Source organism: Aeromonas sp. ASNIH8 (assembly GCF_002919855.1).
Taxonomy (GTDB): domain Bacteria; phylum Pseudomonadota; class Gammaproteobacteria; order Enterobacterales; family Aeromonadaceae; genus Aeromonas; species Aeromonas caviae.
Genome location: NZ_PQLN01000014.1, coordinates 1 through 57671, shown reverse-complemented (window position 1 = coordinate 57671; position 57671 = coordinate 1). Strand labels below are relative to the sequence as shown.

Below are 57671 nucleotides of genomic sequence, written 5' to 3'. Positions count from 1 at the left end.
TGGATCACGCTTCCCTCAAGCACGCCGCCTTCGCCGACGTCATGGTCGGAACAAACTCCACCACCTGATAATCGGCCGCCTCTGCCTGCTTGAAGGGATCCTCTGCCAGCATCGCCTCCAGGGCGTCTCGGCTCACGCCCTGCGCCAGTATGACGCCCCCGACTCGGGGTACCCGACGCCCGGACGCCAAAAAATGGCCTGCGGCATATTGCCGCTCCAGCCACGCAATGTGGGCCGGGATCAGGGCATCGATCTCCGCCAGCGGTTTCACATAGGTCAATGTCACGACAAACATAGAGAAGTCTCCAAGGCTCTGGGGCGGCGCCTCTTCCACAAGAGGGCGCCTTTCCCGTGATGCCGCCCTCCTCTTCGAACCCTGGGGGCAGCGCTCAGGTGGTTACTGGCGCGCCGCCAGCACCCGCTCCACCGTGTCGACGATGGCCTGGGTCTGGGGGTCAATCTCGATGTTGGTCTGCCAGCCGGCCTTGACCCAGCCCAGGTTGGTCCGGGCCAGGGTCTCGGGGATCAGATTGACGCAGAACTCCCTGGCGCGCACCTCGCCCACGGTGAGGCTGATGCCGTCGATGCCGATGTAGCCCTTGGTCAGCACGTACTTCATGAGCGCAGGATCGAGGCGATACCACACCTGGCGGTTGTTGGGGGTGTCGATGACCGAGGTCACCTCGGCCGTCCCCATGATGTGGCCGGACATGGCGTGACCGCCAATCTCGTCCCCAAAGCGGGCGGCCCGCTCCACGTTGACCTTGTCACCCACCACCAGTTGCCCAAGGTTGGTGAGGCGCAGAGTCTCCTGCATCAGATCGAAGCTGACCAGATCCCCCTCCACCCGGGTGACGGTCAGGCAGCAGCCGTTGTGGGCCACCGAGGCCCCCAGGGCCAGCCCCTCGCCCCAGGCCGGGCTCGGCATGCGGATCACGTGGGTGCGAAAATTGGGCAGTGAATCGATGGCCACCAGTTCGGCGGTCCCTTGTACGATGCCGGTGAACATGAGTCTCTCCAGGCTGTGAAAATTGTCGGCAGGTTACCCCCGGCCACCTTGCAAGACAAGGGTGCCGGCTGACAAGGAGAAGCGCGATCGCTATAGTGACCCCAATCAATCCAGACTGAACGAGGAAACAAAAATGCAGGTATATCAATGCTGTGAAGCCATTCGCATCGCCTACAACCAGATTGGCTCCGGTGAGCAGGGTTATGTGCCCCAGGCCATTGCCGCCAGCATACGGGCGCTCAACGCCGTGGCCTCCGACGAGCGGGTACCGGCGGATCTGCGCGAGCAGGCGGCCTATGCCGCGGCCAACCTGCTGATCAGCGATCACGAAGACGCCTGATCCCGGCTACAAATCTGCCGCCGACCTTCCCCGTTGGCGGTTTTTCAGGCTAGAATGACACCCCCGCATTTTGTCTCCTCAGGACGAGGAGGCAAAAGCCTATCTCTCTTGCCCGCTCTTTCTCTTTTATCTGATCCACTCGGAGGTGTCAGTGCAACGTTATTGGTCCGAGGCGAAGCAGCTCGTTCGTCTAGCCAGCCCCATTCTGGTCGCCCAGGTGGCCCAGATCGCCATGAACTTCGTCGATACCGTGATGGCGGGACAGGTGAGCGCCGTGGATCTTGCCGCCGTGTCGGTGGCGTCCAGCTTCTGGCTGCCGATCATCTTGCTGGTGCAGGGCATCATCATGGCCCTCACCCCCATCGTTTCCCAGCTCAACGGCGCCCGCAAGCAGGACGAGGTGCGCCCCGCCGTGCACCAGGGCTTCTGGCTCGCCCTCATCGTCACGCCCATCGCCATGGTGGCACTCTACTTCAGCCCCCTGGCACTGCAGTTCATGGATGTGGATCCCGTCATGGCGGCCAAGACTGCCGGCTACCTGCACGCCATCCTGTGGGGCCTGCCCGCCTTCGTGATGTTCCAGGTGCTGCGCAACTTCAGTGAGGGGCTCTCCCACACCATGCCGACCATGGTGATCGGGTTCGTGGGGCTCGCGGTCAACATCCCCGCCAACTACATCTTCATTCACGGCCACTTCGGCATGCCGAAACTCGGCGGCGTCGGCTGCGGCGTGGCCACTGCCATCGTGCTCTGGGCCATGCTGCTGGCGATGATCGTCTATGTGAAGTGCTCTGCCCACTTCAAGCGCATCAACCTGTTCGCCCAGCTGGCACGCCCCAACGGCAGCCGGATCTGGCGCCTGTTTCGCCTGGGGTTTCCCATCGCCATGGCCATCTTCTGCGAGGTGACCCTGTTTACCGTGGTGGCCCTGATGCTGGCCCCCTTCGGTGCGGAGACGGTGGCGAGTCACCAGATTGCGCTCAACTTCTCCAGCCTGGTCTTCATGCTGCCCCTCTCCATCGGTGTCGGCGTGACCATCCGGGTCGGTCACAACATAGGGGAAGGTCAACCGGATCAGGCCAGGGTCGCCGCCCGCACCGGCCTGATGCTGGGCATGGGAGTCGCCGCCGCGACCGCCGCCCTCACCGTGCTGCTGCGCGACCCCATCGCGGGGATCTACACCGACGACCTGCAGGTGATCGGCCTCGCCGCCACCCTGCTCTTCTTCGCCGCCATCTACCAGATCTCCGATTCGGTACAGGTGGTGGCCGCGGCGGCCCTGCGCGGTTACAAGGATACCCAGGCCATCTTCTACGTCACCATCGTCGCCTATTGGGGGCTGGGTCTGCCCACCGGCATGATCCTGGGGCTGACCGACTGGGTGGTACCGCGCATGGGCCCGCAGGGCTTCTGGATAGGCTTCATCGTCGGTCTCACCTCCGCCGCCCTGATGCTGGGCGCGCGGCTGCGCGTCATCTACGGCCGCTTCGCCAGCCCCGCAGCCTGCACAGCCCTCTCCCGGGCGCAATAGGGCGCGGCCAGGGGCACGGGGAGCCGCACTTTTGGGACGGCTCGCCTGTAAAATCAACAGGCTGCACAAGAACTGGGCAAACAGTCTCCTTTGTGCATGTCCCTTGTTGACAGCCTTGGGGGCCATGGGTAGTATGCCGACCACGCCAGCAGTGCTGGCGGGATAAAACGGGTCTTCAGTCCGGTTTATGAAGTGGGTTTATAGCTCAGTTGGTTAGAGCACTACCTTGACATGGTAGGGGTCGTTGGTTCGAATCCAATTAAACCCACCACTTTTCGTGATGCGTCCTTAGCTCAGCTGGTTAGAGCACCACCTTGACATGGTGGGGGTCGGTGGTTCGAATCCACTAGGACGCACCATCACGAAACCCTGTTATGCGTCCTTAGCTCAGCTGGTTAGAGCATCACCTTGACATGGTGGGGGTCGGTGGTTCGAATCCACTAGGACGCACCATAACAGTTTGAATAAATTGCAGATATGAATTTGATGTGGGTTTATAGCTCAGTTGGTTAGAGCACTACCTTGACATGGTAGGGGTCGTTGGTTCGAATCCAATTAAACCCACCACTCCCCTGCAATGACACACAAAGTCGCTTTGCGCACCCTGCGTCCTTAGCTCAGCTGGTTAGAGCATCACCTTGACATGGTGGGGGTCGGTGGTTCGAATCCACTAGGACGCACCAGATTTGAAAAGCCCGCTTGATAGCGGGCTTTTTGCATTGGTCGGCTCAGACCCCCGCTCTCCCCCGTCATCTGTCTCCTGTCCCCTCTGGCCCGCGGGCCGCCATTGTCGTGCCATGGCCGCCGCGTTTACCTCGCTTCGTCAGAAGAGATCGAGCTGCTGACCGCAGATCCGCTCGAACGACTCCCCCACAAAGGGAAGGATGGCGTCGGCGATGGGCCTGAGCTGCTTGTCGATGTAGTGCTCGTAGTCGACGGCGCTGCGCCGGTACTCCAAAGGCTCGGGGCCGTTCAGGGTCATCAGGTAGGCGATGGTGCCCCTGTGCTGATAGCGCTGGGGCAGGCCGCGGCGCAGGTTCTCCTCATCCGCCAGGCGCGCGGCCCGCACATGGGGCGGCACGTTCTTCTGATACTCCTCGAGTTTCTGGCGCAGCCGCTTGCGGTAGATGAGCAGATCGTCGTGACGGCCCGCCCGGGTCTCGTCCACCATGGTGCGCACATAGCTGCTGGGATCCTGGTCGTGGAACACCATTTCGTAGAGCCGGGTCTGGAATGCCTTGGCAAGGGGGGTCCAGTCGGTGCGCACCGTCTCCAGCCCCTTGAACACCAGGTGCTCCCCTTCCCCTTCGCCCACCAGTCCCGCATAGCGTTTCTTGCTCCCCTTCTCCAGCCCGCGAATGGTGGGCATCAGGAAACGGCGGTAGTGGGTCTCGTACTGGATCTCCAGATGGCTCGGCAGGTCGAACTCCCGCCTGATCAGCGCGTCCCAGTTGTCGTTGATCATCTTCGCCAGTCGCTGGCCAATCTCGTCCGCCTGTTCGAGACGGATATCGCTCCCCAGGTGCACGAAGGTGGAGTCGGTATCCCCATAGATCACCTCGAACCCTTCTGCCTCTATCCATTCCCGGGTCTGCTGCATGATGCCGTGGCCTCGCAAGGTGATGGAGGAGGCGAGCCTCGGGTCGTAGAAGCGGCAACCCCCCGACCCCAGCACCCCGTAGAAGGAGTTCATGATGATCTTGATGGCCTGGGAGAGGGCCTTGTTACTGGCAGCCTTGGCCCGATCCCGCGCCGCCCACAGGGTGGCGATGAGATCCGGCAGGAAGTGGCGGGTTCGGGAGAACAGGGCGCCGCGAAAGCCTGGAATGGCGTTATCCGGGTGTTTGAGCCCCTCCACCAGCCCCATGGGGTCGATGCAGAAGGTGCGGATGATGCTGGGATAGAGGCTCTTGAAATCGAGCACCAGCACGTGGCGATAGAGCCCCGGCTTGGAGTCCATCACATAGCCGCCGGGGCTTGCGAGCCCGCCGTCTGCCGGCAGGTTGGGCGCCACATAGCCACCGCGGTGCAGCCGTGGCAGATAGAGGTTGGTGAACGCCGCCACCGACCCGCCCACCCGGTCGAGCTCAAGACCGGTGAGGGAGGCGCGCTCGATGGCGAAGGGGATGAGGTGGCAGAAATCGAAGATCTCCCACACCAGCCTGCAATCTTCCAGGTTGTAGCGGGCCAGCGCCTCCTTGTCGGAGTGGAACAGTTCGGTGATCTTCTCCCCCCGGTTGGCCACGTCCTCGATGTCCTTGCCCCGCCCGAGCAGCTCGCTCGCCACCGCATCCAGGCTGTAGCTCGGGAACTGCCAGGTGGCGCTCTTGAGGGTATCGATGCCGTCCAGCACCATGCGCCCCGGGATGATGACGTTGCCGCTCTGGGGGTCGTTTCGGGACGAGCGCCAGAAGCAGAGCTCCCGCCCGCGCCCGAGCCGCAGCCGCCGCTTGTGGAGTTCGGCGCGGCGCAGCAGCAGGCGAAAGTCGAAATTCACCACGTTCCAGCCGATGACGAGATCGGGATCGTGCAGGCTGAACCAGCCCTCCAGGGCAGCGAGCAGGGCGGGCTCGTCCGCCACCCACTCGACGGGGGTCTCCCAGTCCTGCGAGTCCGGCTCCGGGGCACCAATCATGATGACCCGCGCGTCCTCTTCGCTATGGAGCCCCACCGAGAAGAGGGTGCCATCCATGGCGCACTCCACGTCCAGGGAGACCCAGGAGAGGGTCGGCGTCACCGCCTGCGGCGCACAGCGCGCCTCGTTTACCTCCCAGTAACCCTGCCTGCCCCCCTTTCGCCTCGCCTTGCCGTCAAAGCGCATCCCGGCGGTGATGAAGCGCTCCATGAGAAAGCGCTCGGGCAGGCGGATATCCGCCTCGAAGTGCTCCAATCCGCGGATGAGCAGCAGCTCGATGGCGCGGTGAAAGGCGCTCAGGGTGGCAAAGTAGCAGCCCACCACCCGGCTCCCCTCGAAGGTGTGCATGGGGAGGCGGCGAAAACGCCCCCTCACCCCAGCCCCCTTGAAGAGCTCGGCCGCCTCCTCCAGGTGGCGTTCCGGCAGGAAGAAGACCGGCTCCTGCCCCGGCACCACCACCCGTACCGGTCCCTGTGCGCTCCAGAGCCACATCACGATCTCGGTACGCCCCTGCACATCCCGACCATGGCGGGTCAGGATGAAGCCGTCGAGCGGCGGGGTCACGGGAGGAAGGGGCTGGATGTCGGTCATGCAGGTGGTCGGGCTCAAGAGTGGGATGGGACTATTGTACGTTCATACAGTACCCGGCTGCAATTGCCGGGCGGGGCCCTCAGGGCAGGCGCTGTGCCCCGTCTTTGCCATCCGGCGCCGGATTGGGGCATAGTAACCTCGGCATCACTCACCGGCACCGGGCGAGACGGCATGTCCAACTCCCGGCAGACGCTGCGGCCTGCGCGCGCGCCAACCTTTTCCTCGACAAGGAGCACCCCATGACACAACAGTGGCAACGCATTGCCTCCCGCCTCACCGATGTGGGCGGCATCCCGGTGGCTCGCGCCATCCCGGTCAAGGAGCGGCGCACCATCGGGCCCTGGTGTTTTCTCGATCATATCGGCCCGACCCGCTTTGCCCCCGGCGCCCCCGGCATGGATGTGGGGCCCCACCCCCACATCGCCCTGCAGACCTTCACCTGGATGCTGGAGGGGGAGATCCTCCACCGGGACAGCCTGGGCAGCAAGCAGGTGATCCGTCCGGGCCAGGTGAACCTGATGACCGCAGGACGGGGCATCGCCCACACCGAGGAGTCGGTCCCGAACCAGCCCGATCTGCACGCCGCCCAGCTCTGGATAGCCCTGCCAGAGGCGGATCAGCATACCCCGCCCCGCTTCGATCACTACCCGACGCTCCCCCGCTGGCAGCAAGGGGAGATCACCCTCACCCTGCTCATCGGCGAGCACGGCAGCCAGCGCGCCCCCACCCTGCACTTCTCCCCCATTCTGGGGCTGGATCTGCACGCCCCCGAGGGAGGCGAGATCACCCTCCCCCTGGACCTCGCCTTCGAGCACGGCCTCTTTCCCCTCGCGGGGGAGACCATCGTCGCAGGGGAGGCCCTGGCCCCGGAGCAGCTGCTCTACCTGCCCCCCGGCAACCGGGAGGTGGCGCTGACCCTGCGCCCGGGCGCCCGGCTGCTGCTCATCGGCGGCGAGCCCCTGCCCAGACCGCTGCAGATCTGGTGGAACTTCGTGAGCGTCGACAAGGAGGCCATTCGCACCGCCGCCGCCGACTGGGAGAGCTGTCATCCGCGCTTTGGCGAGGTGACGGGTTACCAGGGGCCCCGTCTCAAGGCACCGCCCCTGACCGGACTCTGAGCCAGAGTTCCAAAACAAAAGAGCGCCCATGGCGCTCTTGTTGATTGGAATGAAGGCCCGTCAGGACTCCTCTTCCTGCTCCGCCTGCAACCTGGCCCGGCGGGCCATGGCCTCCTCCTGGGCACTCTCTATCTCGTGCAGCACGCCATCCAGATCGATGGCCTCCCGGCTCTCTTCGAACTGGCCGGTGAGCTCGGTCTCGGGGCCCAGCTTGCCATCCTCGAACAAGGACCACATCTCCCGGGCATACCGGGTCTTGAGCAGCTCGGGGGCATACATGCCGTAGTAGTTGCGCATGTTGTCGACATCCCGCTCCAGCATGGCCCTGGCCTGGTTGTTGGCGGCGGCATCCACCACCTGGGGCAGGTCGATGATGACGGGCCCCTCTTCGTCCACCAGCACGTTGAACTCCGAGAGATCCCCGTGAATGAGGCCGGCGCAGAGCATGCGCACCACGTAGCGGATCACCTTGCCATGATCCACCAGAGCCTGCTCACGGGTCAGGGCCACGTCGTTGAGACGGGGAGCGACGTTGCCGTCGGCGTCGGTGATGAGCTCCATCAGCAGCACGCCATCGAGGCAGACATAGGGCCTGGGCACCCGCACCCCGGCCGCCGCCAGCTTGAACAGGGCATCCACCTCGGTGTTCTGCCACACCTCTTCGTGCTGCTTGCGACCGTACTTGGAGCCCTTCTCCATGGCGCGGGCATCGCGGCTGCTGCGTACCCGCCGCCCTTCCTGATAGACCACGGCCTGCTTGAAGCTGCGCTTTGACGCCTCTTTGTAGACCTTGGCGCAGCGGATCTCATCGCCGCAGCGCACCACATAGACGTCGGCCTCTTTGCCGCTCATCAGCCGGCTGATGACATCGTCCACCAGGCCGTCATCAACCAGAGGTTGGATTCGATTTGGAATTTTCATGACCGCCCTTTTACCCTATTTGCACCTTGTTTGCACCTGTTTGCTGGTGGCCTGCCACCCCTGTCAGAAACGGCCCGCAAGGGGGCCGTGTCGATCAAGGTTCCGGTGGCAGCCCCTGGCGGATGCGGCGGATCCCCGCCTCGTAGAGACCGTCCTCGCCCTGATCGTGCTCCTGGGTTTCGAAGATCTTGAGAAACCACATGTACTGCTCGGGGAAGCGGCCAAGCTGCTGCTCCACCATGCGGTTCATCTGGTTGACGTCCGCCACCAGATCCGCAGTGGGATAAGGGTCGAACGGCGCCTCGATCTCCAGCCGGTAGCCCCCCTGATCCTCGTCGTAGCAGGCCAGAATGGGCACGGCGCGGGCACCGGTCAGCTTCACCAGCTTGGGCAGGGCCGGCAGGGTCGCCTTGGGGTGGTTGAAGAAGGGCACGAAGAGGCTCGCCTCCCGGCCGTGATCCTGATCCGGCAGATAGAAGAAGCTGTCGCCGCTGCGCAGGGCCTTGATGGCGGGCTTGATGCCGACGCTGCGCTCGTAGATACGCCCGCCCTTGCTGCGCTCGCGGTTGATATACCAGTCGAACACCGCATCCTTGGGGCTTTTCATCATGGTGCACATCTTGATCCCCTGGAGGGGGAAGTAGCGGCCAATCATGTCCACCGCCCAGGTGTGGGGCACCACGAAGATCATGGGGCGACCGGCTGCCCGCTCCGCTTCCACGTGCTCCCAGCCGCTCACCTTGACGCGCCCCTTGAGGAAGTCGGGGCTGCGCCAGGTCAGCTCGCCAAAGCCCAGGAAGGTCTTGAGCCCCACCCGGATGGATTTCAGCAGCAGGGCCTGACGGCCCGCCTCGTCGAGATGGGGGAAGCAGATCTTGAGGTTGGTGTCGGCGATGTAGGCCTGCTTCGTGGAGACGCGCAGCAGCAGGGGGGCCAGGTAGTCGGCCAGCTTGTCCCGTGCCCTTGCCGGCACCCAGGCCAGCAGGGAGAGCAGGGCGACGGCCAGCCAGCTGCCCCATAGACGGGGGTGCAGCAGGCGCGGATGAAAAGAGGTATCAAACACCGGATCTTGTGCGGACATGGTCGCCATCGAATCATCAAAACAGACCGTCATTTTAGTGATCCTGACAACTTTTTCTACCCTGCCCTGCACAGCGCCACCGCGCCAAGTCACTGATCAGACAAGTTAGAAATAAAAAGTGGCCCGCTTGGGGCCACATTTTTGCACCGGGTGAGCGCAAGGCTCAGGGATGAGGAGCAAGGCCCCGGCGGATGCGCCGGATCCCCTCTTCGTAGAGGCCATCCGGCCCCACCTGATCCTCACGGGTGTCGAAGATCTTGAGGAACCACATGTACTGGCCCGGGTGGCGGCAGAGCTGGCGCTCCACGCTGTCGTTCATGCGGCAGGTATCCGCCATCAGATCCGCGCTCGGGTAGTCGGCGTAGGGAGCCTCGACCTCCAGCCGGTAGCCGTGCGCCTGCTCGTCATAGCAGGCCAGCACCGGCAGGGCCCGGGCACCGGTCAGCTTCACCAGCCGTGGCAGGGCCGGCAACGTCGCCTTGGGGTGGTTGAAGAAGGGGGCAAACAGGCTCGCCTCCCGGCCGTGATCCTGATCCGGCAGATAGAAGAAGCTCAGACCGGATTTCACCGCCTTGATCACCGGCTTGATGCCGGCGCTGCGCTCATAGACGCGGCAGCCGTGCCGAGCCCGCGCGCCGTTGATGTGCCAGTCGAACACCGGGTTGCGGGCGCTCTTCATCATGGTGCACATGGGCAGGCCCCGCTGGGCGAAGTAGTAGCCCGCCGCGTCGATGGGCCAGCTGTGGGGCACCACCAGGATCACCGGTCGGCCAGCGGCCTGCTCCGCCTCGATATGTTCCCAGCCGCTGACCTGGATCCGCCCCATCACGTGGGCGGGGCTGCGCCAGGTGAACTCGCCAAAGCCCAGCAGGCTCTTGAGGCCGACCCGGATGGAGGTCATCAGGATGGCCTCCCGCTCGGCCTCGCTCTTCTCCTTGAAGCAGATGGCGAGGTTGGTCCTGGCGATGTAGATCTGCTTCTTCGAGATGGCGCATACCAGGGGCGTCAGAGCATCGGCCAGGCGATCCCGCCAGCGCGGGGGAACGAAGGCGAGCACACCGATGGCGCCGAGGGCGAGCCAGCTCAACCAGTAACGGGGGTGCAGCAGACGAGGCTGGAATCGGGCGTCAAACACGGGATCAGATGAGGACATGGGCACGACAAAACAGTGGGAAGATAAAGTGGCGCACATCGTGACAGGTATTACCAGTTAACGCCAACTGAATGTCGCCTGTATGGGCAACTATTTAAGCCACTTCACGGATTGACAAAAATAATCTGCTTCATTTGATTCCTCTCTGTTTCACTGCATCACGAACGGCAGACCCCGCACGGGCGAGGTCGATGACGAGGGGGGATGAAAACCTTGCGCCTAGCGGCGTGCGGGCTGCCCCGGCAGGTCATCCTGCACGGCCGGCAGGAAGAACATCAGGTAACGCAGGACCACGTAACCCACCACCAGGGTGGCCACCCCCAGCTCCAGATAGGCCAGCTGATGGAGCTGCTCGGCATAGCGGGCCGCCTGTGGCCACTGCGACAGCAGGTGACTCACCTTGAACAGGGCGGTGGCCCCGATCACCAGGGGGAAGGTGAAAGCGGCGTAACCCGGCGAGAACGGCAGGCGCAGCAGCTTGATGAAGGCCAGGTAGATGATGCCGGTCATCAGCACGGCGATCCCGAGCAGCACCGCCACCAGCAGCAGGGAGGGATCCTGGCTCACGGTGAGGTAGCCGGCCAGCGACAGGCTCGCCGGGGCGGCCAGGATGGCGATGGTGGGCTTGGCGGCATCCGGCACCTCGTGGCTGAAGATGAGGCGATAGAGCATCAGCGGCAGCATCAGGCCGTAGCAGGCCATGCCGAACCAGAGCAGGCCGGTGGCCAGGGATGCGAAGGGACCGCCCGGGTAGGCCACGTCAGCCACGATGATCCCCACCGGCGGCACGAACCAGCTCGGCACCATGTGATGGATTTCGAACGCTCTGGCCCTGTGCCAGACGAAGGTCGCGAGGAAGACGAGGTGGATGATGACCGCAAACAGCCAGAGCCCCTGCCCCAGGGTCGGGGCGAGCAGGCCGACCGCCTTGGAGACCACCATGGTCCCCATGGCGTAGGTGGGCACCACGCTGCCCACCACGGGATGGGCGAGATCCTGCCACAGCAGGCGCGGGTGGATCAGAAACTTGAAGGTCAGGACGAAGAGCAGCACGGCGGCGATGGCGGCCCCTAGCAGTTGCAGACGGCCATCGAACTGACCGGCATTTTCCCAGCACCAGCCGAGGCTGGCGATCCCGAGTGCCAGACCGGCCATGGGGGTCGGGGCGGCGGCCAGGGAGCGGCGGGTTCTTGCGATCATGGCGGATACCCTCTTGATGATGACGATGGGCATAGGATAAAGGGGGTCTATCGTTTACGATATCTAAATGAATTGAACTTAGCGTTTAGGAAAATCAAACGATATGAAGCTCACCCTGCAACAACTCAAGGTGTTTGCCACCATCGCCCGCCACGGCAACCTGGGGGGCGCCGCCAATGAACTCTGCCTGAGCAAGGGGGCCGTCTCCCAGTCGCTGCAGGAGCTGGAGCGCCAGCTCGCCACGCCCCTGTTCGACCGGGTGCACCCGAGGCTCCAGCTCAACAGCGAGGGGCGCCTGCTGCAACCGGCCGCCGAGGAGCTGCTGACCCGGATGCAGGAGATAGAACAGCTCTTCAGCCCCGATGCCGAGCCAAGCGGCCAGCTGCACCTCGGGGCCAGCCAGACCATCGGCAACTACCTGCTGCCCGCCCTGCTGGCGGAGGGGGCCCAGGAGCTGGGGGCCGCCCCCAGGGTCACCATCGCCAACACCCACCTCCTGTGCCATGCCCTCGCCCACTTCGAACTGGATCTCGCCCTCATCGAGGGGGAGAACCACCACCCGGACCTGGTGAGCGAACCCTGGCTGGAGGACGAGATGCTCATCATCGCCGCCCCCGGTCACCCCCTGGCGGATCAGCTCGAGCTGCCCCTGCGCCGGCTTGCCGGGGAAACCTGGGTGCTGCGCGAGGCGCAATCCGGCAGCCGCGAGCAGTTCGAGCAGCAGCTCCAGCCTCACCTGCCCCGCTGGCAGGCGGGGATAGAGCTCAATACCCTGGAGGCGGTGATGCTGGCGGTGGAGAAGGGGCTCGGCATCTCCTTCATCTCCCGCCTCGCGGTGGCGGACCGACTGGCACAGGGGCGCCTGGTGGCCCTCACCCCGAGTCGCCGCTTCCCACGCCAGCTCTCCCTCGTCTGGCACAAGCAGAAGTTCCACTCCGCCGCCCTGCGCCGCTTCCTGGCCTTCTGCCGCGCCCAGACCCTGGCGTGAGAAGCCCTTCGGATACGACAAGGGCGCCATTGGCGCCCTTGTCGTTCAGCCGATGCTCTCCCCGGCCATCAGCCCTTCCCCGGCCTCAGCCGGCGAGTCCCCCTTCAATCCAGCCGAGCACCTGCCGGGTCACGGCCTGGGGCACCCAGGGGGAGTCCAGCAGCCGGTGGCGCAGGCAATCGGCAAAGTGATCCGCCTCGTGCTGCATGCCGCCCCCCTCCACCGGCAGGTAGATGTCCGCCGGCCAGATGACGGGAGCAGGCCCCCCTTGCCAGCGAATGTGCTGGGGATTCCACCACTTGCCCTCGATGACCAGGCGCCATCCCTCCCCGGACAAGGACGCTTCCCGCTCGAGATCCTCGATGATGGAGGCCCCGAGTTCGGCCCGAAACGGCTCATCGAACGTGAAGCTGGCGGCGAGATCCACCTCCCCCGGAGCCCGCGTCAGCGTCACCTCGGGGGCGGTGCAGCCCAGCCCCAGCCGATGGCAGAGGGCGGCATGGAGCCAGAGGGGATAGACCCCCACGTCCCAGGCAGCGCCGCCATCCAGCGCCGGATCGAACAGCTTGCCCACCTTCGGCTGGGCCGAACCGAACGCCGCCCGCAGCTCGCGCGGCGGCGGCAGCAGGGGCAGGCGCTGCAACAGGGCGCGCATGGCGGGGAAGCACATTACCTTCATGGCCTCGAGCAGCAGCAGGCCCCGTGCGTGGGCGAGCGCCACCAGGGCGTCCCAGTCCGCTACCCGGGTCACCGCCGGTTTCTCCACCAGTACGTGCTTGCCCGCCAGCAGCATCTGCCTCACCAGGCCCGCGTGCTCCGGGTGGATGACCGCCACATAGACGGCCTCCACCTCGGGGCTGGCGGCCAGGGCCTCATAGCTGCCATAGGCGTGGGGCAGCCCCAGATCCCGGGCGAACTCGTCAGCCCGTCCCTGGTCCCGGGCGGCGATGGCCACCACCTCGGCTCCCCTGGCGTGCCCGTTCACATCGCGGCAAAAACGCCGGGCGATGGCCCCCGCCCCGGCAATGCCAAAGCGCAGGGGCGCCCTTGTCTCGTCGTGCATCGTCTCTCCTTGCTACCCAATGGTGGACCCCGGCATCACGCCGGGCGCGGGCTCCCGGCCAGGCTGCGCAGCCAGCTTATCTCCTCGCCCCAGATGGACTCGTCGATGGTCTCGAGGATCAGCGGGATGCCGTCAAAACGGTCGTCGTTCATGATGTGGTGGAACACCGCCTCGCCGAGGTTGCCCTCCCGCAGGCTGTGGTGACGGTCGACCCGACTACCGAAGGTACACTTGGCGCCGTTGATATGCATCCCCTTGAGGTACTCGAACCCCACGATGCGGTCGAAGTCGGCAAACACCGCCTCGCACCCCTCGGGGGTACGCAGATCGTAACCGGCGGCGAAGGCGTGGCAGGTGTCAAAGCAGACGCCGACCCGACTCTTGTCCTCTACCCCGTCGATGAGGGTGGCCAGGTGCTCGAACGACCAGCCGAGGTTGGTACCCTGGCCGGCGGTATTTTCGATCACCGCCGTCACCCCTTCACTGCGCTCCAGCGCCCAGTTGATGGACTCGCTCACGAGCTTGAGGCTCACCGCTTCGGGGATCTGCTTGAGGTGGCTGCCCGGGTGGAAGTTCAGGTAGCACAGCCCCAGTTGCTCGCAGCGCTTCATCTCGTCCAGAAACGCATCCCGGGACTTGGCGAGGGCATCGGGGTCGGGATGACCCAGGTTGATGAGGTAGCTGTCGTGGGGCAGGATCTGCTCGGGGCGAAAGCCCTCCTTCTCGCAGGCGGCCTTGAAGGCGCGAATGCTGGCCTCGGAGAGGGGCGCCGCCTGCCACTGGCGCTGGTTCTTAGTAAACAGGGCGAAGGCGTTGGCCCCGATGGCTTTGGCCCGGGCGATGGTGTTTTCCACCCCGCCCGCCGCACTGACGTGGGCTCCGATAAATTTCATCTCATCTCCTGTGCACTGTGACCGGGTGCCTGCCACACTGGCCACCGCACCCGTTGCCGGGGCGCCATTATGCCCAAGCCAACCCCTTGCGCCAAACCGGGATTGTCGATGGGGGCAATGGAAAAGGCGCCCGAAGGCGCCTTGATGAGAGACAGAACATCCCTGTCCGTCAATAGGCCAGACCGGCCCCGTAGGGATAGAGCGGGCTTTGTGAGTCCTTGGCCACGTCCGGGGACTGGGCCAGCACCGCCTGCCAGCTCGAGGGCAGCTCGAAGGGGAGCTTGCCGCGTGCCTTCTGGGTGCCGCTCATGACATCGAACAGGGCCTGATCCAGGGCGCCGAAGTTGGCCAGCAGCACCCGGGCCGCCGGGGCCACCTCGGTCAGGATGGCGGGCCTGTCCAGATAGACGGAGAGCACCAGGGGCACCCCGGCCTGCTCGATGGCCTGGATGGCGGCATAGTCATCCGCGCCGCGGTAGACCCCTTCGTGGGCCGTCTCCTGCACCACCTGATCATTGCTGGCAAAGCCGAGCTGGCCGAAGTGGATGCTGCCAAACGGGAAGCGGGGATCCTGCTCGCCCGGGGCGTTGACCCGCACGATGGCAAGCTCCGCGTCGGCCAGGTTCGTCACCACCGTATAGCCGTTGGCCCTGGCCACCTCGGCGTTGACATTGTGCAGATAGACCCGCTTGCCGTCCGCCTTCAGCGGCAGCAGGGCCCCTTCGTTCTTCAGCAGCACGTGAGACGCCGCCTGGGCGGCCTGGGCCTCCTGCTGGAACTCGGCCTTGCCCACCAGGGCCACCGCGGCCTCGGCATCCACATAGGGATTCTCGAAGAGCCCGAGGGCAAACTTCTGGGCCAGGATCCGCTCGGCCGAAGTGGTGATGGCCGCCTCGGTCACCAGACCGCTCTGCACCGCCGCCAGCAGGGGGGCTGGGTCTTCCACGCCACCGAACTGATCCACCCCGGCGTCGATGGCCTTGGCATAACGCTCGGCCTTGGTGAGCTTCTCCACGCCCCAGGACATGCCAAAGGGCACGGTCCAGGGGCTCACCCCGGCATTGACTTCCTCCTGGGTCAGCCCCTGCTCGCAGCGGCTGTCACAGTCATTGACGATGCCCCAGTCGCTCAGCACCACGCCGTCAAACTTGAAGTGGCCCCGCAACAGATCCGTGATGATCTGGCGGTTGAAACCAAACCCCACCTCCTCGACGGGCTGCCCATCCTGGGTCAGGCCCAGGGGCATGGCGTAATAGGGCATCACGGCGGCCACCCTGGCCTCGAAGGCACCCTCGAAGGGCACCAGGTGGTAAGCAAACTGGCCGCCGGGGTAGATCTGCTCCTTGCCCCAGGGGTTGTGGGCATCCAGCCCGTCCTTCTGGGGACCGGCCCCGGCGAAGTGCTTGACCACGGTGACCACGCTCTCCTTGCCTATCCCCTCGCTCCCCTGCTGGAAGCCCTCGATGTAGGCCTTGACCAGGGACTTGGCGAGCAGGTTGTCTTCCCCGAAGGTGCCGTTGATGCGGCCCCAGCGCGGCTCGGTCGCGAGATCCGCCTGGGGCGAGAGGGCCTCGTGGATGCCGACGGCCCGGTACTCCTGACGGGCGATGTCGCCAAAGCGCTGTACCAGGGCGGCATCACCGATGGCGGCCAGCCCCAGGGTCTCGGGCCACTGGGAGAAGGCCCCGGCACCGATGCTGGTGGCGTTCGGATCATGGGTGAAGTGGTTGCGGGGATCCGTGCTCACCGTCATGGGGATGCCGAATCCCACTCCTTCCAGCAGGGCCTGCAGGGTGTTGTTGTCCGCGGCGATGGCCGCCGGATCACCGGCCATGCGGGTGATGAAGGTGTTGACCCCGTCCTCGCGCAGCATCTTGTCCATGGCCACGAGGTTCACCCGCCCCGCCCCGTCCAGCACCAGGGTGCCGTGCATCATCAGCCCTGCCTTCTGGGCCAGGGTGAGCCTGCCCACCAGATCCCGGGCTCGCTCGGCGGCGCCGAGGCGCCAGTCCTCGTAGGGGGTCAGGGTGCCGCTGCCATCGAGATCCTTGAATTGCAGGCCGTCCTGCTCGATGAGGGTGACGGTGCGGTGGCCCAGAACGGGCTGCTCGGGCTTGGGGGTGGAGTCGTTGTCGTTGCACCCTGCCAGCAGCAGGGCCCCGATGGCGAGGGCGACACGGGTTCGGGAGAGCGAGTGGTGTTTCATTGTTGTTATCTTCCTTGTGTGTGTAGGAGTCGACACTCTATGCAAAAGCGGCCCCTCTCACTTGCCCGTCGGGTGCAGGAAGTTGCCGGTTGGGAGCAGGATTGAAAAGTGTGAAAAGGGTTGCAGGGTTACCCTTGGTTACAAATCTGAAACATGAAAGCGGCGCTGGCTCACGGCAATCCGCCGCCGCTGGCCGATGATGGTGGGCCACCGCTGACAAGGATTTTTGCCGTGAAGACCGTCTCCAACCGGATTGCCCTGCACTGCCTCAACCACTGGCAGGCCCGCGGGCGGGATCCTGCTGCCCTCCTGCACCCCTGCGGCATCGCCCACGAAGAGCTGCTGATCCCCCAGGGGCGGCTCGACACCGGGCGCCACTTCCGGCTGCTGGCCGGGGCAGCCCCCCACGTGGATCTGGCCCTCGACTGGACGCCCCCCGCCCTCCCCGGCCTCTTTGCCGACTTCATGTCGCTGGCGAGCCTGTGCTGCAACGCCGCCACCCTTCGCCAGGCCCTGCACTTCTTCCTCGCCTACCGCCCCCTTATCGGCGAGAGCGACGAGATCCGCCTGCAAGAAGAAGAGGGACAGGCCAGGATCAGCTATCACTCGGAGTCCGATCATCCGGACGTCATCGCCCTGAGCAGCCTGGCCAACCTCTGCCACCTCTATGCCCTGCTCCAGTTCTACCACCCGGGCCAGGGGCTGCTGGTGCTGCCCACCCCGGTACGCCCCAGGCTGTGGCGTGAGCTGGCAGGCTGGCTGGAAGGGCGGTTGCAACAGGGGGCGGCCTTCGAGCTGCGCTTTCCCGCCGCCTTGCTCGATCTCGCCCACGGGCAGTGCAACCTGCCCCTGCAACCCCTGCTGCTCGGGGAGCTCGACCGGCAGATGGCCCAGCTTCGCCCAAGCAGCCGCTACCGGGACAGGGTGATGACACTCATCCGCCAGCAGCTGTGGCAAGAGAGCGCCGAGGCCTCCTCTCTGCTCGATGGGGTGTGCGAGCACCTCAAGCTGACCCGCTGGACCCTCAACCGCCATCTGCGGGAGGAAGGGTGCCACTTCTCGGGCCTGCTGGAACGGGTGCGCCGGGAGGAGGCCTGCCGCCTGTTGCAGGATCCCGCCCTCCCCCTGCAGACAGTGGGGGAGCGCCTGGGTTTTGCCCGCCAGAGCAGCTTTACCCGCTTCTTTCGTGAGGCGTTTGCCCTCTCGCCCCGCGAGTTTCGCTCAAGGCGCAGCCGCCTCTGAGGCGCCCCCGAGATGGGCGGCGAGCAACCCCGCCAGCCAGTGGATGAAGAGCTGGACCCTGGGGGCCAGTTGGCGGCGATGGGCATAGAGGGCGTGGATGGGGAGCGGCGGCGGCTGCCACTGGGGCAGGATGCTCACCAGCTCGCCCCCCGCGAGCAGGGATTCGACCCCCACCCGCGGCATCTGGATGATGCCAAGCCCCGCCAGCGCCGCCGCCAGGTAGGTCTCGCTGTCATTGACCATGAGGGCCCCCGCCATGGGCAGCAGGGCGCGGTGGCCATCTTCCGCCAGGTATTCAAAGCCGGGCTCGCTGCGCCCCTGCCCGGCACCAAACCCGGAACCATAGTGCACCAGCCGGTGGCCCGCCAGATCCCCAAGGGTGCGGGGCACCCCGTGGCGAGCCAGGTAGCCTGCGCTGGCACAGTTGATCTGGCGATAGTGACCAAGGGGCCTGGCCACCAGGCTGGAGGGCTCAAGCGCCCCGACCCGCACCACGCAGTCAAACCCCTCGCGCACCAGATCCACCCGCCTGTCCGTGCTGCTCAGCATCAGTTGCAGGGCGGGATGCTGCGCCAGAAAGTCCGGCAGGGCCGGGATCACCAGGTGGCGGGCCATCCGGCTTGGCATGTCGACCCGCAGTTGTCCCGAGATCTGCCCCCCCTGGCGAAACAGGCCGTCAAACTCCTCCATGTCCGCCAAAAGCTCCCGGCATCTGGCATAGCAGAGCTGGCCGTCCGTGGTGAGCTGCACCCGCCGCGTGGTACGCAGCAGGAGCCGGGTCCCCATGCGCTCCTCCAGCCGGCGGATGGCGGCAGAGAGGGTCGCCTTGGGGATGCCCGTCTGCTCGGCACAGCGGGTAAAACTCTCCAGCTCGGCGACCCGCACGAAGGCTCTCATCGCATCCAGTTGATCCATGGTCTGATTGTCTCGATAAACGGAACAGTGATTCTATTATCACGCTATTTATCCAGTTTAAAAGGAACAATACAGTGATCCGGTCGGCTCGTATCGAGCCTGTGTCCGCCACCCTGACAGGAGTCATACCATGACCAGACCCATCGCCCTCATCACCGGGGCCAGCCGCGGCCTTGGCAAGCACGGGGCCCTGGCCCTCGCCGCCAAAGGCGTCGACCTCATCATCACCTATCGCAGCCAGGCCGCAGAGGCGGAGGCGGTGGTGACCCAGGCCCGCGCCCTCGGCGTTCGGGCCCATGCCCTGGCTCTGGACGTGGGCGAGAGCGCCACCTTCGCGGCCTTTGCAGAGGAGGTGACGCAACTGCTCGCCCGGGAGTGGCAGCGCACCCATTTCAACTTCCTGGTCAACAACGCCGGGATCGGCATTCATGCCAGCTTCGAGCAGACCACGGAGCAGCAGTTCGACACCCTGCTCAACATCCACCTCAAGGGGACCTTCTTCCTGACCCAGGCGCTCCTGCCCCTCCTGGCAGACGGCGGTCGCATCCTCAACCTCTCCACCGGTCTCACCCGCTTCGCCATGCCGGGTTATGCCGCCTACGCCGCCATGAAGGGGGGCGTCGAGGTGCTCACCCAGTATCTGGCCAAGGAGCTGGGCCCCAGGGGCATCGCGGTCAACGTGCTGGCCCCCGGCGCCATCGAGACCGATTTTGGCGGCGGCGTGGTGCGCGACAACAAGGGGGTCAACGACTTTCTCGCGAGCCAGACCGCCCTTGGCCGGGTGGGTCAGCCCGACGACATCGGTGGCGCCATCGCCGCCCTGCTCTCCGATGACTGCCGCTGGATCACCGCCCAGCGCATCGAAGCCTCGGGCGGCATGTTTATCTAGGCGGTCATGGTTGTCAGCTGCACAAACAAGGAAGGCCCCCTCCGATGAGGGGGCCTTCCGGCATTGGGCAGACGAGGTGCTGCGCACCGGGCCCGTTACAGGGTCTTGCCACCGCTTGCAATGACCTGGCTGTACCAGTGGAAGCTCTCTTTCTTGATGCGACGAAGAGATCCTCCCTGCTCGTCCCTGTCCACGTAGACAAAGCCGTAGCGCTTCTGGTAGCCGTTGAGCCAGCTCAGGATGTCGGTGAAGGACCAGGCGCAATATCCAATCAGCTCGACCCCGTCCTGCATCGCCTCCTGGCACGCCTTGAGGTGGCTGTGCAGATAGGCGATACGGTAGTCGTCGTTCACCTTGTCCCCGGCTTCCAGCTTGTCGAACTCCCCCAGGCCGTTCTCGGTGATCATCAGCGGCAGGGCGTAACGGGAGGAGAGCCGGCGCAGGGCGATGCGCATCCCGGTGGGATCGATGGCCCAGTCCCAGTTGCTGGTCTCAAGGTGCGGATTGGGGGCCGTCTTGTAGAGGCCGGGAATGCCGCTGGAAGGCGTAGTGCCCTTCTTGCCCGTGGTGTTGATGCGCTGCATCGTCTGGCCGCCGAGGGGGTTGTCGGTGAAGGTCAGGGTGTAGTAGTAGTTGACCCCGATGTAGTCGGGGGTGCCTTCGCGCAAGAGCTCGAGATCGCCCGGCAGGATCTCCGGCGCCTCGCCGGTCTCCCGCAGATAGGCGAGCGCCGCCTGGGGGTAACGGCCGAAGCAGTAGGCATCCAGCCACCAGAGGTTGGTGAACTCCTCGGCATTCTCGAACGCCAGCATGTCGCTCGGGGCGCAGGAGGCCGGATAGGCGGGGGAGTACGCAAAGCTCGGCCCGATCACAATGCTGTTCAGATAAGCACTTTTTTGACTGATTATTCATAAATTGGATTTGAGTTGAGGGGGCAAGGCTGTGTCCAGTCGATCTTCCTCCAGCCTTTATCCAGCGGGGCTTGCAATAGAAAGAGGGAGGCATCATGCCTCCCTCGCTTTTTTGTCCTGATACTACGTGGACTGGAACTCAAATTCTCTTAAGTGAACAGCATTGCGGCCCGATCAGGCCGTTTGGCACGTGCTGGCGAAACGCCTTGATGACCCGGGCATTGGCGAGAAACGCGATGTGGTTGGCGGCGAAGAAACGCTTCCTGTCCTGCACGGCGGGAGGATGGGTGCCCAGCTGGTAGGCGTTGGTCAGGTTGTAGTTCTGCTCGTTGAGCGACACCCAGTACTTCACCTTGCCGGCGAAGCGCTGATAGAGGGTCACGCAATAGCGCTCGAAGTCGTCGATGATGCGCCTGTCTTCCCAGCCGCCGTACTCATCCTGCAGGGCCTGGGGGAGATCCCAGTGATAGAGGGTCAGCACCGGCTCGATGCCGTGGGCCAGCAGGGCGTCGATGAGCCTGTCGTAGAAGGCGAGCCCCGCCTCGTTCACCTCGCCACGCCCCGTCGGGTAGATGCGCGGCCAGCTCACCGAGAAGCGATAGGCCTTGAGCCCCATCTCGGCCATCAGCGCCACGTCCTCTTCCACCCTGTGGTAGTGATCCACCGCCACGTCTCCGTTGCTCCCTTCAAAGGTCTTGCCCGGCAGCTTGGTGAAGCTGTCCCATACCGAGGGGCCCTTGCCCTCCTCGTTCCAGGCCCCTTCCACCTGATAGGCGGCGGAGGCGGCGCCCCAGAGGAAACCGTTCGGGAAGTCATTGAACTTGTGATGATGCATCTGGTGTTGCTCCTTCTGCGCGGATGGCGGGGGCCATCCTGTGATACGTCGGCCCCGTACAGGGGCCCGAAATGAGTTGGCACCAGCATCCAACACTTCTAGAATTCCGTCCAATGACAAATATGGCCACCTATCATTCCTATCTGGAATCAAGCGAGGCACCATGGAGTTGAGAGACCTGAAAGCCTTCGTCACCCTGGGGGAGGTATTGCACTTTGGTCAGGCGGCGGCGCGCCAGCACGTCACCCAGTCGGCCCTGAGCAAGCAGATCCGCCGGCTGGAGACGGACCTTGGCGGCGAGCTGTTCGAGCGCAACGCCGGCAGCACCCGGCTGACGGTGCTCGGGCGCGCCCTCTACGCCGACGCCTGCACCCTGGTGGCCCAGAGCGAGCAGCTCGCCCGCAGCGCCCGCGACGTGCTGGCGGGCCACGCGGGTACCCTGCGCATCGGCTTCGGGGTCGCCACCAAGCTGCTGGTGCCCGCCGCCATCGCCCGCTTTCGGGCCAGCCGCCCCGGGGTCGCCATCGAGCTCAACGATCTCTCCACCCATCACCAGTTGCTGGCGCTGGCGGAGGGGCGGCTGGATCTCGGCTTCTGCCGCCTGCCCGCCCCCAAGGGCTGGCCGGTGCTGCCCGTGGTGCGCGCCCATTTCGTCGCCGTGCTGCCCGCAGGCTATCAGGGGGTGGCAGGGCTCGCCGATCTGCAGGAGAAGCCGCTCGCCATCCTGCGCCGGGACAAGGCCCCCTCTTTTTACGATCAGTTCATCCATTACCTCGCCCAGAGCGGCCTGCGCTTTCAGGACATCCAGTACGTCAACGACTTCGCCGCCGGCATCGCCACCGCGGCGGCCGGCATCGCCTGGACCCTGGTCCCCTCCTCCACCACCATTGAGCATCCCGATGTGCTGACCCTGCCCCTCGGGGAAGCCGACGCGAGCTGGATCATCGGGCTCATTCGCCCGCCGGGCAACGACAATCCCCTCGTCGCCCCCTTCTGGCAGACGGTGGCGGAGCTGGCGGATCCCGCCCTCACCGGCCTCATGACGACAGGGGACGGGGCTCCCACCTGGGACACCCCATGAAAGGGAATCATTCGAAAATCACATTAACGATGGCATTAGGCAGTCCGCCCCCCTTAAAATGCCCTCCTAACCCGACACCATGACAAGGATCCGTTTCGTTCATGCACTCTCACTGGCTGCTGAGGTTTGATCTGCATCGCCTCATCCTTGCGCTGGCCGTCATAGGTGTGCTGGCTACCTTTGGCAACAGCTTTTACGCCATCTATCAGGCACAACGGCAACTGCTCATCGACAACACGCTAGAGGCGAACCGGGTCTATGCCGCCAAGCTCGCCGCCTCCGCCGAGACCATGCTGCACTCAGCCCAGGAACAACTGGCTTACAGCGCTAGCCAACTTGCCCCCCTGCTGCAGACCGATGACATCGCAGGGCTCGAGGAGGAGGTAACCCAACTGCGTAGACGTACCAATACCTTCAACTCAGTGGTCGTGGTCAACACCGAGGCAACCATTGTTGCTGTCTCCCCCGAGACTCTGAATGTGAAAGGGGCCAAACTGACCTCGGCCCATGCGAGAAACACCCTGAAGAAGCAGAAGCCGATCATCTCAGATCCTTTTGTCTCCCTCTCCGGCAACTACCTCATCAGCCTCTCCCACCCCATCTTCTCGGCAGACAAGCGCTACCTCGGCTATGTCGCCGGCACCATCTATCTGGGGTCCGCCAGCGTGCTCTCCAGCCTGCTGGGGCAGCACTACTACCAGGATGGTTCTTATCTTTATGTGGTGGACCGCCAGCGCACCCTCATCTACCACCCGGATCCTGAACTTATTGGCCATAAAGTGGCGTCCAACCGGATAGTAGACGAGGTGTTACAGGGCAACGGGGGAGCACAAACCATGTACAACACCGATGGAAACGAGATGCTCTCGGGCTTCGCTCCGGTGGCGGACGCAGGCTGGGGGATAGTGGCCCAGCGCCCCAGCAGCGCCACTCTAGCGAGACTCGATCAACAGATGAGCGACATTCTCAAGGGGATGATCCCGGTCACCCTCTTCATTCTCTTCGTCATCTGGCTCTCGGCCACCATCATCGCCAGACCCCTGCGACAACTGGCCAACCGGGCCGGACTCATGGATCAGCAGGGGGCCGCCACCAGCATCTCGGGGATCCGCGCCTGGTATTTCGAAGCGGCCCAGTTGAAGCAGGCCATCCTCAAGGGGCTGGGGCTGCTCAACACCAAGATCGACAAGCTGCACACCGACAGCCACACCGACCCCATGACGGGCCTGTTCAACCGCCGGGCCATGCAGCAGATGCTGGACGAGTACGAGGCCGAACGTCAGCCCCTGACGGTGATTGCCCTGGACATCGATCACTTCAAGGCCATCAACGACCGCTTCGGTCACGACGTGGGGGATGCCGTCATCGTCTCCCTCGCCACCCTGATGCAGCAGGATCTGCGTTCCGATGCCGCCTTGTGTCGAAGCGGCGGCGAAGAGTTCCTGCTGCTGCTGCCCGGGGTCTCCCTTGCACAGGCGCAGAAGATCGCCGAGCGCCTGCGTACCCGGGTGGCGAGCCACGACATGGAGGTAGCAGGCCACATCACCATCTCCCTCGGCGTCGCCCACTGGGGGGCGGATGCCACCAGCATCGCCGCCGTGCTCAAGGAGGCGGACAAGGCGCTCTATGATGCCAAGAGCCAGGGCCGAAACTGCGTGGTGGTGGCCCTGGGCTGATCGGCCCAGGCTTTGCCGGACACCGTTCGGCCATAAAAAAACCCCTGCCATGGCAGGGGTCGGACGGTATCCATGTCAGGAGATCAGAGCGTGACGGCCAGGCTCTCGACCGAGGCGGCGCTCGGGGTCACCAGTACGGGCACCGATTTGGAGGTGGGGGTGAAAGAGCCCTCCCCTATGCTCTCGATGGCCACCAGGGGGTTGGTCTCCGGGTAGTAGGCGGCGATGTTGCCTTTCGGGATCTCGTAGAAGATGACGCTAAAGCCCCGCACCACCCGCTCGCGCCCGTCGTTGCACACCGCACTCATGTCCACCCGCTGCTCCTCGGCGAGCCCCAGCCTCCTGGCATCCTCCTCGTTCATGAAGACCACGTTGCGTCGCCCCTTGATGCCGCGATAGCGGTCATCCATGCCATAGATGGTGGTGTTGTACTGATCGTGGGAGCGCAGGCTCTGAAGCAGCAGCACGGGCTGGTCCACCATCTGCTCCGCGTGGCTGGTGCACTCGGGCAGGATGGAGTCCGGCAAACGGCTCGCCCTGAATTCGGCGCGCCCGCTCGCGGTGTTCCAGCGCAGCAGGGCGGCGCTGTTCTCCAGATGGAAGCCGCAGGGCTCCTCGATGCGGCGGTTGAAGTCGCCAAAGCCCGCGATGGTCTCCTCGATGAGATCCCGCAGCAGCCCGTAGTCATCCCGCAGCGCCAGCCAGTCCACCCGATCGCTGCCAAGCGTTGCCTCGGCCATGCGAGCCACGATGTCTATCTCGGAGAGACAGAGCGGCGAGACCGGCTCGTTCATCCCGGTGGAGGCGTGCACCATGCTGAAGGTGTCCTCCACGGTGATCTTCTGCACCCCGGAGCGCTGCTGATCGAGCTCGGTACGGCCCAGGCAGGGGAGGATCAGGGCATCTTTTGACACCATGAGGTGGCTGCGGTTGAGCTTGGTGCTGATCTGCACGTTGAGCTCGCTCCTTCGCATCGCTTCATAGGTGAACTCGGTATCCGGCGCGGCGGCTGCCAGGTTGCCCCCAAGGCAGATGAGCACCTTGCTCTTGCCGCCATGAAGGGCTTTAAGGGCCTCGTAGACGTTGTGCCCCGGCGTGCGCTTGAAGCCCACCGGGAAGCGGCGCTCCAGGCGATCGAGGAAGGCGGCATTGGGTTTCTCGTTGATCCCCATGGTGCGGTTGCCCTGCACGTTGCTGTGACCGCGCACCGGACAGAGTCCGGCCCCCGGCTTGCCAATCTGGCCGCACATCAGGTGCAGGTTGACGATTTCGCGAATGGTGTCGACCGAATGCTTGTGCTGGGTGATCCCCATGGCCCAGCAGCTGATCACGCTCTCGCTGCTTGCGAAGATCTGCGCCGCCCGGGTGATCGCCTCCCGACCGAGGCCGGATTGCGCCTCGATCTGCGTCCACTCCGTAGCCTTCACCTGGGCCAGGTAGTCGTCAAAGTGCGCGGTGTGCTGCTCGATGAAGGCGAGATCGATGCGCCCCCCCTCCTCTTCCAGGATGTATTTCGCCATGCCGCGAATGGCCGCCATGTCACCGCCCAGCTTTGGCATGAGGTACTGGTGGCTGATGGTGGTGGCCGCCGGGGTCAGTAGCTCCGCCGGGCTCTGGGGGCTTGCGAAGCGCTCGAGGGCCACCTCTTTGAGGTTGTTGAAGGTGACGATCTGGCACCCCTGGCGTGCCGCCTTGCGCAGGGCGTTCATCATGCGCGGGTGGTTGGTGCCCGGGTTCTGGCCAAAGACGAAGATGGCTTTGGCGGCGTCGAAATCATCGAGCACCACGGTGCCCTTGCCCACCCCGACGGACTGGATAAGCCCCACCCCGCTCGCCTCGTGACACATGTTGGAGCAGTCGGGGAAGTTGTTGGTGCCATAGAGACGGCCAAACAGCTGATAGAGGTAGGAGGCTTCGTTGCTGGCGCGTCCCGAGGTGTAGAACTCCACCTCGTCGGGGCTGGCCAGGCTCTTGAGTTTGTCGGCGATGAGGGCAAACGCCTGATCCCAGCTCACCGGCTCGTAGTGATCGGTGGCCGGGTTGTAGCGCAGGGGCTCCGTCAGTCGCCCCTGATATTCGAGCCAGTAGTCGCTCTGGGTGGCGAGGCGACGCACCGAATGCTCGGCGAAGAAATCGGCCCCCACCGTCTTGCCGGTGGATTCCCAGGCCACCGCCTTGGCGCCGTTCTCGCAAAACTGGAAGGCCCCCTGCTTGTTGTCACCCCAGGCGCAGCCGGGACAGTCAAAGCCGTCGGTCTGGTTGACCCGCAGCAGGTTCTTGATGTTCTGGCGGGTCTTCTGGCTGCGCAGCACCTGCTTGAAGGTGGACTGCAGGGAGGAAAAGCCGCCGGCCTTGGCCGGTTTCTCAATATGACTGGACATGGGAATCTCCAACGTGATCCTGGGCGCGGGGGCTGGCATAGCAGACCGGGGCATCGGATCGGGGCACATGGATCAGGGTCAGGTTGTACTTCAGGGCCAGTCGCACCGCGAGCTGGCTGGGTGAAGCAAGGCTGATGAGGTGAGCGGCGCCAAATTGCACCGCCTTGTGAATGAGTTCGCTGCCGCAGCGGCTGGTGATCACCAGGGTGGCGGCCTGCACCGGCTGGCGCAGCTGCATGCCGATGAGCTTGTCCAGGGCGTTGTGCCGCCCTATGTCCTCCCGGCAGGCCAGGATCTCGCCGCGATCATCCAGCGCCAGGGCGGCATGAAGGGCGCCGCTCTGGCGGGCCTTGCTCTGCCAGGGGACGATGCGCTCCCGCAGATCCTGCAAAGAGGCGGTGTCGAAGGGGGCGCCCGGGGTCAGCGGGGTGAGCACGGGCAACGCATGTTCGATGGCCTCCACCCCGCAGATGCCACAGCCGCTGGCACCGGCCAGGCGGCGCTTGCGCTGACCAAGCACAGCCAGACAGCGGTTGGCGATGGTGACATCGAGCACGATGCCGTGCTCGGACGGGGTGCTCTGGATATCGTGTACATCGTGGTTGCCCCCGATGATCCCCTCGCCAAACAGAAAACCGATGGCGAAATCGTCGAGATCGTCCGGGGTGGCCATCATGACGGCATGGTTGATGCCGTTGATGTTGACGGACACGGCCACCTCCTCCACCAGCTCATCCAGACTGGGCAACCGTGAATTGAAAGGGATCATGCGAGACGCTTATAAGCTGTATTCGGGCCTCAAGTTTAGATAAGCCGCCGCGCCAAAACCAATGAAACAAATCTATTCACCAATAGATAACTTCTATTGCTATAAGGATGTCGATTGATTAAATTTGTCGCTCATTGCCTTTGTCTGCTGCCATTACCACGATGAATATCAAGCAGTTGCACTATTTCTACGAGCTGGCCCAGCACCGTCACTTCGCCAAGGCGGCCAAGGCTTGCTTCATCACCCAGCCGACCCTGTCAGCCAGCATCACCGCTCTGGAGAAGTCCCTTGGCACCGAACTGGTGGTGCGCAACAGCCAGTTCGTGGCCCTGACCCAGGCGGGGGAAGTGGTGCTGCACCACGCCGAGCGGATGCTGCAGGAGCAGGATGCCATGCGCCAGGAACTCAGCCTCTTTCGGGGCGGGCTGTCGGGGGCGCTGCGCATCGGCGTCGTGCCCCAGTCGAGCATCGACATCATGCCGCTGCTCAAGGGGTTCAACGACGCCTACCCCAAGGTGGGCCTGCACCTCTGCGTGATGACCCATGCCACCCTGATGGAGCAGCTGGATCTGCATCGCATCGACATCGGGCTCGGCTTTGACGAGTTGCTCACCGAGCATCAGCGCAGGGCCCTCGACGTCCAGCTTCGCCACCCCAACCCCATGGCCCTGCTGGGCCCCCTGCCTGCCCACTGCGCCCCGACCGGGCCGCTGACCCTGGCGGACCTGCAAGATCTCCCCCTGATCCTGCCAAGCACCACCATGCAGTTTCGCCGCTACCTGGACGAGGCCGCCGCCCGCCAGCAGATCAGCCTGCGGGTGGTGCTGGAGACCGACTCCCTGTTCCACCTGGTCAACGGGGTGAGCCACGGCCTGGGCTGCGCCGTGGTCAGCGCCGGCATCGCCGCCACCGCCCAGCAACTCTTCAAACTGCCCTGTCATCCCTTGAGCGATACGAGCGCAGGCACCATCGCCTTCATCACCCGAAAACACAGTGTCACCCCCGCCATGAAGGCGTTTCTAGCCAAGGCAGGGGCATGAAAAAGGCAGCCCATTGGGGCTGCCTGCACTGATCAAGGGGGGAACTTGCCCCTCTCCTGGCGTCAGTCTGCCCCTTGCTGTCTGTCCAGCGCCGCAATGAAGGCGCTCGCCAGGGCGTGGTCGGAGAAGGGATTCTGGCCTGTGATGAGCTCGCGATCGATCACAACGCCAGGCTGCCAGGGTGCCACGAACTGCATGCTGCCACCGGCCTGGGCCATGGCCTTCGCCGGGTAGTAGCGCAGCTTGTCGCCGCCAAGGGAGCCTTCAAACACCGCCTCTTCCTTGTCGGAGAAGATGGTCATCCTGTAACCGTCGTAGATCCACTCTATGGCGCCGTCCGCCTTGCCCGCAATGACCGACTGCTCGAACCCGGCCGGATCCGACTGCGCCGCCAGCAGCGCGATGGGGCCGTGGCAGATGGCGGCCGTGGGTTTGTGGTTGTCATGGAAGTGGCGAAGCAGGGTCCCCACCTCGGGATCCTTGGCAAGATCGATGAGGGGCGCATGGCCGCCGGGAATGAAGAGGCCGGCATAGCGCTCGGGACCGGATGCCAGCACCTCCCTCAGGGAGAGCACCTTGCCGGCGCCAAGCAGCCCCTCCACGACGGCGCCGATGCGCACCATCTCCTGCGGGTTGCCACCAAAGTACTGGGGATCGACGGAGTGTTTGTCGACAACGGGCCGGTTCCCTCTCGGGGTCACCGGGGTCAGGGTATAACCGGCCTCCAGCAGGGCGGCGGCAGGCACCCCCAGTTCATTCTGGTAGAAGCCTGTGGTCAGGCTCTTGCCCCCTTGCAGCGGCAGTTCGGTCTCGCTCGAGAGCAGCACCAGGATCTCGCCTTTCGGGGCGGCGCTGGCCGCAGCGGAGGTCGCCAGCAGCAGTGAGGCCAGCACGGCCTTGAGGGTGTTCTTCATCGTGATCTTCCTTTTGATGGCAGTGATCGATCGGGCGGCCACCGGGCCGCCCTCGAAGAGCAATTTACTGATTACACAAGGACGAATAAACTCACACTATTGAACTTTATTATTTACATGGATGAACATATGTCCCGTGCCTTCGACCCCGTCCAGCTCGGCACCATAGAGCTCTTTTGCAAGGCAGCCGAACTTGGCAGCTTTACCGCCACGGCTCAGGTACTGGGGGTAACGCCCGCCTCGGTGAGCCGCTCCATCCAGCGTCTCGAGGCCAGGCTCGGCGTCAAACTCTTCCATCGCACCACCCGCAGCGTTCGCCTCACCCATGACGGGGAGCTCTATCGGGAGCAGTGCCAGCAGGCGCTCGAGCAGATCGCCGAGGCCGAGCGGGCCATCACCGGTCGCCAGCGCCACCCCAGAGGAGTGCTGCGCATCAGCGTGGGCACCGTCTATGCCCACCACCGTCTGGTGCCCCTGCTGCCGGGCTTCATGGCGGCCTATCCCGAGGTCGAACTGGAGCTCAATGTCTCCAACAGGAACATCGACTTCGTGGAGGATGGTTACGATCTGGCCATCCGGCTGGGGGAGCCGCGCGATGGGCGGATCATCGCCCGCAAGCTGGAGGATGCCAGCCTCGGGGTCTTCTGCGCCCCCGATTATGCCGCCCGCCGCCCCGCGCCAACCTCCCTGGAGATACTGTCGCAACATGAGCTGATTCAGTTCATCACCCCGAGCACGGGTCGCCCCTTCCCCTGGCAGTTCGTGAACAAGCAGGGGGACCCTGTCGACCTTCATGTCCAGAGCAGACAGCGGGTGCTTGACGATGTGCTGGCGGGCCTGGGCTGGGCGGTGGCTGGGGGCGGTCTGTTCCAGATCTACCATTTCGTGGCGGCCGAGGCGCTGTTGCAAGGCAAGCTGGTCGAGGTGATGACCCCCTTTGCGGGGCGATCCCGCCCCTTCTACGCCCTCTATCCACAGCACCGTCACCTCTCTGCCCGGGTCCGGGCCTTCGTGGATTACCTGCTGGCAGCGGTGCACCCAGAGGGGTCGCCTGTGCCAGGGGAATGTCCCCCTCTTCGCTGACGAGGGCCCCTCATCTGCGTGCCTGCGCCCCCGATACCGGGGGCAAAAAGCAGGTGGCACTCTGGACACAATGGTTGCCTAATTAAATAAATATGCATAAAAATCAATACAGGCAGGGCTCGATATATGAACTCTTCTGCTGTTTGTATGAAGCATCGTGCTGCTGAAAATTTTCTGTGAGCCACCTCCCGCCGTTTAATTCAAGAGCCTATAACCTTGACCCGCACAATAAAAACCTGACGTGTTCCGGTTTATTTCACCATGCATCACAAAGGAGTGTCATATGTATAAAAAAGTGAAACTGGCGAGCATTATCAGCACCCTTATTCTCTCGGCCACTGCATATTCTGCAGAGATGACCGTGGGCTTCTCGCAAATTGGTTCTGAATCCGGGTGGCGAGCTGCAGAAACCTCGGTCGCCAAGAGCGAGGCCCAAAAACGCGGCATCATCCTGAAAATTGCCGATGCCCAGCAGAAACAGGAGAACCAGATCAAGGCCATTCGCTCCTTTATTGCCCAGGGGGTGGATGCCATCTTTATTGCCCCCGTGGTACAGACTGGTTGGGAGCCGGTATTGCAGGAGGCGAAAGAGGCCGAGATCCCGGTCTTCCTGCTGGATCGCAATATCACGGTAAAAGATGACGGTCTCTTCATGACCGGGGTCGCCGCCGACAGCGTCCACGAAGGGGAAGTGGCAGCCCAGTGGCTCATCAAGCAGCAGGATGGCAAACCGTGCAACGTGGTGGAATTGCAGGGCACAGTGGGTGCCAGCGTGGCGCTGGATCGCAAGAAGGGCTTCCTCGACACCGTCTCGGCCGTGCCCACCATCAAGATCATCCGCACCCAGTCCGGCGACTTCACCCGCAGCAAGGGCAAGGAGGTGATGGAGAGCTTCATCAAGGCGGAAAATAGCGGCAAGAATATTTGCGCCGTCTACGCCCATAACGATGACATGGCCATCGGCGCCATCCAGGCCATTAAAGAGGCCGGGCTGAAACCGGGCAAGGATATCAAGATCATCTCCATCGATGGCGTGCCGGATATTTTCAAGGCGATGATCGCAGGCGAAGCCAATGCCTCGGTGGAGCTCACGCCGAATATGGCGGGACCGGCCTTCGATGCCCTGCTGGCCTATAAGAAAGATGGCACCCTGCCCCCCAAACATATCAAGACGGAGTCCAAACTGTTTGAGCCCGGGAGTGCCGAGGCGCAGCTCGAGCTGAAAAAAGACATGGGTTATTAATCCCGCTCCCCCGCCAGACTGTCACATAGCGCGCCATATAAGTGATTGAACTTGTATGGCGCGCTATATCGGAGAGCCAATGTTCATGTCAGAGAACACTCACGATGTCGTATTGAATGCCCGCGGAATATGCAAGGCGTTTCCCGGAGTACGAGCCCTGCATCAGGTGGACTTCTCCCTGCGCCGGGGAGAGATCATGGCGCTGCTCGGCGAGAACGGGGCCGGCAAGTCCACGTTGATCAAGACCCTCACCGGTGTCTATCAGCGAGACGCCGGCCGTATCGAACTCGATGGCGTCCCCATCTCCCCGACGGACACCGCCCATGCCCAGCGTCTGGGGATAGGCACCGTCTATCAGGAGGTCAACCTGCTGCCGAACATGTCGGTGGCAGACAACCTCTTCATCGGCCATGAGCCCCGCCGTTTCGGCTTCATCGACCGGGGCGCCATGACCCGGCAGGCCAGCGCCATCATGGCCAGCCACGGCTTCGAGATGGATGTCACCCTGCCCCTCGACCACTACTCGGTCGCCATGCAGCAGATCGTGGCCATCGCCCGGGCGGTGTCACTCTCCGCCAGGATCCTGATCCTGGACGAGCCCACCGCGAGCCTGGATGCCAGCGAAGTCCAGATGCTCTTCTCCCTCATGACGCGCCTGCGGGATCAGGGGGTAAGCCTCATCTTCATCACCCATTTTCTCGATCAGGTCTACGCCATCAGCGATCGCATCACAGTGCTGCGCAACGGCGAGCTGGTCGGCACCCGCGACACCCAGGCACTGCCACAATTGGAGCTGGTCAAGATGATGCTGGGACGCGAGCTGGACGACAATGCCCTCAAGCGGGCGGGCAAGACACTGCGCAGCAACCAGCCCATGGTGTCGTTCAGGGACTATGGCAAGCGGGGAGTCATCGCCCCCTTCAGTCTCGACGTCATGCCCGGGGAGATAGTGGGCCTCGCTGGCCTGCTCGGGTCCGGTCGTACCGAGACCGCCGAGCTGATGTTCGGCATAGTGCCGAGCGACAGCGGCGAGTGCCGGGTGCGGGACAAACCGGTGACCATCCGCTCTGCACGCCAGGCGGCCGCCAACGGCTTTGGTTTCTGCCCGGAGGATCGCAAGAGCGCCGGCATCATCGCCTCGGCCTCGGTGCGGGAGAACATGGTGCTGGCCCTGCAAGCCCAGCGGGGCTGGTTGCATCCCCTGTCTCGCAAGGAGCAGGACGAGATCACCGCCCGCCTCATCGAGCAGTTGGCCATCAAGACCCCGGGACCAGAGCAGCCCATCCAGTTTCTCTCCGGGGGCAACCAGCAAAAGGTGCTGCTCGCCCGCTGGCTGCTCACCAAACCCCAGTTCCTGATCCTAGACGAGCCTACCCGGGGCATCGACGTGGGGGCCCACGCCGAGATCATCCGCCTCATCGAATCCCTCTGCGCCAACGGGCTGGCCCTGCTGGTCATCTCCTCCGAGCTCGAGGAGCTGGTGGGCTATGCCGATCGGGTGATCGTCCTTCGTGACAGAAAACAGGTGGCAGAGCTTGCGACGGACGCCCTGAGCGTCCCTGCCATCATGAACGCCATTGCATGTGAGGCCTGATATGACGTCATCCATTCTCCCCCTCGCCAAGGGGTCGCGCGCCCGCAGGGAGTGGCCCACGGGCTCGGCCCAGTGCGCCGCCCTGGTGTGCGTGCTGCTCATCAATGCCCTGGTCGCCGACAACTTCTTCGCCATCCACATCCAGGATGGGCGGCAGTTTGGCAGCCTCATCGACATCCTCAACCGCTGTGCCCCGGTGGCCCTGCTCTCCCTTGGCATGACGCTGGTGATCGCCACTGGCGGCATCGACCTGTCGGTGGGCGCCGTCATGGCCATCAGCGGGGCCACCATGGCTAGCCTGGCCACCGGCGGTCACAGCCTGCCGGTCATCTTCGCCGCCGTCATCGGGGTGGGCCTTCTGTGCGGCCTGTGGAACGGCCTGCTGGTGGCGGTGTTCAAGATCCAGCCCATCGTCGCCACCCTGATCCTCATGGTGGCGGGCCGGGGAATCGCCCAGCTCATCACCGAGGGGCAGATCATCACCTTCAACAACGACGCCCTCGCCTGGATCGGCAGCGGCTCCCTCTTCTATCTGCCCACCCCGGTCATCATCACCCTGGGCATGGCACTGCTGCTCTGGCTGCTGACCAAGCGCACCGCCCTCGGCCTCTTCATCGAAGCGGTGGGGATCAACATCAAGGCCGCCAAGAACGCCGGGCTCAACACCCCCATGGTGGTGATCGCCACCTATCTGCTGAGCGGCATGATGGCCGCCGTCGCCGGCATGATAGTCGCCGCCGACATCCGGGGTGCCGATGCCAACAACGCCGGGCTCTGGCTCGAGATGGACGCCATTCTGGCGGTGGTGATAGGAGGCACCTCCCTGATGGGGGGGCGCTTCAACCTCGCCCTCTCCCTGATCGGCATACTGATCATCCAGGGGGTGAACACCGGGATCCTGCTCTCCGGCTACCAGCCCCAGTGGAACCAGATCGTCAAAGCCCTGGTGGTACTGGCGGTGCTGGTCATGCAGTCACCGACCCTCAACCACCTCTTCCAGCGAGGGACTCGCCATGTTTAAACGCAACCTCCCCCTGATGGTGACCATCATGGTCTTCGTGCTGGGCTATCTGCTCTGCCTGGCCTCCTTCCCTGCCTTCATGTCCACCCGCATCATCTGCAATATCCTGACGGACAACGCGTTTCTGGGAATAGTGGCGGTGGGCATGACCTTCGTCATCCTCTCGGGGGGCATCGACCTGTCGGTGGGGGCCGTCATCGCCTTCACCGGCGTGCTGCTGGCAACCCTCATCGGGAAGCTGGGGGTCAGCCCCGTGCTGGCCATCCCCCTGGTGCTGGTGCTCGGAGCAGGCTTTGGCGCCCTCATGGGCTGGCTCATCGACACCCTGAAGATCCCCGCCTTCATCATCACCCTGGCGGGCATGTTCTTCCTGCGGGGGGCCAGTTTTCTCATCTCCGAGCAGTCCCTGCCCATCGATCATCCCACCTTCACCTACCTGTCGAGCCTGTCGTGGAAGATACCGGGGGGCGGTCGCCTGAGCCTGCTGGCCCTCATCATGCTGGCGGTGGTGGTCTTCGGCATCCTGCTCGCCAACCGCACCCGCTTTGGCAACAACGTTTACGCCATCGGCGGCAACGCCACCTCGGCAGCCCTGATGGGGATCTCGGTGCGCCACACCACCATTCGCATCTACCTGCTCTCCACCACCCTGGCGACCCTCGCAGGCATCGTGTTCGCGCTCTATACCTCGGCGGGCTATCCGCTCGCCGCCGTCGGGGTGGAGCTCGATGCCATCGCCGCCGTGGTCATCGGCGGCACTCTGCTGAGCGGCGGGGTGGGCACCGTCTTCGGTTCCCTGTTCGGGGTGCTGATCCAGGGGTTGATCCAGACCTACATCAACTTCGACGGCACCCTCAGCTCCTGGTGGACCAAGATCATCATCGGCCTGCTGCTGTTCAGCTTCATCGCCCTGCAGCGCCTGCTGATCCTGGTCTCGGAGCACCGCAAGGCCAACAAGCCAGGTCCTTTCAAGCGCCAGGTTGCCGCCCAGCCCGAGTGAGGTATCAGCAAGACCCCGGTGGCAGAAGATAACGGGGGCAAGGCGCTCCCGTGCGCCCTCCCCGCCCGGTCATTGCTGGCCCGGCACAGAGGATGGGGAGGCAGCGGGGGCGCTCACAGGGCCCGGCCCCAACCTCCCGCACGCCCCTTTGAGGGGTGACACCGTCTTTGGAGGGCACTCAGGTCAATCGCGCCACCAGGGGCTGCCCTCATGGGGGCTCAGCACCTCCAGAGGCTCCCCCATGACAGGCGTGGTCAGGGGGATCTGTTGCTCGGCAGCCAGTCGGGCAATCTGCTCAAGCGGGTCGTTCCAGCGGTGCATGGCCAGATCGAAGGTGCCGTTGTGCACCGGATAGAGCCATTTCCCCCCGAGATCGTGAAACGCCTGCGCCGTCTGCGCCGGGAGCATGTGCACCAGCTCCCAGCGCTTGTCGTAGGCCCCGGTCTCGAGGAAGGTCACGTCGAACGGACCGTAGCGCCTGCCAATCTCCTTGAAACCGTCGAAGTAGCCGCTGTCACCGCTGAAGAAGAGGTTGACCCCCTCGCCGCGAATGACCCAGGAGGCCCAGAGGGTCTGGTTGCCGTCCCCGAGGCCACGGCCGGAGAAATGCTGGGCCGGGGTCGCTACCAGGGTGACACCGCCCACCCGGGTCTGCTGCCACCAGTCCAGTTCGCGGATCTTCTCCTTCGCAATCCCCCAGGCCATGAGGCGCGCCCCCACCCCGAGGGGCGTGATGAAGTGGTCGACCTTCTCCTGCAGCGCCAGTATGGCCCCGTGATCGAGATGGTCGTAGTGATCATGGGAGAGGATCACCCCCTCGATGGGGGGCAGCGCCTCCAGGGTGATGGGCGGTTGATGCCAGCGCTTGGGGCCGAACCACTGCACCGGCGAGGCCCGCTCGCTGAACACGGGATCCGTCAGCCAGAACGTGCCCTGCAACTTGAGCAGCAGAGTGGAGTGGCCGAGGCGCCACACGCTGTTGTCCGGCGCCGCGATGAGCCCCTCCCGGGTCATGACCTGTACCGGAATGGCGCGATCCGGCACCGTGCCCTCAGGCTTGGCGAACAGGAAGTCCCACCAGAGCCTGGCCCCTTCCCAGAGGCTTCGCGCCTGGGGTGTCACGGCATTGTTGAACCGGCCCCCCTGATATTGCGAGGAGTCCGGGTGTTCGGGCAGGCCCGGTTTGAGTAGAGATGCGATCATGCCAATCATCAGGGCTCCTTTGAGCAACCACAGAAAACGGCGCCCCTCAGGGGCGCGAAAAGAGGCTGACGGGGTCTGCATGCATGCCACGCCTGTCAGCCTGGTCTCTGGTGAGTCGAGAGCAGCCCCTGCACGGGGCCTCACCATCCATAAAACAGAACGGGAGAGTCGCACGGTATGAAACCGGTGCCCGGCGTCTCCAGCAACGGCAAGATAGCCTGCCCGGGCTCCCGCCACCAGAGGGGGTCGCGTTGCCGCGTGGCCCCGGCATGGTGTCGCATCAAGCGCATGGCCTCACCTGCTCTGCCGGCGCCAACAAAAGGAGGCGCCGGATGGCGTACTGCAAGAGCTTGCAGTGCTGAAAGTCAGAAGATGGCTGGGCCATAGAGGCCACGGGAGGTGACTGAGGGAAAGCATGATCTCAAGGGGACAGTGGCGCGGTCTGAAGCCTGATTAAAGCCCATAGGGCACAGGCTCACCTTGCGGTAGAGCAAATAGCATGTGAAGAGAGCTGAAAATGCACTTTGAGGACTCCTGATTCATCCACATGAAGTGGATTACCAAGAGGTCTGAAGGGGGTATTAGCTGTAACTTGTTGAATGGCAGAAACAGGTGGTGGCCCTACCAGCCACATCCCGGCACTCGAGTCCCCCGCCTTGGCTGCTACCTTCCGGTCCTGACCAGGTCGACGGGTTATCAATGCGAGAGGACCAATAGGACCACCGGCGAGGAGAATAGGCAAACTGGCCCCTCAATGCAATGGCTTTCTACCGCATCACGAGCCGTTCGCCTTATTTTTCAACAATCTGGCCAAGGGTTCAGCTAAAGAGCATGAATTTGGCACCCACCAGCAACATGAGCAGGGCAAAGGCCTGCTTGAGCCGCCGGGGTGACATTCGGTGTGCCAGTCTGGCGCCCAGACGGGCAAACTGGGTGCTGGTGAGCACGATGCCAAGCAGGGCTGGCAGATAGATGAATCCGACGCTCCACTCGGGCAGATCGGCGTCTCCCCAACCGGCATAGAGGTAGCTGAGGCTGCCTGCCAGGGCGATGGGCATGCTGCAGGCGGCGGAGGCGGCCACGGCGTTGCGCATGGGCACCGAATTCCAGGTGAGGTAAGGCACGGTCAGCGAGCCGCCACCGATGCCGAACAAGGCCGACATCCAGCCGATGACGGTGCCCGCGATCCCGGTACCAAGGGGGCCCGGCATGTGTCGCTCCGCTTTTGGCCTCAAATTGAGCCCCATCTGCAGGGCCATGGTCCAGGCGAAGCAGCCGATGATGATGTTGAGGGTGCTGGCGCTCAGCAGGTTGGCGGTCATGCCGCCGAGCCAGGCACCGACCAGCATGCCGGCGCCCAGGCGCCGAATCATTCCCCAGTCCACCGCCCCGGCCTCCTGGTGCGCACGCAGGGAGCTGAAACCGGTGAAGATCATGGTGGGCAGCGAGGTGCCGAGGGCCAGATGGGTGATGATCTCCGGCGCCACGCCCTGTGCGTGAAAACTCAGGACCAGCACGGGGACGATGATGAGTCCGCCGCCGATACCGAACAGCCCGGCTAGCATGCCCGCGAAGGCCCCCAACACCAGATAGCCCACAAACAGCATAAACATTCCTTCAATAACGAAACAGCGGTCAACTTGACCGCCATTATCCATAAAAAAGAGATGGCATCTTGCCATCTCTTTATTGTGCCGATTAATGCAGGGGAATGGTACCGTCCATCACCTTGTAGAACGCCAGCACGGCGCAGCCGAGCAGGGCTGCCGTCATCCCCTGCTCCAGCCGGTTGAGGCTGCGCAGGCCGTGGTGCTGGCGCGCCTTCCAGTAGATGAAGATCCCCGGGCTGTAGAGCAGCGCCACCAGCAAGAGGTACTCCACCCCGGCGGCATAGACCAGCCAGCAGCCATAGACGGTGGCCACCAGGGCCAGCAGCAGGTCGCGCTTGCGCTGATGGGGCTGGCCCGCGTAGGTCTCCCCTTTCAACGCCAGCTTGAGGCCGTAAGCACCGGAGAAGACATAGGGCACCAGGGCAGCCGAGGTGGCAATGTTCACCAACGCCAGATAGGTGCTGTTCTGGAAGTAGATGATGATGAGGAAAATTTGCACCAGGCAGGTGGAGCACCAGAGCGACACCTTGGGGGAGCCGTTCTTGTTCTCCTTGGCGAACCAGGCCGGGAAGACACCGGTCTTGCCCGCGATGTAGGGCACTTCCGCCGCCAGCACGGTCCAGCTCAGCAGGGCCCCCATCACCGAGATCACCAGGCCGATGTTGATGAGCCAGGCGCCCCAGGAGCCGACCACGGCTTCCAGGATCATGGCGGTGGAGGGGTTCTTGAGGGCCGCCAGTTGCGGCTGGTTCATGACCCCCAGGGAGAACAGGGTCACCATGACGTAGAGCGCCAGGGCGCCGAGCAGCGCCAGCACGGTGGCGCGGCCCACGTCCTTGCGATGGCGGGCACGGGCGGAGACCACCACGGCCCCCTCGATGCCGATGAAGACCCAGAGGGTCACCTTCATGGTGGACTTCACCTGATCCATCACGGAGCCGAGCTCGGGACTCCCCTGCCCCCAGAGATCCAGGGTGAAGGTCTCCATGTTGAAAGCGAGCAGGATGGCCACGCAGAAGACGATGAGGGGCACCATCTTGGCGATGGTGGTGACGATGTTCACCAGCGCCGCCACCTGGATGCCGCGCAGCACCAGGGCATGCACCGACCAGATGAGCAGGGAAGCGAGCGTGATGGCGACCGGAGTATTGCCGTCACCGAAGATGACATTGTCCGGCGTGTCGAAGAAGTAGCTCAGCGCACTGAACACCACGATGGCGTAGGAGACGTTGGCCAGCAGCTGGCAGAGCCAGTAGCCCCAGGCGGCGTTGAAGCCGACGAAATCCCCGAACCCTGCCTTGGCGTAGCTGAAGATGCCGCCATCGAGATCCGGTCGACGCATGGAGAGATTCTGGTAGACCAGGGCGAGGCAGATCATGCCGATCCCCGTGATGGCCCATCCCAGGGCGACGGCCCCGGCACTGGCGTGCGCTGCGATGTTTTGCGGCAGACTGAAAACCCCGGCACCGACCATGGAGCCGATCACCAGCGAAATGAGGGCACCCAGCCCCAGTTTCTTGTCCATCTCAAACCTGTTTTATTAGGCGGCGGCTGAGCATCCGTATTCATACAGCGCGCGACATGGGAGGGGCTAGAAATCCGTACCCCGTGAAAAAGGCGGCAACTATATTGCATGACTATTCCGGCCGCAATCCCTCTTGCCGTCAATCATGAGCCGCCTTGACCGCGCGCAATTTTACAGCACTGACCCGGGGTGCCTGTGAGCTGGTTCAAATTAAGAAAGACCCGTTGATATTTCACGACTTTTCATGATGTCGCCCCGCTTTTCAAAAGCCGGACCTGCATGGCTATGCACCCTTGCACTGGGGCCTTTCCCCTGCAAAAACGCCCCTGCAGGAGGGGCGTCAGAGAGGGTATATACAGGGGGGACTAGAGCCTCAAGCCGCCGTCCAGCTCGATCATTCGCCCCGACAGATAGTCGTTGGCAAGGATGAACTGCACCGTCTGGGCCAGCTGCGCCGCCTGCCCCAGGGTGCCCACCGGGATGGCCTGCTGCATGCGGGCCATGGCTTCGGACTTCATCGCCGCCGTCATGTCGGTGGCAAAGACACCGGGGGCGATGCCCATCACCCGGATGCCGTGACGGGCCAGCTCCTTCCCCCAGGTGACCACCAGAGAGGCCACCCCCGCCTTGCTGGCGGCATAGTTGCTCTGGCCCATGTTGCCGGCCCGGGCGATGGAGGAGATGTTGATGATGACGCCCCCCTCCCCGCCGGTGGCCATCAGCGCCGCCCCCTCGCGCCCGCACAGGAAGGTGCCGGTGAGATTGACGTCGATGACGCTCTGCCACTGGGCCAGGCTCATCTTCTCCGTCAGTGCCCCCTCCTTCACCTTGATCAGCATGCCGTCACGCAGGATGCCGGCACAGTTGACGAGGCCGTGCAGGGCACCGAGCTGATCCTTGATGGCGGCGAAGGTCGCCTCGACCTCTGGCTCGCTTGCCACGTTGCAGACGAACAGGGCGCAGCGGCCGTCACGGCTGCGCACTTCCGCCTCGGTCACCTCCAGATCGGTGCGGTTGACGTCGATGAGCGCAAGCACGGCCCCCTGCTCCGCCAGACTCAGGGCGATGGCGCGCCCGAGCCCCCTGCCCGCCCCCGTGATGGCGATGACTTTCCGTGTGATATCCATACATGCTCCTGGTGAGATGGCCGGTGACTGTCGAGTCAAAGACTATCGGGTAAATAGGTAGATAACGGCCCTTAACCCGGCGCTGTCTTGTCCCGATAAAGCTCGAGGATACTGGAGAAATCCTTGTTTTCCTGGCCCTGGCTCCCGTGCAGGTTGAAGAGGTTGCGGGCCAGGGCCCCCATGGGCACGGCGCTGTGGGCATGTTCCGCCAACGCCATGGCGAGCCCCAAATCCTTGACCATCAGCCGGGTCATAAAGCCCCCTGTATACCCACGGGATGCCGGGACGTTCTCCATCACCCCGGGCCAGGGGTTGTAGCGCTCGAGGCTCCAGTTGTTGCCCGAGCTCTTGCCCATGATGGTGGAGAGCACGGCGGGATCCAGCCCTTCCTTGACCCCGAGCGCCAGCGCCTCGGCGGTGCCCGCCATGTGGATGGCGAGCAGCATGTTGTTGCACATCTTGGCGATCTGGCCGGCGCCGAGGGCCCCGGCGTGAAACAGGTTCTGCCCCATGCAGGCGAGCACGGGTCTGGCCGCTTCAAAATCCGCTTGTTCGCCGCCGACGATGAAAGTGAGCGTGCCCGCCGCCGCGCCGGCCACGCCCCCTGAGACGGGGGCATCGAGAAAACGGATGCCGCGCGCCTTCGCCGCCGCCCCCACCTGACGGGCCGAGGCCACGTCTATGGTGGAGCAGTCGATGACCAGGGCGCCGGGCGACAGGGCCGCCAGCAGATCCTGGCCGCCCCGCTCACCGACACTCTCCCCCAGCCAGAGGCTGCGCACGTGCTCGCCCGCCGGCAGCATGCTGATGACCAGCTCGCAGCCGCTCACCGCTTCCCGGGCATTCCCGGCGGCAATACAGCCAGCCCCAATGGCCCGGCTCAGGCTCTCGGGCACCAGATCAAACACCTGCACCCTGTGCCCCGCCCTGGCCAGGTTGGCGGCCATGGGCCCCCCCATGTTGCCAAGCCCGATAAACCCAATCCTTGTCATGGTGTGCTCCTTGTGTGTGATCCCGCGTCAGCGGGGGCGCAAGGGGTTGTCACCCTCGGGCCAGCGATAGAAGGCATCCAGCCAGGCCTCCCCCGCCTGCGGGGCCTGCCAGCGAGGGGATTTGTCCTTGTCGATGAGCAGAGCCCGCACCCCTTCCACGAAGTCCCCTCTGAGCACGCAGTTGACCGAGAGGGTCAGCTCGTCGGCAAACACCTCGGCCAGGGACTGGCGCCGTGCCTGCCAGAACTGGCGCCAGAGGATGGCGCGGCTGATAGGGCTGCCGCGAAGGCAGGTCTCCCGCCCCTGAACCAGCGCCGGTTCGTCCAGCTTGGCGCCCTCGAGGCGTGCCAGCACCCCTCGCAGGGAACGGCCAGCCAACAGCGCATCGATGCGGGCCTGGTGGGGCAGCAGTACGGGAGGGGGCAATGCCTGACCAGGGGCCTCCTGCAAATCGGTGAGCAGCGCCTCGATCTGCTCGCAGGGGTCGCCTGCGGACCAGTCGAGGGCGGCGAGGCGCGCCGGCAGCTCCGCCCGCTCGCGGCTCCCCATGGCGTGATCCGCGAGCCCCAGGCCGATGGCGTCCGCCCCGTTGAAGCGGGCACCGGTGAGGCCGAGCCAGAGTCCGAGCCGCCCCGGCATCCGGCTCAAAAACCAGCTGGCCCCCACATCGGGGTAGAGGCCTATGGTTACCTCCGGCATGGCGAACAGACTCTTCTCTGTCACCACCCGGAACCCGGCCCCGGCAAAGAGGCCGATGCCGCCCCCCATGCAGATGCCGTCCGCCACGCAGACAAGGGGCTTGCCGTAGCAGTGGATGTGGTGATCGAGCCGGTACTCCTGCAGGAAGAAGTCGCGGGCATAGCCGAACAATTCAGAGTGGCTCGCCTCCTGCTTGCGGTAATAAAAGGAGCGGATGTCACCACCGGCGCAGAATGCCTTCTCGCCGGCCCCTTGCAACAACACGCAGACGATGGCCGGATCCTGCTCCCAGCGGGTCAACGCCCCCTGCAACAACTGGATCATCTCAAGGCTCAGGGCGTTGAGGGAGGCGGGGCTGTCCAGAGTCAGCATGCCGATGTGGCGGCCATCCGCCGTGGGGCGGGTCTCGATGCGCACGGGCTCACTCATGGGCAGCCCCCGCAGACCGGGTATCTGCCCCTGCGACATGGCGGGTCGCCATCATTACCTCATTCATCCTTCACTCCCTCACTCTTTCGGTTTGGATTGGTCGTAACGCCAGCGCGGGGCCCGCTTCTCCAGGAAGGCCGCCACCCCTTCGCGCTGGTTGGCATCGTCAAACAGGGCGAGAAAGAGGCTGCGCTCGAGCGGCAGCGCCGCGTCCCTGTGGGTGCTTCGCCCCTGATTGATGAGCTGTTTGCAGGCACGCAGGGCGCTCGGGCTCTGGCGCTCCACCAGTTGGGCCATCTGCTGCGCCGCCTCCCAGGCGTGCCCCTCGGTCACCACCTCCTCCACCAGCCCCATCTCGTAGGCCAGGGTGGCGCTCACCTTCTCGCCGCAGAGGATCATCCGCTTGGCCCAGCCCGGCCCCACCAGCTCGGTGAGGCGCTGGGTGCCGCCAGCGCAGGGCAACAAGCCCACCGAGGCCTCCGGCAACCCCAGCTTGGCCTGCTGCTCGGCGATGCGGATGTCGCAGGCCAGCGCGACCTCGAGGCCGCCTCCCATGGCATAGCCGTTGATGGCGGCGATGCTGACCCCGTGAAAGCGGGCCAGCGCCTCGAAGGCGTGGCCAAAGGCCTCGGCCACCTCGCGGGCATGCGCCAGGCTGCCGTCGGCGAACATCTTGAGATCGGCGCCGGCGCAGAAGAATTTCTCTCCAGCACCGCGGATCACCAGGGCCACCACGTCGGGGCGACCATCCAGCTCCACCATCATCTGCAAGAAGGCTTTCAGGCTGGCGAGCGTCCAGGTGTTGGCGGGTGGGTGATCGAGGGTGATGTAGGCCACGTGGCCGTGATATTCGAGCCTGATCCTTGTCATTGCGTTGTCCTTGTCAAAAAAACTGCCCCATGATGACAGGGTTGAATGGAGCCAACCTGCACCTGGCTCACAAAGCCTGAGGACGCGCCGACTGCGTCCTCAGGGCAGGCTACTCCCGCTACTCCAGCGACAGGCCGGGGTCGGCCAGCAGGCGGCGGGCGATGATGAGCCGCATCACTTCATTCGTCCCTTCCAGAATGCGGTGCACCCGGGTGTCGCGCAGATAGCGCTCGAGCGGATACTCGCGGATATAACCATAGCCGCCAAAGAGTTGCAGGGCGTCGTCGCAGATGCGGTGCCCCACGTCGGTGGCAAAACGCTTGGCCATGGCGCACCAGGCGCTCTTGTCCGGGCTGCCCTCATCGAGTTTGGCGGCCGCCTGGCGCACCAGCAGGCGGGCGGCGGCGAGCTCGGTGGCCATGTCGGCCAGGCGAAACTGCACGCTCTGGAATTCGCTGATCGGGTGTCCAAATTGCTGGCGCTGCTGCACATGGGCCAGGGCATCGTTGAGAGCCTGCTGGGCGGTGCCCAGCGAACAGCTGGCGATGTTGATGCGCCCCCCATCGAGCGCCTGCATGGCGAACTTGAACCCTTCCCCCTCCTCCCCCAGCCGGAAGCGAGCGGGAATGCGCACGGCATTGAAGTTCACCTCCCGGGTCGGCTGGCTGTTCCAGCCCATCTTCTCCTCCGCCTTGCCGTAGCTCACGCCGGGGGTCTGGGCCGGTACCATGAAGGCAGAGATCCCCTTGGCCCCCTCGCCACCGGTGCGGGCCATCACCACCAGCACGTCGGTGCTGCCGGCGCCCGAGATGAACACCTTGCTGCCGTCGAGGAGGTAATCCGCGCCATCGCGCACGGCGCGGGTCTTGAGGGCCGCAGCATCGGAGCCCGCCCCTGGCTCGGTGAGGCAGTAGGATCCCAGCAGCTCGCCGCTGGCGAGCCTTGGCACCCACTCCTCGGCCACCTCGGCAGGCAGCCAGCTGCCCAGCATCCAGCTCACCATGTTGTGGATGGTGAGATAGGCGGTGGTGGAGGTGCAGCCCATGGCGAGGCGCTCGAAGATAAGGCTGGCATCGAGCCGGCTCAGGCCCAGACCGTCATACTGCTCCGGGGTATAGAGGCCGCACAGGCCCAGCGCCGCCGCCTGCTTGATGGTGGGGATGGGGAACTCGTGCTCCCTGTCCCAGTGCGCGGCATGGGGTTTGAGCGCCAGATCGGCGAAGGCGCCGGCCGACTCGACACAGGCCCGTTGGGATTCGGTCAGGGTAAAATCCATCTTGTTCGCTTCCTTTGTACTTGTTCCGTCGATCCGTTGCTACCAATGGGGGCGCCCGGGCAACCTGCCATCAGCGCAGTTGAATGGTCATATTGGGGCCGCTGGGAATGTCTTCGTCGAACCAGCGCTCCGTCACCGTCTTGGTCTCGGTGTAAAAACGCACCGCCTGCTTGCCGTAGGCGTGCAGATCCCCGTAGAAGGAGCCGCGCCAGCCGGTGAAGGAGAAGAACGGCAGCGGCACCGGGATGGGCACGTTGATCCCCACCTGGCCCACCGCCACCTCGTGGCGAAACTTGCGGGCGGCGGCGCCACAGCCGGTGAAGAGGGAGGTGCCGTTGCCGTAGGGGTTGGCGTTGATGAGGGCAAGCGCCTCATCCAGGCTCCCCACCTCGAGGCAGGCCAGCACGGGCCCGAAGATCTCCTCCTTGTAGATGCGCATCTCGGGGGTCACCCCGCGAAACAGGGTTGGTCCCACCCAGTTGCCCACCGGGTAGCCGGGTACGTCGCAAAAACGGCCGTCCAGCAGGCACTCGGCTCCCTCGGCAATCCCCGCCTCGATAAGCCCCTCCACCCTGACTTTCGCCTCCGGGCTGATGAGGGGGCCATAAGCCGCCTCGGGATCGTGCCAAACGCCGGGTTTCACCTTGGCGAACTCGGCGGCGAGCTCGGGGATCCACTCCCGGGCGTTCCCCACGAACACCGCCACGCTGATGGCCATGCAGCGCTGACCGGCGGCGCCGACCCCGGCCCCCACCAGGTTGCCGAGTACCTGCGCCTTGTTGGCATCCGGCATGATCACCATGTGATTCTTGGCGCCGACAAAACACTGGGCGCGCTTGAGCTGCGACGTGGCACTGCGATAGACGTGGCCGCCGACCCGGGCCGAGCCCACGAAACTGACTGCCTTGACATCGGGATGGGCCAGCAGCGCATCCACCTGCTCGGCGCCGCCATGCACCACCGACAGAATGCCCCTGGGGGCCCCCGCCTCGGTAAACAGCTCGGCCAGGCGCATGGGAGTGAGCGGATCCTGCTCGGAGGGCTTGAGCACAAAGCCGTTGCCGCAGGCCACCGCCAGCGGGAACATCCAGAGCGGGATCATGGCCGGAAAGTTGAACGGCGTGATGCCGACGCAGACCCCGAGGGGCTGCACCCAGGAGTGGCCGTCGACCCTGCGCGCCACGTTGCCCATGGTCTCCCCCAGAGTCTGGCTGGCAATGGCGCAGGCCTGCTCCACCACTTCGATGCCGCGCCAGACGTCCCCCTTGGCATCCGCCAGGTTCTTGCCGGTTTCCTGGGCCAGCAGGGTCGCCAGCTCGTCATGATGCACTTTCAACAGATGCTGGTAGTTGAACATCACCCTGGCCCGCTCGGAAGTCGGCACTTCTCGCCACAGCAGATAGGCCTCGTGAGCGGTGCGCACCGCCAGCTCAATTTCCGCAGAGGTAGCTTTCGGCACCCGCGCCAGCAGATGCTGGTCCGCCGGGTCGGTCACCTCTATCCACTCGTCGCTTGCGGACGGACACGCCTCGCCACCGATGTAGAGCGGCAGATCCCCGTACTGGGTGTGATGCTGGCTCATGCCCCCCTCCTGGCCCGTTGGCAGGCGACGGCAGGCCACTGCAGGCCGGCCACATCCATGTTGCTGTTGCACATCCTGTTCACTCCTTGCGCTCATCTACCCGGGTAGCCCTTGCGACGGGCTGCCATCGAATTTACCTTAGACTAACAACTCATTTACGTTTACGATAACGTAAACTTGAATCACAAATGGACTGACCAGTCATCACCTTGATGGCAGGGGAAATCGGCAGTCCACTGCACCAAGGAGAGCACGGATGCATGCCCTGATGGATGAAACCCTCCAGGCCCTGACCGAACAGGTCGAGGCTTTCTGCCAGAAAGTGATCGCACCGCGCGCCAGCGAGATCGATCAGAGCAACGCTTTCCCCCGGGATCTCTGGCCCCGCATGGGTGAGCTGGGGCTGCACGGCATCACGGTGGCGGAGGAGTATGACGGGGTGAACCTCGGCTATCTGGCCCATGTGCTGGTGATGGAGCAGGTGAGCCGCGCCAGCGCCTCGGTCGGCCTCTCCTACGGCGCCCACTCCAATCTCTGCATCAACCAGATCCACCGCCACGGCACCCCTGATCAGAAGGCGAGATATCTGCCCTCCCTCGTCAGCGGCAAACACGTGGGGGCGCTGGCCATGAGCGAGCCGGGTGCCGGCTCCGACGTGGTGAGCATGCGCCTCACTGCGGTGCGCGAGGGGGATCACTTCGTGCTGAACGGCAACAAGATGTGGATCACCAATGGGCCCGATGCCGACACCTTCGTCATCTATGCCAAGACCGATGCCGCCGCCGGGCCCAAAGGGATTTCCGCCTTTATCGTCGAGGCGGGGACTCCCGGTTTTTCCACCGCCCAGAAGCTCGACAAGCTCGGCATGCGCGGATCCAGTACCTGCGAGCTGGTGTTCGACAACTGCCGAGTGCCACAGGAGAACCTGCTGGGCCCCCTGAACGGCGGGGTCAAGGTACTGATGAGCGGTCTGGACTACGAGCGGGTGGTGCTGGCGGCCGGGCCCCTTGGCATCATGCAGGCCAGCATGGACGTGGTGCTCCCCTATGTGCGCGAGCGCAAGCAGTTCGGCCAGGCCATCGGCGAGTTTCAGCTGGTGCAGGGCAAGCTCGCCGACATGTATACCCGTCTCGCCAGCAGCCGGGCGCTGGTCTATTCGGTGGCGAGCGCCTGCGATCAGGGCCGCACCAGCCGCAAGGATTGCGCCGCCGCCATCCTGTTTGCTGCCGAGAACGCCACCCAGATGGCCCTCGATGCCATCCAGCTGCTCGGCGGCAACGGCTACATCAACGAATACCCCACCGGCCGCCTGCTGCGGGACGCCAAACTCTACGAGATAGGCGCCGGCACCTCGGAGATCCGCCGCTGGCTCATCGGCCGTGAGCTGATGGGGGATAACGCATGAGCAGGATCCATTCCCGTCTCGACACCGCGAGCCCCGACTATGAGGCCAATCGGGCCGCCATGCAGGCCCTGGTCGACGATCTGAATACCCGCCTGGAGGAGATAGCCTTGGGCGGCGGCGCGGCCAACAACGCCCGCCATCAGGCCCGCGGCAAACTGCTGCCCCGCGAGCGCATCGACCAACTGCTGGACCCGGGCTCCCCCTTTCTCGAACTGTCGGCGTTGGCTGGCTGGCAGGTCTATGACGAACCGGTGCCCGCCGCCGGCCTCATCACCGGCATCGGCCGGATCTCTGGGCGCCTGTGCATGCTGGTGGTGAATGACGCCACCGTGAAGGGCGGCACCTACTACCCGCTCACGGTGAAGAAACACCTGCGCGCTCAGGCCATCGCCGAGCGGCTGCGCCTCCCCTGCCTCTATCTGGTGGATTCCGGCGGCGCCTTCCTGCCCATGCAGGACGAGGTATTCCCCGACCGGGAGCATTTTGGCCGCATCTTCTACAACCAGGCTCGCATGTCGGCCCAGAGCATCCCCCAGCTGGCGGTGGTGATGGGGCTCTGTACCGCCGGGGGCGCCTACGTGCCCGCCATGGCGGACGAGTCGATCATGGTCAGGGAGCAGGCCACCCTCTTTCTGGCGGGCCCGCCCCTGGTCAAGGCCGCCACCGGCGAGGAGATCAGCGCAGAAGCCCTGGGCGGCGCCGAGGTGCACTGCGTCCACTCCGGGGTGGCGGATCACATGGCCAGGGACGATGCCCATGCCCTGGCCATCGCCCGCACCCTGGTAAGCAACCTGGGGGACAACCAGACGGCGGCGTCACCCGCCCCATCCGCTCCCTCCTATGATGAGCCGCACTACCCCATCGAGGAGCTCTACGGCCTGGTGGGCACCAGTCTCAAGCGCCCCTATGACGCACGAGAATTGATCGCCCGACTGGTGGATGGCTCTGTGTTTGACGAATTCAAGGCGTTGTTCGGCACTACCTTGGTGACGGGTTTTTCCCGCATTGAGGGCATGCAGGTGGGGATCCTCGCCAACAACGGCGTGCTGCACAGCGACAGCGCCCAGAAGGGAGCCCACTTCATCCAGCTCTGCAACCAGCGGGGGATCCCGCTGCTGTTTCTGCAAAACATCACCGGCTTTATGGTGGGGAGTAGGGCGGAGAAAGAGGGGATCGCCAAGCACGGCGCCAAGCTGGTGACCGCCGTGGCCTGCAGCCGGGTGCCCAAGATCACCCTGATCGTCGGCGGCAGCTTCGGTGCCGGCAACTACGGCATGTGCGGGCGCGCCTATGAACCGGATTTTCTGTTCAGCTGGCCCAACAGCCGCATCTCCGTCATGGGGGGCGAGCAGGCGGCCGGGGTGTTGGTGCAGGTGCGCCGGGACAAGCTGGCCGCCGAGGGCAAGACTCTGGGCGAGTCGGAGGCGGCCGCCATTCGCGCCCCGGTGATCGCGCAGTACGAGCGCCAGGGTCACCCCTATTACGCCAGTGCTCGCCTGTGGGATGACGGCGTCATCGACCCGGCCCAGAGCCGCACCGTGCTGGCCCTGGCGCTGGCGGCCTGCCAGGGGGCCGAGCCGGGCCCCCGGCAGTACGGCATCTTCCGGATGTAAGGAGTTCATATGTCAGACCCGCTCTTCAACGATCCCCTTGCCCATTTTCGCCTGGAGCGCCACGGCCCGGTGATCGAGCTGGTGCTCGCCCGCCCGGCCCGTCACAACGCCCTCGATGCCGACCTGATGCAGGGGCTGCTCGACTGTCTCGACGAGCTGGCCCAAAGCCAGCCCCTCGCCGAACGCCCCCACGTGCTGCTGCTGCGCGCCGAGGGGCCGCATTTTTGCGCGGGCGCCGATCTCGAGTGGATGCGCAAGATGGCAGGGGAGGCATTCGACCCCCTCGCCTTTGACAAGAATCGCGAGGACGCCCGGGTGCTGGCCCACCTGATGCAGGCACTGGACGAGCTGCCCTTCCCCACGGTGGCCCTGGTGCAGGGGGCCGCCTACGGCGGAGCCTTGGGACTTGTCTGCGCCTGCGACATCGTGCTGGCCAGCGAAAATGCCCGCTTCTGCCTCTCCGAGGTGACCCTGGGACTGGTGCCTGCGGTGATCAGCCCCTACGTGGTGCGCGCCATGGGGATGCGCCAGGCCCGCCGCTACATGCTGAGCGCGGAGCCTTTCGATGCCATCACCGCCTGCCGACTCAACGTGGTGCACAGGCTCAGCCAGCCTGATCAGTTGTTGGCGGAGGGACGCGCCATGGCCCTGCGGTTGTGTCGCAACGGCCCCCAGGCGATGAAGGAGACCAAGCGGCTGCTGGCCGCCCTCGAAGGGCGCCCAGGCCACCAGCACGAAGAGCAGACCGTCGAGACCATCGCCCGGGTACGGGTCGGCCTCGAGGCCCAGGAGGGGATCCAGGCCTTCTTCGACAAACGCCCCCCAACATGGCGCCCCCGTTTCAAGGACGAAGCATGACTCAATACCACCCCATCAAGCGCCTGCTGATCGCCAACTGTGGTCAATATCACTGGAGTGTGGATCAACACGCTTCGCACTTGTGCACCTTCAACAGCAGGGAGTCAGCATGACCAACCACTCTCCCATCAAGCGCCTGCTGATCGCCAACCGCGGTGAAATCGCCGTGCGTATCATCAAGACAGCACGGCGCCTCGGCATTCACACCATCGCCCTCTACTCCGACGCCGACGCCCGCGCCATGCATGTGCGCGAAGCCGACGAGGCCTGGCATCTGGGGCCGGCCCCCGCCCGGGAGAGCTACCTCGACACCGGCAAGGTGCTCAAGATTGCCAAAGAGGCGAATGCCGACGCCATCCACCCAGGCTACGGTTTCCTCTCCGAGAACAGCGACTTTGCCACCGCCTGCGAACAGCGGGGCGTGCGCTTTGTCGGCCCAAGCGGCGCCGCCATCCTCGCCATGGGGGACAAGTCGGGGGCCAAGGGGCTGATGCAGGCAGCCGGCGTCCCCGTGCTACCCGGTTATCACGGCGCGGATCAGCACCCCGACTTTTTGCGCGATCAGGCGAGCCAAGTGGGCTTCCCGCTCCTTATCAAGGCAGCCAGTGGCGGCGGTGGCAAGGGGATGCGCCGGGTCGATCAGCTGGCCGACTTTGACGCAGCCCTGGCGGCGGTCAAGCGGGAGGCGAGTGCCGCCTTTGGCGACGACCATGTGCTGCTGGAGCGCTATCTCCCCTGCGCCCGTCACGTGGAGGTGCAGGTCTTTGCCGATGCCCTCGGCAACGCCATCTATCTGGGGGACAGGGACTGCTCCTTGCAGCGCCGCCACCAGAAGGTGATCGAAGAGGCCCCCGCCCCCGACATCTCCCCTGCCCTGCGCCGCGCCATGGGCGAGGCGGCCGTGGCGGCGGCCAAGGCCATCGCCTATCGGGGGGCCGGCACCATCGAGTTTCTGCTCTGCAAGGAGGAGTTCTTCTTCATGGAGATGAACACCCGATTGCAGGTGGAGCATCCGGTTACCGAAGCCATCACAGGCCAGGATCTGGTGGCCTGGCAGTTGGCGGTGGCCGAGGGCAAACCGCTGCCCCTCACCCAGGAGCAGGTGGTGCTGCGCGGCCACGCGGTGGAGGCGCGCCTCTACGCCGAGGATGTGGCCGCCGGTTTTCTGCCCGCGAGCGGCCCCATCCACTGGCTCACCTGGCCCAAGGGGGTGCGCATCGACACCGGCGTCACCGCCGGCGATGAGGTGAGCCCCTATTACGACCCCATGATCGCCAAGCTCGTCGCCCACGCACCGAGCCGCAGCGAAGCCTTTGCCACCCTGGCCGATGCCCTGGCGGCGCTGGATCTCGGCCCTCTGGTGCACAACGGCCCGCTCCTGCAACGCCTGTGCGAAGCGCCAGAGGTACTGGCGATGTGCCACCACACCCAGTGGCCCATTCCCACCGACACCCTGCCCGTTCCGACGCTCGCCTGGCCCCTCGCCACCCTCTGGCTCGCCACTTGCGAGCGCGATGCCTCCCCCTGGCAGCAGGCCGCAGGCTTTCGGCTGGGCCCCACCCGCCGCTTTTGCGCCACGGTGCGCATCGGCGAGGAGACCCGCACTCTCACCCTCGCCGAGCGAGGAGGCGCCCTGCTCTGGCAGAGCGAGCAGATCCCGTTCGAACTCGGGTCAGATCAGATCCGCCTGTGCCAGGGTGGACATTGGCAGCGCTATCCGGTGCAGCCCCTCGGCGAGGGTGCCTATTTGCTGCACCTGGCGGGCAGACGCATCAGCTTCTCGCTCAATGATCAGCATCATCAGCTCCACCATGATCACGACACGATCCATGTCCCGGGCATCCTGGCCCCCATGCACGGCATCGTGGTGACGTTGCAGGTCGAGGCCGGCCAGCCGGTCAGCAAGGGGCAACCCCTGCTGGTGCTGGAGGCGATGAAGATGGAGCACGTCCTCAAGGCCGACCGGGACGGGGTGATTGAGGCCCTGCAGTGCCGCCAGGGGGAACAGGTGAGCCAGGGCGCCGTGCTGGTGCGCTTTGCCGAGGACCATACCGCGCAGGAGGAGCGCTCATGAGCCACACGCACGAGAGCCGGGACGACAAGGTCAGCCTGGTGGAGATGGGGCCGCGGGACGGCCTGCAAAATGAGACCGCCACCCTCTCCCTGGCGCAGCGGCTGGCGCTCATCGCCCGCCTGGCCGAGAGCGGGTTGCAGCGCATCGAGGTGGGGGCCTTCGTGTCGCCCAAGAAGGTGCCGCAGATGGCGGATTCCGCCGCACTCTTCAACGCCCTGCCGCGCAGGGGGCCGACCCGCTATGGCGCCCTGGTGCCCAATCTGCAGGGTCTGCAGGCCGCCATCGCCGCACGCGCCGACGAGATAGGCCTCTTCACCGCCTGCTCGGATGGCTTCACCCGGGCCAACATCGGCATCAGCGTGGAGGAGTCCCTGGTGCGCTTTGCCCCCCTGGTGCAGGAGGCGCGCAGCCTCGGCATCAAGGTGCGCGGCTACCTCTCCACCGTCATCGCCTGCCCGTTCGACGGCCCGACCCGCCCGAAACGGGTCGCAGCCCTGGCCGAGCGGCTGCTGGATCTGGGTTGCCACGAGATATCCCTCGGCGACACCATCGGCGTCGGCACCCCGGGCACCGTGGCTCCCATGCTGGATGCGGTGCTGCACGAGATCCCGGCGGGCCGGCTTGCGGTTCATTTTCACGACACCTATGGCCAGGGGCTGGCCAACCTGCTGCCGGCGCTGGAGCGCGGCATTCGCACCATCGACTGCTCGGTGGCCGGGCTCGGCGGCTGCCCCTATGCCCCCGGCGCCTCCGGCAATGTGGCGTCGGAAGAGGTGGTCTATCTGCTGCACGGCCTTGGCATGAGCACAGGGGTCGATCTCGACCAGCTGGCCGCCACCGGCCAGTGGGTGAGCGAGCTGCTGGGGCGCCCCAACGGCTCCCGGGTCGGCCAGGCCCTGCACGGGAGGGGACGGCGCCTCGCACAAGAGCGCGAGCAGCGCACCCCGGGAGGCCATCATGCATCATGAACCCGGCCCTTGCCGCGGGGCCAGGACCCCGCCAGCTCATCAGGAGGGCGCACCATGAGAGCCAGACACGCCAGTGGCAAGGAGAGGACCTACAGCATCTCGGAGCTGGCCCAGGAGTTCGACATCACCCCCCGCACCATCCGCTATTACGAGGACGAGGGGCTCATCACCCCGACCCGGGAGGGGCAGACCCGCATCTACAGCCACAAGGACAGGATCCGCCTGAAATTGACCCTGCGCGGCAAGCGCCTCGGGTTCAGCCTGGCGGAGATCCGCGAGCTGTTCGACATGTACGACACCGACCGCTCCAGCCGGATGCAGCTTCACTCCATGATCCAGCTCATCGAGGCCAGACGCCACTCCCTGCGCCAGCAACTAGAGGACATCCAGATGGTGATGGCCGAGCTCGATGCCGCCGAGCAGCGCTGCATCCACTCCCTCGGCGGCTTGAAAACCGACGGGGATTGACAGACTCTGGGGGTATCTCGCCCCCGGTATCCCGGTTTTCCAGTGGATATCCGCAGTGGCAGGCCCTGACCCGGCAGCCCCCTTGTTCCCCCCATCGCCCGTCATGGCATGCCGGACAGACTGGGCGGTTTGGGCAAGCGGCGAGGTGGGGCAAACGGGGGAAATCCGGCCTTGGTCGCACAATAATTCCCCAGCCCGGTCAGAGTGCGGCGCACCTCATGAGTCCTTCCCATGAACCGGGCACGATTAATTGCTACCATATGCGCATCAAATGGAGACCATCATGCTCAAGCCTCTGCCCGCTCGTCTGCTGCGCTATGCCCTCTATCTTCTCGCGCTCCTGCTCATCGGCATCACCATCCTGCTCTGGCAGGCGCCGACCCTCATCCAGCGCCATCTCCCCGGCTGGCTTGCCACCCATTACGGTCTGCACCTCTCCCTTGGCAAGATAGAGGTGGGGATCCGCTCCCCCTCCCTCGTGCTGGGGCCCAGCGCCCTGCTCGATGACCAGCAGCAAGCGCTGGTGTCATTTGAAGAGCTGAAGCTCATTCCCGCCTTGAAAGCGAGCTGGCAGCAGCGCGCCCTGGTACTGGAAGAGGCCACCCTGACCGCCCCCAGGGCAGATCTGGTGCGCCTCGAGGATCTCAAGGGGGAGGCGCGCTTCAACCTGATCGATGCACTGGCCTCCCTGCTCTCCCCTGCGCCGGAGCAAGCGCCGCCAGCTAGCACCGAGCCCGTGCTGGTGACCATTGGCAAGCTGTCCGTCGAGCAGGGCCGGCTCAGCTACCGGGACAGCCGCAAGCAGAGCAGCTCGGGGTGGGTCCCGCCCCTCACCCTGGACAAGCTCACCCTGCACCTGCCCGGATTTTCCAGCGCAGAGGGGGTGCTCAACCCCTATCGCCTGAGCGCCACCGTCAACGAGAAGAGCCCCCTCAAGGCCGAAGGGGAATTCGACATGATGAGCGGCGCCGGCAAGGGCAACCTCAGCCTTGGCAAGGTGGCCATCGCCCCCTTCGCCCCCCTCTGGGCCCCCTATCTCAAGGCGACCCTCGCCAAAGGGGAGGCCAGCGCCGAGCTCGCCTATCGCCTCACCCAGGGCAAGCTGACCCTGGCCAACTGGCAGCTCACACGCAACAAGGGGGAGGAATTTGCCCGCTTCAAGCAGTTGGCGCTGACCGGGATCCGCATCGATGGCAACAAGCAGCGCCTTGAGCTCGATGCCGCCATCCTCAAGAGCCCGGCCATCACCGCCGTCCTCGACCACCAGCAACAACTGGATCTCGCGGACCTGCTGATCCCCCAGAAGACCCCCAAGGGGGGCAAACAACCGGCCACCCCCGCCAAGCTCTGGCAATGGGCCCTCAAGCAGACCCGCATCGACCAGGGCAGCCTCACCCTGACCGAAGCCACCAGCGGCAAGCCCCTGAAACGGGCCATCTCCGCCATCGCCCTCACCCTCGGGCCCCTTGGCAGCCAGGCCGCCCAACCCAGCCCCCTCACCCTCAACGCAGCCCTCGACACCAGGACGACGGTGGCGTTTGACGGCACCCTGGGGCTGACCCCCTTCACCCTGAACGGCGCCATCCGCCAGCAGGGGCTGCCGCTGACCCTGGCTCAACCCTACCTGCAGGATCTGCTGCGTATCAGCGTGCGGGACGGCGAGCTTGCCAGCCGCACCAGGCTGGACCTGGCCACCGACCGCCAGGGGGCCATCAGCAAGCTGGAGATAAGCGGTGGACTCGAGGTCGCGGGGCTCAACGTGCTGGATCGGGCCGACAACCAGCGCCTGCTCCAGATAGAGAATCTGCAATTGAGCGGCCTGCACTATGATGGCCTGAGCCAGCAACTGCACATCGCCGACATCCTGCTCAGCAAACCCTATGCCCGCATCGAGATCAACGAAGAGGGGATCACCAACGTGCAGCAACTGCTGCTGCCGCAACCCGCCGCGAACGCCAGGGAGAGCGCCCCCGCCCCGCACATCGTCATCGATCAGATCCGTACCGCCCAGGGCAACCTGCGCTTCGCCGATCGCAGCCTGAGCCCGGAGTTCGTGGTGGACATCGCCTCCCTCGACGGCCAGAGCAGCCATATCAGCAACACCCCGGGGCAGCGCTCCGAGCTCGCCTTCAACGGCAAGGTGGACCGCTATGCCCCCGTCACCATCCGGGGGGGCGCCAACCTGCTCATCGAGGATCCCGTGCTGGATGTGGCCGTGGCCTTCAACAACCTGGAGCTCACCACCTTCACCCCCTACTCCAGCACCTATGCAGGCTATGCCATCGACAAGGGGCAGCTCTCCATGAAGCTCAACTACAAGCTGCAGGGCAACCGGCTGGAGGGGGACAACGACATCACCATCAAGAAGCTGCAACTCGGGGAGAAGGTCAAGAGCGAGCAGGCCAAGGATCTGCCCCTCGGCCTCGCCATCGCCCTGCTGAGCGATTCGAACGGCGTCATCAAGATGAACCTCAAGGTGAAGGGCAATCTGGATCAGCCTGATTTCAGCCTGGGCAACATCTTCTGGGACGTGCTCGGCAATACCCTCGGCAAGGCCATCACCTCCCCCTTCTCCCTGCTTGCGTCCCTGACGGGGGGCACCAAGGATCTCGACGAGCTCCCCTTCCTGCCTGGCGATCCCGCCCTGACCCCGACCCAGCAGACCAAGCTGACCACCCTCGCGCAGGCCCTCAAGGAGAGGCCCAAGCTCAGCATGAACATCCGCGGCAAGGTCAACTTCAACGAAGAGCGCCCCATCCTTCAGCGCCAGAAGCTTGAGCGGCTGCTGGCCAAGATCACCGGCAGCCCGGTGGATTTGACGCTGCTGGAGCAGGATCCCGCCATGCAATCCGCACTGGCAGAGGCCTATGAAGCCAAGTTCAACGAAGATCTCGGGGATCTGGCCGACCGGTTGCGACTCGATGAAGGGAGCGAAGCCCTGCGCGCCCAGGCGGTGCTCCTGCTGCGGGATCAGCAGCTCATCACCGCCAAGTCCCTGCGAAACCTCGCCATGCGCCGCGCCCAGAACACCAAGGAGTATCTGGTGGATACCCAGGGCATCGCGCCGGAGCGCCTCTTCGTGCTCGACAGCCAGGTGAAGGAGACGGACAAGGAAGCCAAGGTGGTGCTGACCCTGGACAACTGATCCGGCGCCCGCCGGATACCCCTCTTGTTTGCCCCGACGGCACATGGCCCGAGGGGCTCCCTCCCCTGACCCCTTCCATCAGGATATGTCTCTCGCTAGCCGTCCCGAACAATCCGGTTATCCCTTTATCCAGCATGTCGGCATGTCAAAATTGATGGCCCGATCAGATATACAGTGTCTAATCGGGCCAATCCTGAACACCCTCTCCCGCACGCCACAGGGCCAACCCCCCCCCCCCCCTTCCATTTCGCCGCCTCTTCACTGGCCCCCCCTCCTTCCCCCTCTGCATTTTGAACCCTCCCGCCCCCGGGCAAGCCCCTCCCCCAACCTCTTTCGGCTCGCTTTTTGTTCTCTGCGCCGACGGTCCACCCCCCCTCCACCCGTTTGTCAAACGCATCCCCTTATCCTCCTCCTCTCTCTTGCGTCCCTTTCCTCCTCCGCCGCCAACAACGCGCCTCGTTCGTGACTCCAGTCTCCCCCCCCTTGTGTCCGGCACACGGTGCG

At 64.7% G+C, this 57671-nt stretch carries 44 protein-coding genes, 5 tRNA genes, 1 other RNA gene and 2 pseudogenes; 26 read left to right on the top strand and 26 right to left on the bottom strand.

What is annotated here, in order from left to right:
* Window positions 1-4 precede the first annotated feature (4 nt).
* Window positions 5-295, bottom strand: a complete 291-nt coding sequence (locus tag C3418_RS05845) for a YciI family protein (RefSeq protein ID WP_029314482.1) — start codon at window positions 293-295, stop codon at window positions 5-7.
* 102 nt (window positions 296-397) lie between these two features.
* Window positions 398-1009 carry a riboflavin synthase gene (locus tag C3418_RS05840; RefSeq protein ID WP_010674630.1) on the bottom strand — a complete coding sequence of 204 codons (612 nt, stop codon included), beginning with the start codon at window positions 1007-1009 and terminating at the stop codon, window positions 398-400.
* A 133-nt stretch (window positions 1010-1142) separates the two neighbouring features.
* On the opposite strand from C3418_RS05840, the gene C3418_RS05835 reads away from it, so the two are divergent.
* From C3418_RS05835 to C3418_RS05805, 7 genes are all read left to right on the top strand, one after another.
* On the top strand, window positions 1143-1349 hold the full coding sequence (locus C3418_RS05835; RefSeq protein ID WP_010674629.1) for a YaeP family protein: 207 nt from the start codon (window positions 1143-1145) through the stop codon (window positions 1347-1349).
* Between the two features lie 151 nt (window positions 1350-1500).
* Window positions 1501-2880 (top strand): MATE family efflux transporter, encoded by a 1380-nt coding sequence (locus tag C3418_RS05830; protein ID WP_029314480.1) that lies wholly within the window; start codon window positions 1501-1503, stop codon window positions 2878-2880.
* Window positions 2881-3074: 194 nt separating this feature from the next.
* Window positions 3075-3151, top strand: a tRNA-Val gene (locus C3418_RS05825).
* An 11-nt stretch (window positions 3152-3162) separates the two neighbouring features.
* Window positions 3163-3239 (top strand) — tRNA-Val (locus C3418_RS05820).
* 17 nt (window positions 3240-3256) lie between these two features.
* Window positions 3257-3333 (top strand) — tRNA-Val (locus C3418_RS05815).
* Between the two features lie 37 nt (window positions 3334-3370).
* Window positions 3371-3447, top strand: a tRNA-Val gene (locus C3418_RS05810).
* A gap of 39 nt (window positions 3448-3486) precedes the next feature.
* Window positions 3487-3563, top strand: a tRNA-Val gene (locus C3418_RS05805).
* A gap of 140 nt (window positions 3564-3703) precedes the next feature.
* Here the strand turns inward: C3418_RS05805 and C3418_RS05800 are convergent.
* Complete coding sequence (locus tag C3418_RS05800; RefSeq protein WP_069785072.1) at window positions 3704-6106, bottom strand: DNA polymerase II; 2403 nt, start codon at window positions 6104-6106, stop codon at window positions 3704-3706.
* A 239-nt stretch (window positions 6107-6345) separates the two neighbouring features.
* On the opposite strand from C3418_RS05800, the gene C3418_RS05795 reads away from it, so the two are divergent.
* Complete coding sequence (locus tag C3418_RS05795; protein WP_069785073.1) at window positions 6346-7224, top strand: pirin family protein; 879 nt, start codon at window positions 6346-6348, stop codon at window positions 7222-7224.
* Window positions 7225-7284: 60 nt separating this feature from the next.
* On the opposite strand, the gene C3418_RS05790 is transcribed toward C3418_RS05795, so the two are convergent.
* The 4 genes from C3418_RS05790 to C3418_RS05775 all read right to left on the bottom strand — a co-directional run bounded on the left by C3418_RS05790 (window position 7285) and on the right by C3418_RS05775 (window position 11579).
* Window positions 7285-8145 (bottom strand): PA4780 family RIO1-like protein kinase, encoded by an 861-nt coding sequence (locus tag C3418_RS05790; protein WP_069785074.1) that lies wholly within the window; start codon window positions 8143-8145, stop codon window positions 7285-7287.
* A 94-nt stretch (window positions 8146-8239) separates the two neighbouring features.
* Window positions 8240-9235 (bottom strand): lipid A biosynthesis acyltransferase, encoded by a 996-nt coding sequence (locus C3418_RS05785; protein WP_049636402.1) that lies wholly within the window; start codon window positions 9233-9235, stop codon window positions 8240-8242.
* A 154-nt stretch (window positions 9236-9389) separates the two neighbouring features.
* Complete coding sequence (locus C3418_RS05780) at window positions 9390-10379, bottom strand: lipid A biosynthesis (KDO)2-(lauroyl)-lipid IVA acyltransferase (protein WP_045524804.1); 990 nt, start codon at window positions 10377-10379, stop codon at window positions 9390-9392.
* Window positions 10380-10598: 219 nt separating this feature from the next.
* Window positions 10599-11579 carry a TDT family transporter gene (locus tag C3418_RS05775; protein ID WP_052816403.1) on the bottom strand — a complete coding sequence of 327 codons (981 nt, stop codon included), beginning with the start codon at window positions 11577-11579 and terminating at the stop codon, window positions 10599-10601.
* 103 nt (window positions 11580-11682) lie between these two features.
* On the opposite strand from C3418_RS05775, the gene C3418_RS05770 reads away from it, so the two are divergent.
* Window positions 11683-12567, top strand: coding sequence for a LysR substrate-binding domain-containing protein (locus tag C3418_RS05770; RefSeq protein WP_039039086.1), 885 nt, complete (start codon window positions 11683-11685; stop codon window positions 12565-12567).
* Between the two features lie 85 nt (window positions 12568-12652).
* Here the strand turns inward: C3418_RS05770 and C3418_RS05765 are convergent, their stop codons facing one another.
* From C3418_RS05765 to C3418_RS05755, 3 genes are all read right to left on the bottom strand, one after another.
* Window positions 12653-13630 carry a Gfo/Idh/MocA family protein gene (locus C3418_RS05765; RefSeq protein WP_069785075.1) on the bottom strand — a complete coding sequence of 326 codons (978 nt, stop codon included), beginning with the start codon at window positions 13628-13630 and terminating at the stop codon, window positions 12653-12655.
* 35 nt (window positions 13631-13665) lie between these two features.
* Window positions 13666-14523, bottom strand: a complete 858-nt coding sequence (gene nfo / locus C3418_RS05760) for a deoxyribonuclease IV (protein WP_041215226.1) — start codon at window positions 14521-14523, stop codon at window positions 13666-13668.
* Window positions 14524-14692: 169 nt separating this feature from the next.
* Complete coding sequence (locus C3418_RS05755; protein WP_103858142.1) at window positions 14693-16729, bottom strand: glycoside hydrolase family 3 protein; 2037 nt, start codon at window positions 16727-16729, stop codon at window positions 14693-14695.
* Between the two features lie 231 nt (window positions 16730-16960).
* Between C3418_RS05755 and C3418_RS05750 the strand changes: the two genes are divergently transcribed.
* Complete coding sequence (locus C3418_RS05750; RefSeq protein ID WP_048207601.1) at window positions 16961-17971, top strand: AraC family transcriptional regulator; 1011 nt, start codon at window positions 16961-16963, stop codon at window positions 17969-17971.
* Here the strand turns inward: C3418_RS05750 and C3418_RS05745 are convergent.
* Window positions 17951-18886 (bottom strand): LysR family transcriptional regulator, encoded by a 936-nt coding sequence (locus C3418_RS05745; RefSeq protein ID WP_010674616.1) that lies wholly within the window; start codon window positions 18884-18886, stop codon window positions 17951-17953. The two genes, C3418_RS05750 and C3418_RS05745, sit on opposite strands and share 21 nt — an antisense overlap.
* Window positions 18887-19016: 130 nt before the next feature.
* On the opposite strand from C3418_RS05745, the gene C3418_RS05740 reads away from it, so the two are divergent.
* Window positions 19017-19775: an SDR family NAD(P)-dependent oxidoreductase gene (locus tag C3418_RS05740; RefSeq protein WP_010674615.1), complete on the top strand. Its 759-nt coding sequence runs from the start codon at window positions 19017-19019 to the stop codon at window positions 19773-19775.
* A gap of 95 nt (window positions 19776-19870) precedes the next feature.
* On the opposite strand, the pseudogene C3418_RS05735 reads toward C3418_RS05740, so the two are convergent.
* A pseudogene (locus C3418_RS05735) lies at window positions 19871-20644 on the bottom strand (glycoside hydrolase family 1 protein); the annotation flags it as partial.
* Window positions 20645-20861: 217 nt separating this feature from the next.
* Window positions 20862-21521 (bottom strand): annotated as a pseudogene (locus C3418_RS05730) (glycoside hydrolase family 1 protein); the annotation flags it as partial.
* Window positions 21522-21684: 163 nt separating this feature from the next.
* Between C3418_RS05730 and C3418_RS05725 the strand changes: the two are divergent.
* Together C3418_RS05725 and C3418_RS05720 are read left to right on the top strand one after the other, a co-directional pair.
* Window positions 21685-22602 carry a LysR family transcriptional regulator gene (locus C3418_RS05725; protein WP_103858141.1) on the top strand — a complete coding sequence of 306 codons (918 nt, stop codon included), beginning with the start codon at window positions 21685-21687 and terminating at the stop codon, window positions 22600-22602.
* A gap of 101 nt (window positions 22603-22703) precedes the next feature.
* Entirely contained in the window at window positions 22704-24278 is a 1575-nt protein-coding gene (locus tag C3418_RS05720; protein WP_010674612.1) for a diguanylate cyclase, read from the top strand.
* Between the two features lie 83 nt (window positions 24279-24361).
* Here C3418_RS05720 and C3418_RS05715 read toward each other — a convergent pair whose 3' ends face one another.
* Together C3418_RS05715 and fdhD are read right to left on the bottom strand one after the other, a co-directional pair.
* A complete protein-coding gene (locus tag C3418_RS05715; RefSeq protein ID WP_103858140.1) occupies window positions 24362-26659 on the bottom strand; it encodes an FdhF/YdeP family oxidoreductase in 2298 nt (765 codons plus the stop codon).
* Window positions 26643-27428, bottom strand: coding sequence for a formate dehydrogenase accessory sulfurtransferase FdhD (gene fdhD / locus C3418_RS05710; RefSeq protein WP_045524794.1), 786 nt, complete (start codon window positions 27426-27428; stop codon window positions 26643-26645). Before fdhD ends, C3418_RS05715 begins: the two co-directional genes overlap by 17 nt.
* A 161-nt stretch (window positions 27429-27589) precedes the next feature.
* On the opposite strand from fdhD, the gene C3418_RS05705 reads away from it, so the two are divergent.
* On the top strand, window positions 27590-28468 hold the full coding sequence (locus C3418_RS05705; protein ID WP_103255277.1) for a LysR family transcriptional regulator: 879 nt from the start codon (window positions 27590-27592) through the stop codon (window positions 28466-28468).
* Between the two features lie 62 nt (window positions 28469-28530).
* Here C3418_RS05705 and C3418_RS05700 read toward each other — a convergent pair whose 3' ends face one another.
* Complete coding sequence (locus C3418_RS05700; protein WP_103858139.1) at window positions 28531-29382, bottom strand: type 1 glutamine amidotransferase domain-containing protein; 852 nt, start codon at window positions 29380-29382, stop codon at window positions 28531-28533.
* A gap of 129 nt (window positions 29383-29511) precedes the next feature.
* Here C3418_RS05700 and C3418_RS05695 point away from each other — a divergent pair, with 129 nt between their 5' ends.
* From C3418_RS05695 to yjfF, 5 genes are all read left to right on the top strand, one after another.
* Window positions 29512-30465 (top strand): LysR family transcriptional regulator, encoded by a 954-nt coding sequence (locus tag C3418_RS05695; protein WP_103858138.1) that lies wholly within the window; start codon window positions 29512-29514, stop codon window positions 30463-30465.
* A 283-nt stretch (window positions 30466-30748) separates the two neighbouring features.
* Window positions 30749-31708, top strand: a complete 960-nt coding sequence (gene ytfQ, locus C3418_RS05690) for a galactofuranose ABC transporter, galactofuranose-binding protein YtfQ (RefSeq protein ID WP_010674607.1) — start codon at window positions 30749-30751, stop codon at window positions 31706-31708.
* A gap of 85 nt (window positions 31709-31793) precedes the next feature.
* A complete protein-coding gene (ytfR, locus tag C3418_RS05685) occupies window positions 31794-33302 on the top strand; it encodes a galactofuranose ABC transporter, ATP-binding protein YtfR (RefSeq protein WP_039039167.1) in 1509 nt (502 codons plus the stop codon).
* Between the two features lies 1 nt (window position 33303).
* The gene (ytfT, locus tag C3418_RS05680) at window positions 33304-34323 is read left to right on the top strand and encodes a galactofuranose ABC transporter, ATP-binding protein YtfT (protein ID WP_103858137.1); all 1020 of its coding nucleotides are present in this window, start codon (window positions 33304-33306) and stop codon (window positions 34321-34323) included.
* A complete protein-coding gene (gene yjfF, locus C3418_RS05675) occupies window positions 34316-35323 on the top strand; it encodes a galactofuranose ABC transporter, permease protein YjfF (protein WP_010674604.1) in 1008 nt (335 codons plus the stop codon). Before ytfT ends, yjfF begins: the two co-directional genes overlap by 8 nt.
* 183 nt (window positions 35324-35506) lie before the next feature.
* Here the strand turns inward: yjfF and C3418_RS05670 are convergent, their stop codons facing one another.
* The 10 genes from C3418_RS05670 to C3418_RS05625 form a co-directional block, all read right to left on the bottom strand.
* Window positions 35507-36526 carry an MBL fold metallo-hydrolase gene (locus tag C3418_RS05670; protein WP_258039822.1) on the bottom strand — a complete coding sequence of 340 codons (1020 nt, stop codon included), beginning with the start codon at window positions 36524-36526 and terminating at the stop codon, window positions 35507-35509.
* A gap of 619 nt (window positions 36527-37145) precedes the next feature.
* Window positions 37146-37242: signal recognition particle sRNA small type (gene ffs / locus C3418_RS05665), an RNA gene on the bottom strand.
* Between the two features lie 102 nt (window positions 37243-37344).
* Window positions 37345-38133, bottom strand: a complete 789-nt coding sequence (locus C3418_RS05660; protein ID WP_042014760.1) for a sulfite exporter TauE/SafE family protein — start codon at window positions 38131-38133, stop codon at window positions 37345-37347.
* Window positions 38134-38224: 91 nt separating this feature from the next.
* Entirely contained in the window at window positions 38225-39661 is a 1437-nt protein-coding gene (gene arcD / locus C3418_RS05655; protein WP_103858136.1) for an arginine-ornithine antiporter, read from the bottom strand.
* A gap of 365 nt (window positions 39662-40026) precedes the next feature.
* Entirely contained in the window at window positions 40027-40788 is a 762-nt protein-coding gene (locus C3418_RS05650) for an SDR family oxidoreductase (protein WP_103858135.1), read from the bottom strand.
* A 71-nt stretch (window positions 40789-40859) separates the two neighbouring features.
* A complete protein-coding gene (mmsB, locus tag C3418_RS05645) occupies window positions 40860-41780 on the bottom strand; it encodes a 3-hydroxyisobutyrate dehydrogenase (RefSeq protein WP_103858134.1) in 921 nt (306 codons plus the stop codon).
* A 27-nt stretch (window positions 41781-41807) separates the two neighbouring features.
* Window positions 41808-42908 carry an enoyl-CoA hydratase/isomerase family protein gene (locus C3418_RS05640; RefSeq protein ID WP_103858143.1) on the bottom strand — a complete coding sequence of 367 codons (1101 nt, stop codon included), beginning with the start codon at window positions 42906-42908 and terminating at the stop codon, window positions 41808-41810.
* 78 nt (window positions 42909-42986) lie between these two features.
* On the bottom strand, window positions 42987-43778 hold the full coding sequence (locus tag C3418_RS05635; RefSeq protein ID WP_010674596.1) for an enoyl-CoA hydratase: 792 nt from the start codon (window positions 43776-43778) through the stop codon (window positions 42987-42989).
* A gap of 118 nt (window positions 43779-43896) precedes the next feature.
* Window positions 43897-45054 carry an acyl-CoA dehydrogenase family protein gene (locus C3418_RS05630; RefSeq protein ID WP_103858133.1) on the bottom strand — a complete coding sequence of 386 codons (1158 nt, stop codon included), beginning with the start codon at window positions 45052-45054 and terminating at the stop codon, window positions 43897-43899.
* 70 nt (window positions 45055-45124) lie between these two features.
* Entirely contained in the window at window positions 45125-46636 is a 1512-nt protein-coding gene (locus tag C3418_RS05625) for a CoA-acylating methylmalonate-semialdehyde dehydrogenase (protein ID WP_103858132.1), read from the bottom strand.
* Window positions 46637-46892: 256 nt separating this feature from the next.
* Here C3418_RS05625 and C3418_RS05620 point away from each other — a divergent pair, with 256 nt between their 5' ends.
* From C3418_RS05620 to C3418_RS05590, 7 genes are all read left to right on the top strand, one after another.
* The gene (locus C3418_RS05620) at window positions 46893-48041 is read left to right on the top strand and encodes an isovaleryl-CoA dehydrogenase (RefSeq protein ID WP_103858131.1); all 1149 of its coding nucleotides are present in this window, start codon (window positions 46893-46895) and stop codon (window positions 48039-48041) included.
* Complete coding sequence (locus C3418_RS05615) at window positions 48038-49654, top strand: carboxyl transferase domain-containing protein (RefSeq protein ID WP_103858130.1); 1617 nt, start codon at window positions 48038-48040, stop codon at window positions 49652-49654. Before C3418_RS05620 ends, C3418_RS05615 begins: the two co-directional genes overlap by 4 nt.
* A 9-nt stretch (window positions 49655-49663) precedes the next feature.
* Entirely contained in the window at window positions 49664-50512 is an 849-nt protein-coding gene (locus tag C3418_RS05610; RefSeq protein ID WP_103858129.1) for an enoyl-CoA hydratase-related protein, read from the top strand.
* 109 nt (window positions 50513-50621) lie between these two features.
* On the top strand, window positions 50622-52586 hold the full coding sequence (locus C3418_RS05605; RefSeq protein ID WP_103858128.1) for a biotin carboxylase N-terminal domain-containing protein: 1965 nt from the start codon (window positions 50622-50624) through the stop codon (window positions 52584-52586).
* A complete protein-coding gene (locus C3418_RS05600) occupies window positions 52583-53554 on the top strand; it encodes a hydroxymethylglutaryl-CoA lyase (RefSeq protein ID WP_048207573.1) in 972 nt (323 codons plus the stop codon). Before C3418_RS05605 ends, C3418_RS05600 begins: the two co-directional genes overlap by 4 nt.
* Window positions 53555-53608: 54 nt before the next feature.
* Complete coding sequence (locus tag C3418_RS05595) at window positions 53609-54022, top strand: MerR family DNA-binding transcriptional regulator (protein WP_010674587.1); 414 nt, start codon at window positions 53609-53611, stop codon at window positions 54020-54022.
* 271 nt (window positions 54023-54293) lie between these two features.
* Entirely contained in the window at window positions 54294-57167 is a 2874-nt protein-coding gene (locus C3418_RS05590) for a DUF748 domain-containing protein (protein ID WP_181023069.1), read from the top strand.
* The last annotated feature ends 504 nt before the right edge of the window (window positions 57168-57671 follow it).

Excerpts from the sequence above, each read along its gene's own strand:
- C3418_RS05700 (WP_103858139.1), bottom strand. The coding sequence starts at position 29,382 with ATGAAGAACACCCTCAAGGCCGTGCTGGCCTCACTGCTGCTGGCGACC.
- C3418_RS05590 (WP_181023069.1), top strand. The coding sequence starts at position 54,294 with ATGGAGACCATCATGCTCAAGCCTCTGCCCGCTCGTCTGCTGCGCTAT.
- C3418_RS05795 (WP_069785073.1), top strand. The coding sequence starts at position 6,346 with ATGACACAACAGTGGCAACGCATTGCCTCCCGCCTCACCGATGTGGGC.
- C3418_RS05770 (WP_039039086.1), top strand. The coding sequence starts at position 11,683 with ATGAAGCTCACCCTGCAACAACTCAAGGTGTTTGCCACCATCGCCCGC.
- C3418_RS05845 (WP_029314482.1), bottom strand. The coding sequence starts at position 295 with ATGTTTGTCGTGACATTGACCTATGTGAAACCGCTGGCGGAGATCGAT.
- C3418_RS05630 (WP_103858133.1), bottom strand. The coding sequence starts at position 45,054 with ATGGATTTTACCCTGACCGAATCCCAACGGGCCTGTGTCGAGTCGGCC.
- yjfF (WP_010674604.1), top strand. The coding sequence starts at position 34,316 with ATGTTTAAACGCAACCTCCCCCTGATGGTGACCATCATGGTCTTCGTG.
- C3418_RS05785 (WP_049636402.1), bottom strand. The coding sequence starts at position 9,235 with ATGGCGACCATGTCCGCACAAGATCCGGTGTTTGATACCTCTTTTCAT.
- arcD (WP_103858136.1), bottom strand. The coding sequence starts at position 39,661 with ATGGACAAGAAACTGGGGCTGGGTGCCCTCATTTCGCTGGTGATCGGC.
- C3418_RS05650 (WP_103858135.1), bottom strand. The coding sequence starts at position 40,788 with ATGGATATCACACGGAAAGTCATCGCCATCACGGGGGCGGGCAGGGGG.
- C3418_RS05640 (WP_103858143.1), bottom strand. The coding sequence starts at position 42,908 with ATGAGTGAGCCCGTGCGCATCGAGACCCGCCCCACGGCGGATGGCCGC.
- ytfT (WP_103858137.1), top strand. The coding sequence starts at position 33,304 with ATGACGTCATCCATTCTCCCCCTCGCCAAGGGGTCGCGCGCCCGCAGG.
- mmsB (WP_103858134.1), bottom strand. The coding sequence starts at position 41,780 with ATGACAAGGATTGGGTTTATCGGGCTTGGCAACATGGGGGGGCCCATG.
- C3418_RS05605 (WP_103858128.1), top strand. The coding sequence starts at position 50,622 with ATGACCAACCACTCTCCCATCAAGCGCCTGCTGATCGCCAACCGCGGT.
- C3418_RS05780 (WP_045524804.1), bottom strand. The coding sequence starts at position 10,379 with ATGTCCTCATCTGATCCCGTGTTTGACGCCCGATTCCAGCCTCGTCTG.
- C3418_RS05725 (WP_103858141.1), top strand. The coding sequence starts at position 21,685 with ATGGAGTTGAGAGACCTGAAAGCCTTCGTCACCCTGGGGGAGGTATTG.
- C3418_RS05745 (WP_010674616.1), bottom strand. The coding sequence starts at position 18,886 with ATGGATCAACTGGATGCGATGAGAGCCTTCGTGCGGGTCGCCGAGCTG.
- C3418_RS05670 (WP_258039822.1), bottom strand. The coding sequence starts at position 36,526 with ATGATCGCATCTCTACTCAAACCGGGCCTGCCCGAACACCCGGACTCC.
- ytfR (WP_039039167.1), top strand. The coding sequence starts at position 31,794 with ATGTCAGAGAACACTCACGATGTCGTATTGAATGCCCGCGGAATATGC.
- C3418_RS05695 (WP_103858138.1), top strand. The coding sequence starts at position 29,512 with ATGTCCCGTGCCTTCGACCCCGTCCAGCTCGGCACCATAGAGCTCTTT.
- ytfQ (WP_010674607.1), top strand. The coding sequence starts at position 30,749 with ATGTATAAAAAAGTGAAACTGGCGAGCATTATCAGCACCCTTATTCTC.
- fdhD (WP_045524794.1), bottom strand. The coding sequence starts at position 27,428 with ATGATCCCTTTCAATTCACGGTTGCCCAGTCTGGATGAGCTGGTGGAG.
- C3418_RS05840 (WP_010674630.1), bottom strand. The coding sequence starts at position 1,009 with ATGTTCACCGGCATCGTACAAGGGACCGCCGAACTGGTGGCCATCGAT.
- C3418_RS05835 (WP_010674629.1), top strand. The coding sequence starts at position 1,143 with ATGCAGGTATATCAATGCTGTGAAGCCATTCGCATCGCCTACAACCAG.
- C3418_RS05800 (WP_069785072.1), bottom strand. The coding sequence starts at position 6,106 with ATGACCGACATCCAGCCCCTTCCTCCCGTGACCCCGCCGCTCGACGGC.
- nfo (WP_041215226.1), bottom strand. The coding sequence starts at position 14,523 with ATGAAATTTATCGGAGCCCACGTCAGTGCGGCGGGCGGGGTGGAAAAC.
- C3418_RS05720 (WP_010674612.1), top strand. The coding sequence starts at position 22,704 with ATGCACTCTCACTGGCTGCTGAGGTTTGATCTGCATCGCCTCATCCTT.
- C3418_RS05615 (WP_103858130.1), top strand. The coding sequence starts at position 48,038 with ATGAGCAGGATCCATTCCCGTCTCGACACCGCGAGCCCCGACTATGAG.
- C3418_RS05660 (WP_042014760.1), bottom strand. The coding sequence starts at position 38,133 with ATGCTGTTTGTGGGCTATCTGGTGTTGGGGGCCTTCGCGGGCATGCTA.
- C3418_RS05705 (WP_103255277.1), top strand. The coding sequence starts at position 27,590 with ATGAATATCAAGCAGTTGCACTATTTCTACGAGCTGGCCCAGCACCGT.
- C3418_RS05595 (WP_010674587.1), top strand. The coding sequence starts at position 53,609 with ATGAGAGCCAGACACGCCAGTGGCAAGGAGAGGACCTACAGCATCTCG.
- C3418_RS05775 (WP_052816403.1), bottom strand. The coding sequence starts at position 11,579 with ATGATCGCAAGAACCCGCCGCTCCCTGGCCGCCGCCCCGACCCCCATG.
- C3418_RS05715 (WP_103858140.1), bottom strand. The coding sequence starts at position 26,659 with ATGTCCAGTCATATTGAGAAACCGGCCAAGGCCGGCGGCTTTTCCTCC.
- C3418_RS05790 (WP_069785074.1), bottom strand. The coding sequence starts at position 8,145 with ATGAAAATTCCAAATCGAATCCAACCTCTGGTTGATGACGGCCTGGTG.
- C3418_RS05740 (WP_010674615.1), top strand. The coding sequence starts at position 19,017 with ATGACCAGACCCATCGCCCTCATCACCGGGGCCAGCCGCGGCCTTGGC.
- C3418_RS05755 (WP_103858142.1), bottom strand. The coding sequence starts at position 16,729 with ATGAAACACCACTCGCTCTCCCGAACCCGTGTCGCCCTCGCCATCGGG.
- C3418_RS05625 (WP_103858132.1), bottom strand. The coding sequence starts at position 46,636 with ATGAGCCAGCATCACACCCAGTACGGGGATCTGCCGCTCTACATCGGT.
- C3418_RS05610 (WP_103858129.1), top strand. The coding sequence starts at position 49,664 with ATGTCAGACCCGCTCTTCAACGATCCCCTTGCCCATTTTCGCCTGGAG.
- C3418_RS05765 (WP_069785075.1), bottom strand. The coding sequence starts at position 13,630 with ATGCACGACGAGACAAGGGCGCCCCTGCGCTTTGGCATTGCCGGGGCG.
- C3418_RS05600 (WP_048207573.1), top strand. The coding sequence starts at position 52,583 with ATGAGCCACACGCACGAGAGCCGGGACGACAAGGTCAGCCTGGTGGAG.
- C3418_RS05635 (WP_010674596.1), bottom strand. The coding sequence starts at position 43,778 with ATGACAAGGATCAGGCTCGAATATCACGGCCACGTGGCCTACATCACC.
- C3418_RS05620 (WP_103858131.1), top strand. The coding sequence starts at position 46,893 with ATGCATGCCCTGATGGATGAAACCCTCCAGGCCCTGACCGAACAGGTC.